This is a genomic window from Vibrio sp. R11-SG3-ISO9, from assembly GCF_059834255.1.
Genome location: NZ_JCBDGU010000030.1, coordinates 57,672 through 115,342, shown reverse-complemented (window position 1 = coordinate 115,342; position 57,671 = coordinate 57,672). Strand labels below are relative to the sequence as shown.

Annotated in this window: 52 protein-coding genes and 1 tRNA gene (2 of these 53 cut by a window edge); 26 read left to right on the top strand and 27 right to left on the bottom strand. The window is 45.4% G+C overall.

The window, feature by feature from the left end; all coding sequences use genetic code 11:
- Positions 1-331, top strand: partial view of a multifunctional CCA addition/repair protein gene (locus AC6R05_RS09460; protein ID WP_500647228.1) — the 3' end only. The gene continues 977 nt to the left of window position 1, outside the view; only the last 331 of its 1,308 coding nucleotides appear in the window; the start codon falls outside the window, past its left edge; the stop codon is at positions 329-331.
- Positions 332-415: 84 nt separating this feature from the next.
- Here the strand turns inward: AC6R05_RS09460 and AC6R05_RS09455 are convergent, their stop codons facing one another.
- The 3 genes from AC6R05_RS09455 to folB are packed head-to-tail and all read right to left on the bottom strand — an operon-like array spanning position 416 to position 2,074.
- The gene (locus AC6R05_RS09455; protein ID WP_032553077.1) at positions 416-1,219 is read right to left on the bottom strand and encodes an undecaprenyl-diphosphate phosphatase; all 804 of its coding nucleotides are present in this window, start codon (positions 1,217-1,219) and stop codon (positions 416-418) included.
- Positions 1,220-1,235: 16 nt separating this feature from the next.
- Positions 1,236-1,718 (bottom strand): 2-amino-4-hydroxy-6-hydroxymethyldihydropteridine diphosphokinase, encoded by a 483-nt coding sequence (gene folK / locus AC6R05_RS09450; RefSeq protein ID WP_032553076.1) that lies wholly within the window; start codon positions 1,716-1,718, stop codon positions 1,236-1,238.
- Positions 1,715-2,074 (bottom strand): dihydroneopterin aldolase, encoded by a 360-nt coding sequence (folB, locus tag AC6R05_RS09445; protein WP_032553075.1) that lies wholly within the window; start codon positions 2,072-2,074, stop codon positions 1,715-1,717. The genes folK and folB overlap by 4 nt, the downstream gene beginning before the upstream one ends.
- A gap of 122 nt (positions 2,075-2,196) precedes the next feature.
- Between folB and plsY the strand changes: the two genes are divergently transcribed.
- Positions 2,197-2,793 (top strand): glycerol-3-phosphate 1-O-acyltransferase PlsY, encoded by a 597-nt coding sequence (plsY, locus tag AC6R05_RS09440; protein WP_032553074.1) that lies wholly within the window; start codon positions 2,197-2,199, stop codon positions 2,791-2,793.
- A gap of 46 nt (positions 2,794-2,839) precedes the next feature.
- On the opposite strand, the gene AC6R05_RS09435 is transcribed toward plsY, so the two are convergent.
- Positions 2,840-3,658, bottom strand: a complete 819-nt coding sequence (locus AC6R05_RS09435; protein WP_500647227.1) for an alpha/beta fold hydrolase — start codon at positions 3,656-3,658, stop codon at positions 2,840-2,842.
- Positions 3,659-3,722: 64 nt separating this feature from the next.
- Entirely contained in the window at positions 3,723-4,742 is a 1,020-nt protein-coding gene (gene tsaD, locus AC6R05_RS09430) for a tRNA (adenosine(37)-N6)-threonylcarbamoyltransferase complex transferase subunit TsaD (protein WP_032553071.1), read from the bottom strand.
- A gap of 229 nt (positions 4,743-4,971) precedes the next feature.
- Here tsaD and rpsU point away from each other — a divergent pair, with 229 nt between their 5' ends.
- The 7 genes from rpsU (at position 4,972) to AC6R05_RS09395 (ending at position 12,607) form a co-directional block, all read left to right on the top strand.
- Positions 4,972-5,187 carry a 30S ribosomal protein S21 gene (rpsU, locus tag AC6R05_RS09425; protein ID WP_001145625.1) on the top strand — a complete coding sequence of 72 codons (216 nt, stop codon included), beginning with the start codon at positions 4,972-4,974 and terminating at the stop codon, positions 5,185-5,187.
- Between the two features lie 25 nt (positions 5,188-5,212).
- A complete protein-coding gene (locus tag AC6R05_RS09420; protein WP_500647226.1) occupies positions 5,213-5,656 on the top strand; it encodes a GatB/YqeY domain-containing protein in 444 nt (147 codons plus the stop codon).
- A 118-nt stretch (positions 5,657-5,774) separates the two neighbouring features.
- The gene (dnaG, locus tag AC6R05_RS09415; RefSeq protein ID WP_285467784.1) at positions 5,775-7,526 is read left to right on the top strand and encodes a DNA primase; all 1,752 of its coding nucleotides are present in this window, start codon (positions 5,775-5,777) and stop codon (positions 7,524-7,526) included.
- A gap of 99 nt (positions 7,527-7,625) precedes the next feature.
- Positions 7,626-9,476: an RNA polymerase sigma factor RpoD gene (gene rpoD, locus AC6R05_RS09410; RefSeq protein ID WP_500647225.1), complete on the top strand. Its 1,851-nt coding sequence runs from the start codon at positions 7,626-7,628 to the stop codon at positions 9,474-9,476.
- Positions 9,477-9,638: 162 nt separating this feature from the next.
- A tRNA-Ile gene (locus tag AC6R05_RS09405) sits at positions 9,639-9,714 on the top strand.
- A 237-nt stretch (positions 9,715-9,951) separates the two neighbouring features.
- Positions 9,952-11,220 carry an O-acetylhomoserine aminocarboxypropyltransferase/cysteine synthase family protein gene (locus AC6R05_RS09400; RefSeq protein WP_500647224.1) on the top strand — a complete coding sequence of 423 codons (1,269 nt, stop codon included), beginning with the start codon at positions 9,952-9,954 and terminating at the stop codon, positions 11,218-11,220.
- 310 nt (positions 11,221-11,530) lie between these two features.
- Positions 11,531-12,607 (top strand): TRAP transporter substrate-binding protein, encoded by a 1,077-nt coding sequence (locus tag AC6R05_RS09395; RefSeq protein ID WP_500647223.1) that lies wholly within the window; start codon positions 11,531-11,533, stop codon positions 12,605-12,607.
- Positions 12,608-12,682: 75 nt separating this feature from the next.
- Here AC6R05_RS09395 and glmS read toward each other — a convergent pair whose 3' ends face one another.
- Together glmS and AC6R05_RS09385 are read right to left on the bottom strand one after the other, a co-directional pair.
- Entirely contained in the window at positions 12,683-14,515 is a 1,833-nt protein-coding gene (glmS, locus tag AC6R05_RS09390) for a glutamine--fructose-6-phosphate transaminase (isomerizing) (protein ID WP_500647222.1), read from the bottom strand.
- 110 nt (positions 14,516-14,625) lie between these two features.
- On the bottom strand, positions 14,626-15,396 hold the full coding sequence (locus AC6R05_RS09385; RefSeq protein ID WP_032553064.1) for a DeoR/GlpR family DNA-binding transcription regulator: 771 nt from the start codon (positions 15,394-15,396) through the stop codon (positions 14,626-14,628).
- Positions 15,397-15,826: 430 nt separating this feature from the next.
- Between AC6R05_RS09385 and pykF the strand changes: the two genes are divergently transcribed.
- The gene (gene pykF / locus AC6R05_RS09380; protein ID WP_032553063.1) at positions 15,827-17,239 is read left to right on the top strand and encodes a pyruvate kinase PykF; all 1,413 of its coding nucleotides are present in this window, start codon (positions 15,827-15,829) and stop codon (positions 17,237-17,239) included.
- 188 nt (positions 17,240-17,427) lie between these two features.
- Positions 17,428-18,087, top strand: coding sequence for a GntR family transcriptional regulator (locus AC6R05_RS09375; protein WP_150870827.1), 660 nt, complete (start codon positions 17,428-17,430; stop codon positions 18,085-18,087).
- A 514-nt stretch (positions 18,088-18,601) separates the two neighbouring features.
- On the opposite strand, the gene AC6R05_RS09370 is transcribed toward AC6R05_RS09375, so the two are convergent.
- The 10 genes from AC6R05_RS09370 to AC6R05_RS09325 form a co-directional block, all read right to left on the bottom strand.
- The gene (locus AC6R05_RS09370) at positions 18,602-20,485 is read right to left on the bottom strand and encodes a sensor domain-containing diguanylate cyclase (protein ID WP_150895873.1); all 1,884 of its coding nucleotides are present in this window, start codon (positions 20,483-20,485) and stop codon (positions 18,602-18,604) included.
- Positions 20,486-20,588: 103 nt separating this feature from the next.
- Positions 20,589-21,083: an acetolactate synthase small subunit gene (ilvN, locus tag AC6R05_RS09365; protein WP_032553060.1), complete on the bottom strand. Its 495-nt coding sequence runs from the start codon at positions 21,081-21,083 to the stop codon at positions 20,589-20,591.
- A gap of 1 nt (position 21,084) precedes the next feature.
- Positions 21,085-22,824, bottom strand: coding sequence for an acetolactate synthase 3 large subunit (locus AC6R05_RS09360; RefSeq protein ID WP_032553059.1), 1,740 nt, complete (start codon positions 22,822-22,824; stop codon positions 21,085-21,087).
- A gap of 457 nt (positions 22,825-23,281) precedes the next feature.
- Positions 23,282-25,090, bottom strand: coding sequence for an AMP-dependent synthetase/ligase (locus tag AC6R05_RS09355; RefSeq protein ID WP_500647221.1), 1,809 nt, complete (start codon positions 25,088-25,090; stop codon positions 23,282-23,284).
- A gap of 202 nt (positions 25,091-25,292) precedes the next feature.
- Positions 25,293-26,252, bottom strand: a complete 960-nt coding sequence (gene leuO, locus AC6R05_RS09350) for a transcriptional regulator LeuO (protein WP_032553057.1) — start codon at positions 26,250-26,252, stop codon at positions 25,293-25,295.
- A 346-nt stretch (positions 26,253-26,598) separates the two neighbouring features.
- Complete coding sequence (locus AC6R05_RS09345) at positions 26,599-27,663, bottom strand: MJ1255/VC2487 family glycosyltransferase (protein WP_500647220.1); 1,065 nt, start codon at positions 27,661-27,663, stop codon at positions 26,599-26,601.
- A 46-nt stretch (positions 27,664-27,709) separates the two neighbouring features.
- Positions 27,710-28,234, bottom strand: coding sequence for a phosphatase PAP2 family protein (locus AC6R05_RS09340; protein WP_150895876.1), 525 nt, complete (start codon positions 28,232-28,234; stop codon positions 27,710-27,712).
- A 180-nt stretch (positions 28,235-28,414) separates the two neighbouring features.
- Positions 28,415-31,522: an efflux RND transporter permease subunit gene (locus tag AC6R05_RS09335; protein WP_500647219.1), complete on the bottom strand. Its 3,108-nt coding sequence runs from the start codon at positions 31,520-31,522 to the stop codon at positions 28,415-28,417.
- Positions 31,519-32,844 (bottom strand): efflux RND transporter periplasmic adaptor subunit, encoded by a 1,326-nt coding sequence (locus AC6R05_RS09330; protein ID WP_150895877.1) that lies wholly within the window; start codon positions 32,842-32,844, stop codon positions 31,519-31,521. The genes AC6R05_RS09335 and AC6R05_RS09330 overlap by 4 nt, the downstream gene beginning before the upstream one ends.
- Before the next feature lie 5 nt (positions 32,845-32,849).
- Positions 32,850-33,500: a TetR/AcrR family transcriptional regulator gene (locus AC6R05_RS09325; protein WP_500647218.1), complete on the bottom strand. Its 651-nt coding sequence runs from the start codon at positions 33,498-33,500 to the stop codon at positions 32,850-32,852.
- A gap of 564 nt (positions 33,501-34,064) precedes the next feature.
- Here AC6R05_RS09325 and leuA point away from each other — a divergent pair.
- The 5 genes from leuA (at position 34,065) to AC6R05_RS09300 (ending at position 40,038) form a co-directional block, all read left to right on the top strand.
- Positions 34,065-35,612 carry a 2-isopropylmalate synthase gene (gene leuA / locus AC6R05_RS09320; protein WP_032553051.1) on the top strand — a complete coding sequence of 516 codons (1,548 nt, stop codon included), beginning with the start codon at positions 34,065-34,067 and terminating at the stop codon, positions 35,610-35,612.
- Positions 35,613-35,699: 87 nt separating this feature from the next.
- Positions 35,700-36,791 (top strand): 3-isopropylmalate dehydrogenase, encoded by a 1,092-nt coding sequence (gene leuB, locus AC6R05_RS09315; RefSeq protein WP_500647217.1) that lies wholly within the window; start codon positions 35,700-35,702, stop codon positions 36,789-36,791.
- Positions 36,792-36,890: 99 nt separating this feature from the next.
- Positions 36,891-38,303 (top strand): 3-isopropylmalate dehydratase large subunit, encoded by a 1,413-nt coding sequence (gene leuC, locus AC6R05_RS09310; RefSeq protein WP_032553048.1) that lies wholly within the window; start codon positions 36,891-36,893, stop codon positions 38,301-38,303.
- Positions 38,304-38,318: 15 nt separating this feature from the next.
- Positions 38,319-38,921, top strand: a complete 603-nt coding sequence (gene leuD, locus AC6R05_RS09305) for a 3-isopropylmalate dehydratase small subunit (RefSeq protein WP_500647216.1) — start codon at positions 38,319-38,321, stop codon at positions 38,919-38,921.
- 334 nt (positions 38,922-39,255) lie between these two features.
- On the top strand, positions 39,256-40,038 hold the full coding sequence (locus tag AC6R05_RS09300; RefSeq protein ID WP_500647215.1) for a DUF547 domain-containing protein: 783 nt from the start codon (positions 39,256-39,258) through the stop codon (positions 40,036-40,038).
- 75 nt (positions 40,039-40,113) lie between these two features.
- Here the strand turns inward: AC6R05_RS09300 and AC6R05_RS09295 are convergent, their stop codons facing one another.
- Both AC6R05_RS09295 and djlA read right to left on the bottom strand, forming a co-directional pair.
- On the bottom strand, positions 40,114-40,659 hold the full coding sequence (locus tag AC6R05_RS09295; RefSeq protein WP_500647214.1) for a DUF924 family protein: 546 nt from the start codon (positions 40,657-40,659) through the stop codon (positions 40,114-40,116).
- A 52-nt stretch (positions 40,660-40,711) separates the two neighbouring features.
- Positions 40,712-41,566 (bottom strand): co-chaperone DjlA, encoded by an 855-nt coding sequence (djlA, locus tag AC6R05_RS09290; protein ID WP_150870809.1) that lies wholly within the window; start codon positions 41,564-41,566, stop codon positions 40,712-40,714.
- A 149-nt stretch (positions 41,567-41,715) separates the two neighbouring features.
- On the opposite strand from djlA, the gene lptD reads away from it, so the two are divergent.
- From lptD to AC6R05_RS09260, 6 genes are all read left to right on the top strand, one after another.
- Positions 41,716-44,064 carry an LPS assembly protein LptD gene (gene lptD / locus AC6R05_RS09285; protein WP_408694430.1) on the top strand — a complete coding sequence of 783 codons (2,349 nt, stop codon included), beginning with the start codon at positions 41,716-41,718 and terminating at the stop codon, positions 44,062-44,064.
- A 45-nt stretch (positions 44,065-44,109) separates the two neighbouring features.
- Entirely contained in the window at positions 44,110-45,405 is a 1,296-nt protein-coding gene (surA, locus tag AC6R05_RS09280) for a peptidylprolyl isomerase SurA (RefSeq protein WP_150870805.1), read from the top strand.
- Positions 45,395-46,384: a 4-hydroxythreonine-4-phosphate dehydrogenase PdxA gene (pdxA, locus tag AC6R05_RS09275; protein WP_500647213.1), complete on the top strand. Its 990-nt coding sequence runs from the start codon at positions 45,395-45,397 to the stop codon at positions 46,382-46,384. Before surA ends, pdxA begins: the two co-directional genes overlap by 11 nt.
- Positions 46,381-47,196: a 16S rRNA (adenine(1518)-N(6)/adenine(1519)-N(6))-dimethyltransferase RsmA gene (gene rsmA, locus AC6R05_RS09270; protein WP_500647212.1), complete on the top strand. Its 816-nt coding sequence runs from the start codon at positions 46,381-46,383 to the stop codon at positions 47,194-47,196. The genes pdxA and rsmA overlap by 4 nt, the downstream gene beginning before the upstream one ends.
- Positions 47,197-47,276: 80 nt before the next feature.
- Positions 47,277-47,657, top strand: coding sequence for a Co2+/Mg2+ efflux facilitator ApaG/CorD (gene apaG / locus AC6R05_RS09265; protein ID WP_032553035.1), 381 nt, complete (start codon positions 47,277-47,279; stop codon positions 47,655-47,657).
- Between the two features lie 30 nt (positions 47,658-47,687).
- A complete protein-coding gene (locus tag AC6R05_RS09260) occupies positions 47,688-48,491 on the top strand; it encodes a symmetrical bis(5'-nucleosyl)-tetraphosphatase (RefSeq protein WP_500647211.1) in 804 nt (267 codons plus the stop codon).
- A gap of 154 nt (positions 48,492-48,645) precedes the next feature.
- Here the strand turns inward: AC6R05_RS09260 and folA are convergent, their stop codons facing one another.
- The 6 genes from folA to rplU all read right to left on the bottom strand — a co-directional run bounded on the left by folA (position 48,646) and on the right by rplU (position 52,527).
- A complete protein-coding gene (gene folA, locus AC6R05_RS09255; protein ID WP_500647210.1) occupies positions 48,646-49,125 on the bottom strand; it encodes a type 3 dihydrofolate reductase in 480 nt (159 codons plus the stop codon).
- A gap of 38 nt (positions 49,126-49,163) precedes the next feature.
- Positions 49,164-49,649 (bottom strand): threonine/serine exporter family protein, encoded by a 486-nt coding sequence (locus AC6R05_RS09250; protein ID WP_032553032.1) that lies wholly within the window; start codon positions 49,647-49,649, stop codon positions 49,164-49,166.
- Positions 49,631-50,398: a threonine/serine exporter family protein gene (locus tag AC6R05_RS09245; RefSeq protein WP_500647209.1), complete on the bottom strand. Its 768-nt coding sequence runs from the start codon at positions 50,396-50,398 to the stop codon at positions 49,631-49,633. The genes AC6R05_RS09250 and AC6R05_RS09245 overlap by 19 nt, the downstream gene beginning before the upstream one ends.
- A gap of 123 nt (positions 50,399-50,521) precedes the next feature.
- The gene (gene cgtA, locus AC6R05_RS09240) at positions 50,522-51,688 is read right to left on the bottom strand and encodes an Obg family GTPase CgtA (protein ID WP_150870797.1); all 1,167 of its coding nucleotides are present in this window, start codon (positions 51,686-51,688) and stop codon (positions 50,522-50,524) included.
- Between the two features lie 250 nt (positions 51,689-51,938).
- Positions 51,939-52,196: a 50S ribosomal protein L27 gene (gene rpmA / locus AC6R05_RS09235; protein WP_032553028.1), complete on the bottom strand. Its 258-nt coding sequence runs from the start codon at positions 52,194-52,196 to the stop codon at positions 51,939-51,941.
- Between the two features lie 19 nt (positions 52,197-52,215).
- Positions 52,216-52,527: a 50S ribosomal protein L21 gene (gene rplU, locus AC6R05_RS09230; protein WP_032553027.1), complete on the bottom strand. Its 312-nt coding sequence runs from the start codon at positions 52,525-52,527 to the stop codon at positions 52,216-52,218.
- Between the two features lie 253 nt (positions 52,528-52,780).
- Here rplU and ispB point away from each other — a divergent pair, with 253 nt between their 5' ends.
- The gene (gene ispB, locus AC6R05_RS09225; protein WP_500647208.1) at positions 52,781-53,752 is read left to right on the top strand and encodes an octaprenyl diphosphate synthase; all 972 of its coding nucleotides are present in this window, start codon (positions 52,781-52,783) and stop codon (positions 53,750-53,752) included.
- Positions 53,753-53,827: 75 nt separating this feature from the next.
- Here ispB and AC6R05_RS09220 read toward each other — a convergent pair whose 3' ends face one another.
- Entirely contained in the window at positions 53,828-54,019 is a 192-nt protein-coding gene (locus tag AC6R05_RS09220; RefSeq protein ID WP_032553025.1) for a hypothetical protein, read from the bottom strand.
- Between the two features lie 122 nt (positions 54,020-54,141).
- Complete coding sequence (mdh, locus tag AC6R05_RS09215) at positions 54,142-55,077, bottom strand: malate dehydrogenase (protein ID WP_032553024.1); 936 nt, start codon at positions 55,075-55,077, stop codon at positions 54,142-54,144.
- Positions 55,078-55,408: 331 nt separating this feature from the next.
- Here mdh and argR point away from each other — a divergent pair, with 331 nt between their 5' ends.
- The 3 genes from argR to AC6R05_RS09200 form a co-directional block, all read left to right on the top strand.
- Positions 55,409-55,879, top strand: a complete 471-nt coding sequence (gene argR / locus AC6R05_RS09210) for a transcriptional regulator ArgR (RefSeq protein ID WP_032553023.1) — start codon at positions 55,409-55,411, stop codon at positions 55,877-55,879.
- Positions 55,880-56,221: 342 nt separating this feature from the next.
- Positions 56,222-57,190: a TAXI family TRAP transporter solute-binding subunit gene (locus AC6R05_RS09205; RefSeq protein ID WP_032553022.1), complete on the top strand. Its 969-nt coding sequence runs from the start codon at positions 56,222-56,224 to the stop codon at positions 57,188-57,190.
- A gap of 259 nt (positions 57,191-57,449) precedes the next feature.
- A protein-coding gene (locus AC6R05_RS09200) for a TRAP transporter permease (protein WP_500647207.1) crosses the window boundary here: on the top strand, positions 57,450-57,671 show its 5' portion. 2,358 nt of this gene lie beyond the right edge of the window; the window shows 222 of its 2,580 coding nt (coding positions 1-222); the start codon lies at positions 57,450-57,452; its stop codon lies off the right edge, out of view.

Sequence of the window (57,671 nt, the reverse complement as noted above, 5' to 3'; positions counted from 1 at the left end):
ACTGCTTGTCTGCGAACAGCACTCCAACATCCATCGTGCAGGTGAGCTCAGGCCATCCACCTTCCTAAAGATCCTCAACAAATTTGATGTGTGGCGTAAACCTGAGAGACTCAATGACATCCTGCTATGTTGCCAAGCAGATCATGCGGGAAGAAAAGGATTAGAGTCTGATCCTTATCCACAAAAACCGCGCTTTGAAGCGGCGTATCAAGCTGCATTAGGGGTCGATGTTAAAGCCGTGATTGCCGATGGTTTTAAAGGTAAAGATATTCGTGATGAGCAAGAGAAGCGCCGTATTCAGGCTATTGAGAGCGCTCTAGCTACCGCTTAAAAGTAGCTAACTTGTATCATTGATTTAAACAACAAAGCCCGCTGAGTCAGCGGGCTTTGTGCGTTTTGAACTTTGAGTTGGAGCTTATTGCATCATCAAGAAAGCAAACAGACCACAACCTAGAATCAAGCGGTAGATAACAAATGGCGTCATACCCATGCGAGAGATTAACTTCAAGAAGAAGTGAATGCAGATATAAGCGCTGATGAAAGAGACCACAATACCCGTCAACAAAGTACCAACGTGGATTGGATCACCGCTAGTGACTAGCTTAAGGCCTAAGTAGCCGCCCGCTAGCGTGATAATAGGAATCGACATTAAGAAAGAGAAACGAGCTGCCGCTTCACGAGTAAAACCAAGGTACAGCGCTGCAGTAATAGTTGCGCCAGAGCGAGACGTACCTGGGATCATCGCCATCGCTTGCGCCAAACCAATGAATAACGCCTTCTTCCAGCCCGCTTGATACTCGTCATCACGCAGTGCTGAGTTCTTATCTACCCACCATAACAACAAACCAAACACGATAGTCGTGGTCGCGATAACCCACGCACTACGCAGGTAAAGCTCAATGATGTCTTTCATCAACAGGCCAAACACACAAGCAGGAATAGTCGCTAAGATGATCATCCAAGCCAGTTTCGCTTCTTTGCTTCGATCACCTTTGAACACTGAACCAAAAAACGCGTTTAGTAGTGAGATAACTTCTTTGCGGAAATAGATCACTACTGCCGCCAATGTACCAACGTGTACCGCCACATCAAATGCCAAACCTTGGTCTTCCCAGCCAAGTACAGCTGAAGGAAGGATCAAGTGTGCAGAGCTTGAGATTGGCAAAAATTCGGTAAAGCCTTGCACCAACGCCAAAATAAACGCTTCAAAATAACTCATTTCTAACCTTATAAATTTATAGTTCTATATCTACAACAGAGAGGGAGTCTAGCTGCTCCATTTTCTGCCATATTTCACTGACGGTTCGTCCATCCTGGGGGATTACCCGAGCAGGACAGAGATCATATAGTGGTTGTGTGACAAAAGGATATTTAAAGATATCACTGCGAGGAAGTTGAGGTTTTTGAGAAGAAACCACATCACCAAACAACACGATATCGAGATCTAAATTGCGGTCTTGCAACTTATGGGCATCCTTCGCGCGCCCGTATTTAAACTCAATTTTACGCAGCTGTTGTGAAAATTCGGTCAATGACAACAAAGTATCGAGCTCAATCACGAAGTTATAGAACGGATGGCTATCAAACCCCACCGGTTCACAGTGATAAATCGAGGAGCAACGCAGATTGCTCCCCAAAGATTGCAGCTCTAGCCAAGCGGCCTTGGCATGTTTGTCACGGTCGATATTGGTGCCGACCCCGACATAAGCAATGGTCATGCTTGGCCTCGTTCGATGACCACGCCTACAGCTTTCGCTTGAGGCACTGCGCCCGGCTTCGCCAGACGGATCTTGATCCATGGCACTGAGAATTGCGTCATGATCAACTCAGCGATCTCTTCTGCGACACGCTCAACCAATAGGAAGCGACCATTTTCAATGTGCTCAAGCACCGCCGTGCTCACCTTTGAATAATCTAAAGCATCGACCACGTCATCACTTTTACCTGCAGGACGGTTGTCGTGAGCCATCTCTATATCAAGCACCAGCTTTTGCTTAATTTCTTGTTCCCAGTCATACACACCAATTGTTGTGATTACTTCTAACTGTTCGATGAAAACTTTATCCAGTGCCATTAGTTGTCCTTTTAGAGGTCGGATACCCAAAAATGGGAAAAAAACGTATTATTTGCCTAATTCAGGATATGATATCAATTACTCTTGGATTGAGCATTATTTTCGCACCATTAAGGACAGACATGACTCCATTGGCACTCATTATGATCATTGCAGCCTATCTATTAGGTTCAATCTCAAGTGCGGTCTTGATATGCCGAGTCGCGCGTCTGCCCGACCCTAGAACCGTAGGTTCAAATAATCCCGGCGCTACCAATGTATTGCGTATCGGTGGCAAAGCCGCTGCAGCCTCTGTGCTACTTTGTGACATGTTAAAAGGGACGATTCCCGTCTGGCTTGGTTACTTCCTCGATATCGACCCTATCATTCTGGGCGTTGTCGCGATTGCCGCTTGTTTGGGCCATATGTATCCAATATTCTTCCACTTTAAGGGTGGCAAGGGCGTTGCGACGGCCTTGGGTGCCATCGCGCCTATTGGTCTTGACCTCACCGGTATGATTATGGGCACTTGGCTACTAGTCGCTTTTCTTTTCCGTTACTCATCTTTGGCTGCGATTGTCACCGTGTTAGTCACTCCGTTTTATGCGTGGATGGTAAAACCACAATACACACTTCCTGTTGCCATGTTGTGCTGCTTGATCGTGCTGCGCCATCATCAAAATATTCGCCGATTACTCGACGGCAGTGAGCCAAAATTAGGACAAAAAAAATCGGCGTAATCAATATAGATTACGCCGATTTTTCATCATTTCGTTGGTGACTCAATTACACCAGAAGATGTTTATCTAGGAAGCTCGCAAGCATCTCATTTACAAACTCAGGCTGTTCTAAGCTGCTAATATGACCTGCATTAGGGATCACAGCCAGCTCGCTACCTGCGATGCAATCATGCATTAAGTAAGATTCCAATACTGGGCGCGGTTTGTCTTCTTGACCCACAGCAACCAGGACTGGCAGAGCAAACTTCTCAATCGATTCAATCATATCACGGCGTCCGAACACGATACGCCCAATGCGTGCGACCTGTTCCGCGTGCTCACCATTTAACTGAGATAGAAATTCTGTAAAGCCTTTTACTAGCTCAGGGCTATTTTGCTCTGCTTGATTAGCAAAGAACAAAGGAACAACTGCTTCAACAATCGGTGGTGGAACCATCTTTGTTTGTGCGATGGTATCTAGCATCGAGAAATACTTAGCATGTGCCACTTCCGGCTCTAGGCCAACAAAGGTATCCATAAGTACTAGAGTTTTCACGCGAGACGGCGCTAACTCCACCAACTCGGTTCCCCACATGCCGCCTACCGATAGGCCAACAATTGAGAACTCCTCAACACCCAAATGATCCAACAGTGCCAAAACATGTTGAGTATAATCTTTTAGCGTGCGCATTGAGCTTGGCGCTGCATCAGATTGACCGTGAGACCAAAGCTCAGGAACAATACAACGGTACTTAGATTTCAGTGCCTCTACCTGAGGTTGCCACATTGCACTATCCCATAGGTAGCTGTGACCAAACACTAATACAGGCCCTTGCCCTTCATCTAGGTACGCCATGTTTTGGTTTTCAATAGTGAAATTGTTCATTTTCTTCCCTAAGTCATATAAAAACGGCCGCTACTTCAGCGGCCGTCCATTTATTCAGATTCGATTACTCAGCAATTGGCTCAAGCTGATCGATAGGCCAGCGTGGTGTCGCTTGAACAGAAAGATCAGCCACCTCACCGTTCTTAAGACGTTGCATACCTGCGTAAGCGATCATTGCACCGTTATCTGTACAAAACTCAGTGCGAGGGTAGTAAACCTCACCACCAATCTTCTTCGCTAGCGCTTCAAGTTCTGCTCGTAACTGCTTGTTTGCACTCACGCCACCAGCAATTACTATACGTTTCATGCCTGTCTCCGCCAAGGCACGCTTACACTTGATTACCAAGGTGCCACAAACCGCCTCTTGGAATGCGTATGCGATATCTGCGCGAGTCTGTTCGCTATCGTCGTTGTCACGAATGGTATTAGCTGCAAAGGTTTTTAGACCTGAGAAACTCATATCTAGACCCGGACGGTCTGTCATTGGGCGCGGGAACTTAAAGCGACCCGGCGTGCCCTTTTCTGCCAAGCGAGAAAGCAGTGGACCGCCTGGGTAATCTAAGCCCATCAGCTTAGCGGTTTTATCGAAGGCTTCACCAGCTGCGTCATCAATCGATTCACCCAGAATGCGATATTCACCAATACCTTTTACTTCAACCATCATAGTGTGACCACCCGATACCAGCAGCGCCACAAATGGGAACGGTGGTGGGTTATCTTCTAGCATAGGAGCAAGCAGGTGACCTTCCATGTGGTGTACTGGCACGGCAGGAACACCCCACGCGTAAGCAATACTGCGACCGATCGTAGCACCAACAAGCAGCGCACCAACCAGACCAGGGCCCGCCGTGTAAGCTACGCCATCAATATCTTTAGAGGTTAAGTTTGCTTCTTTAAGAGCCGCTTTAATCAGTGGAATGGTTTTCTTCACGTGATCACGTGATGCCAGCTCAGGAACAACACCACCGTAATCGGCATGCAGTTTTACCTGGCTGTAGAGTTGATGAGAAAGCAGACCTTGCTCATCATCATAAATTGCGATTCCTGTTTCATCACAAGAGGTTTCAATACCAATAATGCGCATAATTTTCTCGGCACGCTTTCATCTTTAATGGGAAATTAGCGCAATATTACCCTGCCTAAGCTCAGCAAACAAATATTGTACAGACTATAATCGACAAAGTGCTTTACAAAGCCACTGTGATCGGATTAAAATTCCGCACCATTTTTGATCAAGCTGGTTAAGACTGAATATTTAAGTTCAGTTCACTAAGTTACCAGCGTTAACGAATAACCCCTGAGGTGAAAGGCATATGCCAGTAGTTAAAGTACGTGAAAACGAACCGTTCGACGTTGCACTACGTCGTTTCAAGCGCTCTTGCGAAAAAGCAGGTATCCTTTCTGAAGTGCGTCGTCGTGAGCACTATGAAAAACCAACTACAGTTCGCAAACGCGCTAAAGCAGCAGCTCAAAAGCGTCACGCTAAGAAGCTAGCTCGCGAAAACGCACGTCGCGTTCGCCTGTACTAATAACTTAATCCATAAGGACTGAGTTATGGCTCTTATTGAACAACTCAAAGAAGAGCAAAAATTAGCGATGAAAGCCAAGGACAAACCGCGCCTTGGCACTATCCGTTTAGCTCTTTCAGCTATTAAGCAACGTGAAGTTGACGAACAGATTACTCTGAACGACGACGACATCCTTGCTGTTCTAGTTAAGATGGTTAAACAGCGTCGCGATTCTGTTGCTCAATATGAATCGGCTGGTCGTCAAGATCTTGCTGACGTGGAACAAGCAGAAATTGCTGTACTTGAAGGTTTTATGCCTCAACCGCTTACTGAAGAAGAAGTGATTGCACTACTAGATAGCGCAATTGCAGAAGCTAAACCTGCGGGCATGCAAGACATGGGTAAAGTAATGGCTATCTTGAAACCACAAATTCAAGGGCGTGCAGATATGGGTAAAGTTAGTGGTTTAGTTCGTTCTAAACTCGCTTAATCCCAAATCAAATTGCAACAAGCCGTGCAATCCTATGGAACGCACGGCTTGTTTGTATCTGCTACCTATTCAAACTATATTATCATCACTCTCAGTTAGTGCATTTTTCTAAGGTTTTATGGCTGGAATTATCCCACGTAGTTTCATTGATGACCTCCTCGCGCGTCTCGATATCGTCGACATCATTGACGCACGCGTAAAACTTAAGAAAAAGGGCAAAAACTACAGTGCTTGTTGTCCGTTTCACAACGAAAAAACTCCCTCTTTTAGCGTTAGCCAAGAAAAGCAGTTCTATCACTGTTTTGGTTGCGGCGTACACGGTAATGCCATCGACTTCATTATGGAGTTCGAACGCCTCGAGTTTGTGGAGGCCATTGAAGAGCTTGCGAGCTTTCTTGGTTTAGAAGTCCCTCGAGAGCAGCGCAGCGGTGCCATTTCGACTCAGCCGCGAGCCAACACGGAGCAAAAGCGTAACCTATATGACTTAATGGGTGGTATCAGCCAATTTTACCGCTCACAACTCAAGCTATCAGCGAGCAAGCCCGCAATTGACTACCTCAAGAATCGAGGTCTGTCGGGCGAAATCGTACAGAAGTTTGGGATTGGTTACGTTGCCGATGAGTGGGATTTAGTTCGTAAGAATTTCGGCCAACAAAAAGAAGCGCAGGACATGCTGGTCACGGGCGGCATGTTAATCGAAAACGACAAGGGTAACCGATACGACCGTTTTCGTGGACGCATCATGTTCCCGATTCGCGATCGTCGTGGTCGAGTGATTGGTTTTGGTGGGCGTGTTCTTGAAGATGGAACACCAAAGTACCTCAACTCCCCTGAGACTCCGATCTTCCATAAAGGCAAAGAGCTATATGGTCTTTACGAAGTCTTACAGGCTTACCGTGAGCCACCTCAAGTCTTGGTGGTTGAAGGTTACATGGATGTTGTCGCACTAGCGCAATATGGCGTAGATTATTCCGTCGCCTCGTTGGGCACTTCGACAACCGGTGATCATATCCAAATGCTGTTCCGTCAAACCCACACGGTTGTGTGTTGTTATGATGGTGACAGAGCGGGTAAAGAAGCCGCTTGGCGCGCACTGGAAAATGCACTTGAGTATTTAAAGACCGGGAATACCCTGAAGTTTCTGTTCTTGCCAGATGGCGAAGACCCAGACAGCTATATTAGACAACACGGCAAAGAGGCCTTTGAACAACTAGTTCAAAACGCAACGCCACTTTCTACTTACTTGTTCGACAACCTAATTGAAATTCATCAATTAAACCTTGGAACAACTGAAGGTAAATCGGCGTTGAGAGCCCATGCCAGTGCACTGATCAATAAAATTCCTGATAGCTACTTCCAAGAACTGCTCGAAAAGTTACTGGATGAGCGCACTGGGTTTGATAATCAGCTAAGACGAGCTAGAGTTCATAACAAGAGCTCTAGTCCGCAACCGCATAAAGAGCTTAAACGCACCCCTATGCGAGAAGTGATCGCTTTGCTTCTACAAAATCCGAGCTATGCTGATATGGTACCGGATTTATCGAGTGTTCGAGACTTACCATTACCTGGTTTAAGTTTATTCGTTGAGGTACTTGATAAATGCCATACTAACCCCCATATCAACACCGGCCAGTTATTAGAGCACTGGCGACACAGTAAACATGAGGCACTTCTGTCTCGTCTCGCGAGCTGGGAAATCCCCCTCGATGATGACAATCAAGAAGATATATTCTTAGACTCATTGGACAATATTCTTGCCCAGTGCGTAGAAAAGCAAATTGAAAACCTGCAGGCCAAAGCAAGAAGTGTCGGTTTATCAGCCGAAGAAAAAAGGGAGCTGCTAGCCTTGATGCTAGATTTAAAAGCGTAACCCTGATTGATTAGTCAGCATTGATAAAATTTGTTAACATTTATGGTTTGCATTTAAAAATGCAACGTCCTTCACCAGACCTGAAGTTGGATATCATCTATGGATCAAAATCCGCAGTCACAGCTAAAATTACTTGTTATTAAAGGCAAGGAACAAGGCTATCTGACCTACGCCGAAGTAAACGACCACCTACCTGCAGAAATTGTTGATTCTGAACAGGTAGAAGACATCATTCAGATGATTAACGACATGGGTATCAAGGTTGTAGAAACCGCACCTGATGCCGATGATCTAGCCCTAAATGATGACGATACCATCACAGATGAAGATGCAGCCGAAGCGGCAGCAGCTGCGCTTTCAAGCGTAGAAAACGAGATCGGCCGTACAACTGACCCAGTACGTATGTACATGCGTGAGATGGGTACCGTTGAGCTACTGACTCGTGAAGGCGAAATCGATATTGCTAAGCGTATCGAAGATGGTATCAACCAAGTTCAGCTTTCTGTTGCTGAATACCCTGGCACTATCCCATACATCTTAGAACAGTTTGACAAAGTTCAAGCTGAAGAGCTGCGCCTTACTGATTTGATCAGCGGTTTCGTTGACCCAGATGATGATGGTACGGCAGCACCAACAGCGACGCATATCGGTTCTGAGCTGGCAGAATCTGATCTTGACGACGAAGATGAAGAAGATGTAGATGACGAAGACGAATCTGAAGAGGAAGAGGAAGATACTGGTATCGACCCTGAGCTTGCTCTTGAGAAATTCACTGCACTTCGCACAAGCTTCCAAAATCGTCAGCTAGCGATCAACGAATACGGCGCAGAGAGCCCGAAAGCCGTTCTTGCAACAACCATGATGCAAGACGTGTTCAAAGAGTTCCGCCTAACGCCAAAACAGTTCGATTACCTAGTTAATGAACTTCGCACTTCAATGGATCGTGTACGTACTCAAGAGCGCCTAATCATGCGTCAAACGGTTGAGTACGGCAAAATGCCGAAGAAATCTTTCATTGCCCTATTCACAGGCAACGAATCTAGCGAAGCATGGTTAGACGAAGTTCTTGCTTCAGACAAGCCATACGCAGAGAAGATCAAACGTAACGAAAGTGATATCCGTCGCTCTATTCAGAAACTGGATATGATCGAAAAAGAGACGTCACTAACAGTACAAAGCATTAAAGACATCAGCCGTCGTATGTCTATCGGTGAAGCGAAAGCTCGTCGTGCGAAGAAAGAGATGGTTGAAGCGAACTTACGTCTAGTAATCTCGATTGCTAAGAAGTACACCAACCGTGGTCTACAATTCTTGGATCTAATCCAAGAAGGTAACATCGGTCTAATGAAAGCGGTTGATAAGTTTGAATACCGTCGTGGTTACAAGTTCTCGACTTACGCTACATGGTGGATCCGTCAAGCGATCACTCGTTCGATTGCCGACCAAGCTCGTACTATCCGTATTCCGGTTCACATGATCGAAACGATCAACAAACTAAACCGTATCTCTCGTCAAATGCTACAAGAGATGGGTCGTGAGCCATTACCGGAAGAGTTGGCTGAGCGCATGCAAATGCCGGAAGACAAGATCCGTAAAGTACTGAAGATCGCTAAAGAGCCTATCTCAATGGAGACACCAATCGGTGACGACGAAGATTCGCATCTAGGTGACTTCATCGAGGATACGACTCTAGAACTGCCTCTAGATTCTGCAACGGCAACCAGCCTACGTGGTGCTACGAAAGACGTTCTAGCAGGCCTAACGCCTCGTGAAGCAAAAGTTCTTCGTATGCGTTTTGGTATCGACATGAACACTGACCACACTCTAGAAGAGGTTGGTAAACAGTTCGACGTAACTCGTGAGCGTATCCGTCAGATCGAAGCAAAAGCGCTACGTAAGCTGCGTCACCCAAGCCGTTCTGAAACTCTACGTAGTTTCCTAGACGAGTAATCTCTCGCGAGAATTGGCTAGCTTTTAAGCATATAAGAAGAAAGGTGAGCTTTAGCTCACCTTTTTTGTATCTATATGATTTAAGTGGCTAAGAACTAAGCGCAATTGCCCCCTTTAGTGGCTAGACACCACCCATTGCATCCCCTATAATCATTGCCCTACGGCCCCTTAGCTCAGTGGTTAGAGCGCACGACTCATAATCGTTCGGTCCCCAGTTCAAATCTGGGAGGGGCCACCAAATTTAGAAAAGCCAGAGCAGTTGATGCTGCTCTGGCTTTTTGCTTTTCTGAGCAGAATAATTTCTTGCCCCCAATTTTGGCCCTTCCCGTTTACAGCATCTTTGAGTCAGTTTCCTCAATACTTCTTCACAACACGGTGTATTCAATCACTTACCTGTGACTTGATTTGCGTTTTTTTATTCTAAAAGGCGGCACTATGAAAGGTCACTATTCAATCAACTGTTCAGGGAAGACAAATGAAAGACGAAACTCTCTCGATCCACTTTGGTTACGAGACAGACCCAACAACCAAATCTGTCGCTACGCCTATCTATCAAACGGTGGCTTACGAGTTTGATGATGCTCAGCACGGCGCGGACCTCTTTAATCTCGAAGTTCCAGGTAACATCTACACCCGCATCATGAATCCAACCAATGATGTGTTGGAAAAACGAATGGCAGCGCTTGAAGGTGGTATTGCAGGCTTAGTGGTGAGTGCGGGTAGTGCTGCGATCAACTACGCAATTCAGACTTTGGCGCAAATGGGCGACAACATTGTTTCTACCCCTCAGCTATACGGTGGCACTTACACCCTGTTTGCACACATGCTGCCAAACCAAGGCATTGAAGTACGCTTTGCCAAAGACGACAAACCTGAAAGCTTAGCTGAGCTCATCGATGAGAACACCAAGGCGGTTTACTGTGAAAGTATTGGTAACCCTGCTGGTAATATCATCGATCTAGAGCGTGTTGCCGAACTTGCCCACGCCCAAGGTGTTCCTGTCATCGTCGACAACACAGTTGCAACTCCAGTGCTATGCAAGCCTATCGATTTTGGCGCGGACATTGTTGTGCATTCATTAACGAAATACGTTGGCGGCCACGGTACCACTCTAGGTGGCGTCATTGTCGATTCAGGTAAGTTCCCTTGGGCGGAGCATAAAGATCGCTTCCCAGTATTCAACCAACCCGAGCCGTCTTACCATGGCGTGGTATACACCGAAGCCTTTGGTGAAGCTGCCTTTATCGGCCGAGCGCGTACAGTACCGATGCGCAATACGGGGTCAGCACTTTCACCAATGAATTCCTTTATGCTGATGCAAGGCTTAGAGACCTTATCACTGCGTATGGAACGTCACACTGAAAATGCCTTCAAGGTTGCTGAGTACCTCAAGCAGCATGATAAAGTGAGTTGGGTAAGTTATGCAGGCTTGCCAGACTCAGAGTTCTACCCACTGGCAGAGAAATACATGCAGGGTAAACCTTCCGCTATTTTGTCTTTCGGCCTCAAGGATGGCTATGAAGCTGGAGTTCGCTTCTATGACGCACTGCAGATCTTTAAGCGCCTGGTGAATATTGGTGATGCTAAGTCGCTAGCATGTCACCCGGCTTCAACCACTCACCGTCAGTTAAGTGAGCAAGAACAGAAACAAGCAGGTGTATCTCCAGAGATGATTCGTCTATCTGTTGGTATCGAGCATATCGACGATATTCTTGCCGACCTAGAACAAGCATTAAACGCTTAACACTACGTTTCTATAGCAAACAACACCATAGGCCAGCATGTATGTGCTGGCTTATTTGTTGACGCTATCGTTCTGTGATTAACATATCAATTAAGCAATAACGATATCTTCCCTACTTCCCACCTTCCATCAGAATATCTTCCTGCATAAGAGAGATATATCTCCCCCAAACATCTTCATACCTAACTTAAACCTGAACGAAACGACTGTCACCGCTCTCTTCTCATCACATGAGCTTGATTGACCTTACCGAGATAACTCGGGAATCTAAGCCAAACCTATAATAATGACAGCCGATAATGGGAACCTCATGACCACTCGAAACAAAATCCTCCCCCTAATCAAAGCAGCTTCAGTGGCGCTGCTCGCAACCGTTGCACTCTCCGCACAGGCCGCAGAAAAAGTATATCGCTTAAAACTTGCGGAAACATGGGGACCGAATACCCCAATCCTCGGTGACGCCAGCAAGAACATGGCTAAGTTAGCTAATGAAATGTCTAACGGTCGACTGCAGATCCGCATCGACTCAGCCAATAAGCACAAAGCGCCGCTTGGGGTGTTCGATATGGTGAAGTCGGGGCAATACGATTTAGGACACTCAAGCTCTTACTACTGGAAAGGTAAGGTACCAAACACGCTCTACTTCTCTTCAATGCCATTTGGCATGATGACTACTGAGCAGTACGCATGGTTTTACCAAGGCGGTGGTATGCAGCTGATGCAAGAGGTGTACGCGCCACATAACCTACTCTCGTTCCCAGGTGGTAACTCTGATATTCAAATGGGTGGCTGGTTTAAGAAAGAGATCAACTCAATCGATGACCTCAAAGGCTTGAAGATGCGCATTCCAGGTTTTGCTGGCGAAGTGTTCGCTAAGGTTGGCGCGAAGCCTACCAATATTGCACCGGGTGAGCTCTACACTTCTCTAGAGCGTGGCACGATTGATGCGCTCGAATGGGTTGGCCCTGCCTTTGACCTGCGTATGGGCTTTCAAAAGATTGCACCTTACTACTACACAGCTTGGCATGAGCCGGGGTCTGAGACTCAGTTCTTAGTGAACAAAAAGACTTGGGATAAGCTACCAAAAGACCTTCAGCTCATTCTAGAAACGTCTTTCCGAGTAGCAGCCTTCGATATGTATACCCAAGCTCTCGATGCCAATGCTAGCAGTTGGGCAACCATGCAATCTGATTACCCAGACATCAAAGTCCGTGACTTCCCACCAGAAGTGCTCCAAACGATGCGTGCAGCCACGGATGAGCTTCTTGCTGAACAAGCCGCGAAAGATCCGTTAGCGAAGAAAATCATCGACTCTCAAGCAGACTACGCAAAGAAAGTTCGAGCGTGGACCAACATCTCAACCAAGGCCTACCTCAACCACGAGTAACAAAAGCTCAATGCTGAAAAACAAAAAAGCCCATCATCATGATGGGCTTTCATCTATTTACCAAGGTAAGTTAACTTACTCTACCGTTACTGCTTTCGCTAGGTTACGAGGTTGGTCAACGTCCGTACCTTTGATTAGCGCTACGTGGTAAGACAATAGCTGCATTGGAACCGTGTAGTAGATAGGTGCAGTTACTTCGCTCACGTGAGGCATCTTGATGATCTTCATGTTCTCATCGCTTTCAAAGCCAGCTGCTTCATCCGCAAATACATACAGCAGACCGCCACGTGCACGAACTTCTTCTACGTTCGACTTCAGCTTCTCTAGCAGGTCGTTACTCGGTGCAATAACCACTACTGGCATATCTGCATCAATCAGAGCTAGAGGGCCGTGCTTAAGCTCACCTGCAGCGTATGCTTCAGCGTGGATGTAAGAGATCTCTTTCAGTTTTAGAGACGCTTCCATCGCGATTGGGTAGTACTCACCACGACCTAGGAATAGTGTGTGGTGCTTGTCTGCAAAATCTGTCGCTAGTGCTTCAATCTCTTTATCAAATGCCAGTGCTTTCTCGATGTCTGTAGGAAGTTGGTGAAGAGCTTGAACGATTTCAGTCTCTTTCGCTTCATCGATACGGCCTTGTAGGCGACCAATTGACGTTACCATCATCAGCATCGCTGCAAGCTGCGTAGTAAATGCTTTTGTTGAAGCAACACCGATCTCTGTACCTGCGCGAGTCATGAACGCGAAATCAGATTCACGAACCAGTGAAGAGCCCGCTACGTTACAGATAGTCATTGCTGACATGTAGCCTTTCTCTTTCGCAAGGCGAAGTGCTGCTAGCGTATCTGCCGTCTCACCAGATTGAGAAAGCGTCACAAGCAGGCTGTTTGGACGAACAACGAAATCACGGTAACGGAACTCAGAAGCGATCTCTACGTCACAGCTTACGCCCGCTAGAGATTCAAACCAGTAACGCGCCGCCATACCTGAGTTGTAAGAAGTACCACATGCAATGATCTGAACGTGCTCTACTTTGCTTAGGATCTCTTCAGCTTTAACACCGATTGCATTAGTGATAACAGCTGTATCTGAAATACGACCTTCCATTGTGTTAACTAGCGCAGTTGGCTGCTCAAAGATCTCTTTCTGCATGAAGTGACGGTATTTACCTTTGTCACCCGCATCGTGCTCTGCGTTAGATTCAACGATTTCACGCTCAACAGACTCACCGCTTGCGTCAAATACGTTAACTTCACGACGAGTTACTTCAGCTACATCGCCCTCTTCTAGGTACATAAAGCGACGTGTCACGCTAAGTAGTGCTAGTTGGTCAGATGCTAGGAAGTTTTCGCCAACACCAAAACCGATTACGATTGGGCTACCAGAACGAGCAACAACAATGCGTGAAGGATCTTTACGATCAACCGCTACTGTGCCGTAAGCACCATCTAGTTGCTTCGCTGTTTTTTGTAGAGCTTCAACTAGCGTCTCAGACGTGCGCAGTTCCCACTCAACTAGGTGAGCAATTACTTCGGTATCTGTTTGAGACGTGAATTCATAACCACGACCTTGAAGAAGCGTACGTAGCTCTTCGTGGTTTTCGATGATGCCGTTGTGAACAACTGCAATGTCACCAGACATATGTGGGTGCGCGTTCGCTTCAGAAGGTTCACCGTGAGTCGCCCAACGTGTATGAGCGATACCTGTACCACCGATTACCTGTTGTGCTTCAACTGCGTCAGCCAACTCTTGTACTTTACCTAGACGACGAACACGAGTTAGGTTGGATTCGCTATCCACAACCGCGACACCTGCAGAGTCGTAACCACGGTATTCAAGACGGCGTAGGCCCTCTACTAGAATTTCTGCTACGTCACGTTGTGCTACTGCACCAACAATTCCACACATAATGTTACTCCATCAATTTTTTTAGTTATTCCTATCTGGCAGCAAGCAAAGGCCATGTCTCATAGAGATCTATTATAGGAAGTTAAATGCATAAATTTTAAATTTAGTTTCTATACTGGCTCGGTGAGAATCACCCGCACCCCTTGAGACTCGATACTCTGTTTGGCTTCTTCCGCCAGCTCAGTATCAGTGATCAAGACATCGATGTGCTCCCAAGACAGCTCAAGATTCGGGATTTTGCGACCTACTTTCTCTGATTCAACCATCACAACAACTTCACGTGATACTTCAGCCATGACCTTACTCAGTCCGACTAGCTCATTAAATGTTGTAGTACCTCTTTCAAGGTCGATACCGTCAGCGCCAATAAACAGTTGGTCAAAGTCATAAGCACGCAGTACCGATTCTGCGACCTGACCTTGGAACGAATCTGAGTGTGTATCCCAGGTTCCGCCCGTCATTAGCAATGTAGGTTCGCTTTCTAGTTCATTTAGAGCGTTAGCGACGTGCAACGAGTTGGTCATTACGACCAATCCACGCTTACTGTTTAGCTGTTCGATCAGAGCGCCTGTCGTGCTACCGCTGTCGATCACAATGCGGTTATGGTCACGAATTAGGTCTGCTGCAGCTTTTGCTAACGAAAGCTTTCGAGTCGAAACTTTTTTGCCTATCTCATCGTTCACAACTTCTTTCGGCAATGAAACAGCACCGCCATATCGGCGTAAAAGCTGACCATTTTTCTCTAAAGACGCCAAATCCTTTCTAATTGTGACTTCCGAGGTTTCAAACTTAGCGGACAATTCATCAACACTAACCTCACCTTTCTCGTTAACTAGATTAGAAATTGCGTGTCTTCTGAGCTGAGTGTTTCGTTTCGACATTTAAAAATGAACCATAAGTTTCGATATGAAAGATATTATAGTTACAACGAAACCATTTAGTCCATTTATTTCGATCCAAAAAATTAATAAATAGCGCTAAAACCTTGTCCTAAGACAATTGTTAAGCAGTGATATTGAATTCATTCGGTGGTAGAATCCGCACCCGAAAAGAAAAAAAATTACAAAAATGACCGTTATTTTTCTGCAACTTTCACCTGATATATTGGGGTAAGTCACAGAAAACCGATGTTGAATCAAAATCATTTGGTCATAAAATGACTAAAATTGATGAAAGACTTACAACTCTGAAGGGCAATTGATAAGTCCCTCTATTATCGCAGCAGGCACAAAATGCTGACGAAATGGGTAGGCCGCTTCAGAAAACAGATAAATTTCAATTTGTAACAAAACTTACCGGAGAGTACCTTCCATGAAAAAGACCAAAATCGTATGTACGATTGGCCCTAAAACTGAATCTGTAGAGAAGCTAACTGAACTAGTAAACGCAGGCATGAACGTTATGCGTCTTAACTTCTCTCACGGTGACTACGAAGAGCACGGCACTCGTATTGCGAACTTCCGCGAAGTAATGGACAAAGTAGGTAAGCAACTGGCTATCCTTCTTGATACTAAAGGCCCAGAAATCCGTACTATCAAGCTAGAAGGCGGCAACGACGTAGATCTAGTAGCTGGTCAAGAATTCACTTTCACAACTGACACTTCAGTTGTAGGTAACAAAGAGACTGTAGCGGTAACTTACGCTGGTTTCGCAGCTGACCTAAACGTTGGTAACACTATCCTTGTAGATGACGGCCTAATCGAAATGGAAGTTATCTCTACTACTGAAACTGAAGTTAAGTGTAAAGTTCTTAACAACGGTGCACTAGGCGAAAACAAAGGTGTTAACCTTCCTGGCGTTTCTGTTCAACTTCCAGCTCTATCTGAAAAAGATAAGAACGACCTTAAGTTTGGTTGTGAGCAAGGCGTTGACTTCGTAGCAGCTTCTTTCATCCGTAAAGCATCTGACGTTAAAGAGATCCGTGAGATCCTAGACGCGAACGGCGGCAGCGACATCCACATCATCTCTAAGATTGAGAACCAAGAAGGTGTTGATAACTTCGACGAAATCCTAGAGCTTTCTGACGGTATCATGGTTGCTCGTGGTGACCTAGGTGTTGAGATCCCAGCTGAAGAAGTAATCTTCGCTCAGAAAATGATGATCGAGAAGTGTAACCGTGCACGTAAGATGGTTATCACAGCAACTCAAATGCTTGATTCTATGATCAACAACCCACGTCCAACTCGTGCAGAAGCGGGTGACGTTGCGAACGCAATCATGGACGGTACTGATGCTGTAATGCTTTCTGGTGAAACTGCGAAAGGTAAATACCCAGTTGAAGCAGTAACTATCATGGCTCAAATCGCGAACCGTACTGACAGCGCTCTTAAAGCTGAACTAGGTTCTCGTCTAGACAGCCCACGCCTACGCATCACTGAAGCAGTATGTAAAGGTGCGGTAGACACAGCTGAGAAGCTAGCTGCTCCACTAATCATCGTTGCTACTGAAGGTGGTAAGTCTGCACGTTCTGTACGTAAGTACTTCCCAACTGCAAACATCATCGCACTAACAACAAACAAGAAAACAGCTGCACAACTAGTTCTTACTAAAGGTGTTCGCCCTGTTCTTGTTGATTCTATCGACAGCACTGATGCTTTCTACCAAATGGGTAAAGAGTACGCTCTTAACGCTGAGTTCGGTAGCAAAGGCGACATCGTAGTTATGGTTTCTGGTGCTCTAGTAGCTTCAGGCACTACGAACACAGCTTCTGTACACGTTCTATAAGACTGAAGAGTTTAATCATCAGTTAAATAAAAAAGAGGGCTTCGGCCCTCTTTTTTTATATATTACATCTTGCTCTAATAATCAGTACGCTGTATTATCAAACCAACAATAGAACTGCGTACTGTTAATTCCCGCCTTAGGTCATTTGAATTAGCAGGCTAAGAATTCAAATTACATGAGGTTGCACAATGTCTAGCCCTACTCTCACCGACAAAGTATCAAAGATGATTCGCCAAGATATTCTTAATGGTGAATTGCGCCCAGGCCAGAAACTGGTTGTGGCTGATTTAAAACAGAAATACAACGTCGGCGCTTCACCGATTCGTGAAGCTCTCGTACAACTTTCTTGGAGCAAGTATGTAAAGCTTGAGCCTCAAAAAGGCTGTTGGGTAGCTCCTGTATCTAAGAAAGAACTTAACGACTTATACGAAAGCCTACGTGTGGTTTCTTCTGTTCTGCTGAAAAAAGCAATCGCTACCGGTGATGAAAGCTGGGAACTAGAAGTTCTCACTTCGTACCACAAGCTATCTCGCGTGAACAACACGGCAGAAGAGTTCAATAGTGCAGAATGGGAAGAGCGCCATCAGCAATTCCACGTGGCACTTTTAGAAGGTGCCGATTCAAAGAACATGTTCGAGTTCTTCAGTGATTTGATCAACCAAGTGAAGCGTTATCGTTTCTTAGCATTAGCAGACGATCAAGAATCAGATGAGCTGTTTAACATTGATGAGCATGAAATGATCATGAAACTGGTACTAGCGAAGAATGCTGAGCAAGCGACAGAGCTACTTGATCAACACCTAATGGGCTCAATGAGACGCATTGAAAGAGTGATTGAAGCTGCGTAGTTTTATGTAGTTTGAGCATCTCAGTGAATAAAAAAACGGAGCCTAATGCTCCGTTTTTGTTTACCACCCAAAGAACTCTTTATGATGAGTATTGAGCAGTAACACCATAGGCAAAAAATACAGTGCACTGAGTTTAAAACCAAGAATCACTAGTGTGCCGATGGTCAATCTCACTAAAAAATCGACAAACATACCACGCCTCATTTCACCAGATAGTATGAATCCCTAACTCTTGCTCCTGCTAACCTAATTCTGCTGATAAAAGTCGATGAAACTGAGCAGTTGAATTAAGTTAACTTTGTCATCCCTTTTTGAGATCTGGCTTCTCAAAAAGAGTCAGTGCAACACTAACTCTACGAAGCAAGGTAGTTTACTTATTGTTCAGTTTAGTTCAAATTTGCGCACAAATTAGACTTTAGTCTAATCGTACAAATATTGTGACGGGAATCTCTCAAAGATAAGACAGATTGGTTCTATTTTTTGCCGATGTTCAAACTCAAGCCCAAGATGCAAACTAGGCAACGTCCGCCTGACTTGTACAGATAGAGATGGTGTTGCGACCAGAGGACTTAGATTCATAAAGACCAATATCCGCACACTTATAGGAGTGGGTGCTGTTACCAGTAAGATCGGTATAGCCGATGCTGACCGTCACTTTCGTGCCGCCAGAGAGTTGTACTTCAATGCGTAGGCGATCCAACACTCTTCTCGCTTCTGCTAACGAAGTATGAGGCATTAAGATAGCAAACTCTTCACCGCCAACACGCGCGACAAAGTCTGTGGTTCTCAAGCTTTCTTGAAGGATCGCAGCCACTCTAGCAATCACGCGATCGCCCTCGTCATGGCCGAGTTCATCATTAATGCGTTTGAAGTTATCGATGTCGATCAACGCTAAGCACACTTGAGATTCGTTAGGGAAACGCTCCACCATTCGTGAATACTGCGCCAACTGCTCTTCAAACTTGCGACGATTCCATAATTTACTCAGCGAATCTCGCTCACTGAGAATACGCAATCGTACTTCTAACTCTTTACGCACCGTAATGTCCACCAGCGACGTGATGTAGTAGCTCACCTTACCTGAATTACTCTTCACGGCTTGCACTCGCATGATCGCAGTGAAAGGGATTCGAAGTTTGCTCTTGCAGCTCACCTCACCTTCCCACAAATCATTCTCTTCGAGATGTGTCCAGATGGTCTCTGCAGTATGAAGTTGTTCGCTATTCTCTAGCAGCAGCTGCAGGGCGTTTTTACCATCAACCTGCGACTTGCTGTAACCAGTCATGTTCTCAAACTCATTGTTGGTCATGATGGTGCGATGATGTTTATCAGAGATCATCACCGCAGACATACCGTTCAGCGCTGCGCGAGCCAATTTGCTCTCTAGACTGCGCCTTTGATAATGCGTCACGAGATAAGCCAGCGGGAAAGCAAAGACCATTACGGTAAAGAACACGATCAGCTGCTCTTGCGCTAAGTCATTGAGATCGCGCTCCGCTCTCTCTAATAACTGCTCTGAGTTCAACTGAATCACTAAGTGCATCTTTTGTTTCTGCGCAAGATCAACGGTGTTGAAGGCAAATAGATTACCGTCTTCAAACATGTAACCCATGCGCTCAGAAGAGATCGCCTGCCAAGTTTTTGGGGCGATTTGTGAAAGGTTGAACCCTTTACGCTCAGGGATCGAATCACCAAACAGCTTGCTCTTGTTTTGGCTCGCAATGTAGTAACCATATTGGTTCACCACTTCAGCACGAAAATCAAAATCAGGAGAGAAGTTTAAGCGTGACGCTAATCCCCATACATCGAGGTTTATCACTAAGTAGCCGACGCGACGCTCTGGTGTTTGTACAGGCGTGATCACTCTCAATACGGGAGTATATGGATAAGTCAGCTCACCATATTCGGATTCCAGCTCAATACCCCACCCGCCAATCTCTTCAGCATCCAGGGTCTGTGCATAGTGGAAATAACCGTAGTTCGATTTATCTTGTAGCTCACTAGGAAGAGTAACAACACCTGTTCTTGAGGAGTAATTGACTCTGACCTTCTCATGGCCATCAATATCCAACAGATGGATCTGGGTATACCATCTTTGATTGACCAGTACCGACTGCCAAACCTCTTCCAGTAGGTTCTTATTTTCAACAGAAGGAGATGTCGCAAAATCAACCAAGCTTTGACTGTGGCTGAGCAGTTGCATCATAGAGACCAATTGGTCTTTCAACACATTGTAGTCGCGCTCGGCGTACACAAGTTGATGAAGAGCCTGTTTTGCAGTGCGTTGATAACTCTGCTTTTTGACGTCTTGATAGCGTTGCTGGTAGTACAGAGCGATAGCTGCACAAAAGGTGACGCAAATAACGAGAAGCGTGGCGATTGTTTTTTTATTTCTCATTAATTGCTCAAAATAGGGTAAATATGGCGAGAATTATATCATTGTTATAAATTAACAAAATAAAAAAGCCGCACTTAATGCGGCTTTCTATCATACAATTTTCTTAAGCTTTTAGAGAGCGCTCTCCTCGAGCAATACCAACCACGCCGCTGCGTGCCACTTCAAGCACTTCCGTTACTTCTGATAATGCTTGAATAAACGCATCGAGCTTCTCACTGGTGCCTGCCATCTGCACTGTGTATTGAGAGGCGGTTACGTCGACGATCTGACCACGGAAGATATCAGCAGTACGTTTAACCTCTGCACGCGCAAAACCGCTCGCGCGAACCTTAACCATTAGTAGCTCACGCTCAATATGATCAAGCTCTGATACTTCTTGAACTTTAAGCACATCAATCAGCTTATGCAGCTGCTTCTGAATCTGCTCTAGTTGCATCTCATCTGAGTTGGTCGTTACGTTCAGACGTGAAAGCGTCGGATCATCTGTCGGCGACACGTTCAGCGATTCAATGTTGTAACCACGTTGAGAAAACAAGCCAACCACTCGAGACAAGGCACCCGGTTGGTTTTCCATTAATAGCGAAATAATGTGTCTCATACTATGTTCTCTCCGTTTTGCTTAGCCACATGTTATCCATACCCTCGCCTTTAATCTGCATTGGGTATACGTGCTCTGTATCATCAACACTAATGTCGACGAATACCAAGCGGTCTTTCATTGCCAGTGCTTTCTCTAAGCCTGATTCAAGTTCATCAGGAGACGAGATACGCATACCTACGTGACCATACGCTTCCGCGATAGCCGCAAAGTCTGGCACAGAGTCCATGTATGAGTTTGAGTGACGACCTTGGTAAACAATGTCTTGCCACTGTTTTACCATGCCTAAGAAACGGTTATTCAAGTTAATGATCTTAACCGGGATATTGTATTGCAGTGCCGTTGATAGCTCTTGGATATTCATCTGAATACTGCCATCGCCTGTTACAACGACCACTTCTTCATCCGGCTTCGCGAACTTAACTCCCATACCCGCAGGTAAACCAAAGCCCATGGTGCCAAGGCCACCAGAATTGATCCAACGGCGTGGTTTATTAAATGGATAGTAAAGTGCGGCAAACATTTGGTGCTGACCTACATCAGAAGCAACATACGCATCGCCATTGGTCACTTTGTGTAGAGTTTCGATAACCTGTTGAGGTTTGATGCGCTCAGGCGATTTATCGTAAGCGAGACACTTACGGTCTTGCCATACTTTAATTTCGGCCCACCATGCATCCAAGGCTTCAGCATCGTTTGTTCCGCCTTGCTCAATAAGTAGGTTCACCATGCTCTCAAGTACGCGCTCAGCAGAGCCTACGATCGGTAGATCCACCTTCACGTTCTTAGAGATCGATGATGGATCGATATCGATGTGCATGATCTTCGCGTTTGGACAATACTTCTCAAGGTTATTGGTCGTACGGTCATCAAAACGAACCCCAACACCAAAAATAAGGTCTGCGTTATGCATTGCCATATTGGCTTCGTATAGGCCGTGCATACCAAGCATGCCTAGCGAGTTTTTATGCGTGCCCGGGAAAGCACCCAATCCCATCAGTGTGCTAACAACAGGTAGGTTTAGCGCCTCGGCAAGCTTAAGCAACTGTTTATCAGCTTCCGAAATAACCGCACCACCACCAACATAAAGAACCGGCTTCTTCGCTTCTAGAAGTGCCTTAAGTGCTTTCTTAATTTGTCCTTTGTGGCCTGTTACCGTTGGGTTGTACGAACGCATTTTAATCGTTTCTGGGTATTCGTACGGCAGCTTAATTTGTGGATTAAGTACATCTTTAGGAAGGTCAATCACAACTGGGCCAGGTCGACCTGTCGTCGAAATATAAAAGGCTTTTTTTACGATCTCTGGGATGTCTTCAGCTTTCTTTACTAAGAAGCTGTGTTTTACGATTGGACGAGATACACCTACGATATCACACTCTTGAAATGCGTCATTACCAATCAAGTTATTCGGTACGTTACCAGAAATAACGATCATTGGAATCGAGTCCATGTACGCTGTCGCAATACCCGTTACGGTATTGGTCGCGCCAGGACCTGAACATACTAGTACAACACCAGGTTTACCGGTTGAACGCGTGTAGCCATCGGCCATATGCGTCGCTGCTTGCTCATGGCGCACTAATACGTGTTTAATCTTGTCTGTTTTTGCGTGTAGGGCATCGTAGATATCCAAAACGGAACCGCCTGGATAACCAAAGATCTGCTCAACCCCTTCTTCAATTAGGGACTGAACTACCATTTCCGCGCCGGATAATTGGGCGCACTCTGGCTTAGTTGTCATATTGCTCTCCTTACCAGTTTCCTTCAGTTGGGTAAGCCGAAGGGGCTGGTTTTTACATAGTCTAGGTCTTATTCGTAGCCTAATTCGAAATACTTCCACTTTTTCGGCTATGACTGCTCGTCGTGATAACAATAAGCAGTGGTACGAAACAACTGTAACGTTTTATTATCATCGGGTCTAACACCCTTCTACAGTCAATAATTCGATATAACCATGTTTTAGAAAGAAAACCTCATCTAACACCACCCAGAACTTTCAAAGCAGAACAAATCACCAACAGTACCCGATAAAAAAACTCTAAATATTTCACAATCCCTCTTTTTTCAGTGTGAACACCACGCTCTGGATGTGCTCTCACGCACATTTACCTGATGTCGTGACGTAAAAAATCCCCCTAATCGTCACCGTGTACGATTAGGGGGATTTTTAAACAACTAAAAAGTTAACTTAGATAAAATTACTTATCTTTCGGCTTTTCAGTGTACATTTCTTCGATTTCGTCTTGATACTTATCGTTAATCACTTTACGACGCAGTTTCTGAGTCGGTGTCAGTTCACCAGCATCCATAGAGAAGGCCTTTGGTAACAGTTTGAATTTCTTCACTTGCTCAAACTTAGCCAGCTCTTGTTGGAGGTCATTAACGCGTTTTTCTAACATCTCAACAATCTGGTGATGCTTAATCAACTCAACACGGTCGTGGTACTTGATGTTGAGCTCTTTCGCGTACTCTTCCAGAGAGTCATAACAAGGGACGATCAGTGCAGAAACAAATTTACGTGTATCGGCAATCACGGCGATCTGCTCAATAAAGTGATCTTTACCGATAGCACCTTCAACCACTTGTGGCGCAATATATTTGCCGCCAGAGGTTTTCATCAGCTCTTTAATACGGTCGGTAATGAATAGGTTACCGTTCTCATCGAAGTGACCCGCATCACCCGTTTTCAAGAAGCCGTGTTCGTCAAAAGTCTTAGCCGTCTCTTCTGGCATTTTATAGTAGCCGCGCATCACCATTGGACCACGAACTAAGATTTCGTTCTGTTCGCCAATTTTTACTTCCGCGCCCGGCATAGACATACCGATTGAGTCTGGGTTGAAACAGCGATCGTCCCAACATGAAACCGTTGCTGTGGTTTCTGTCATGCCATAACCAAGCTTCACATTGATGCCAATTGCGTGGAAGAAGCGACCGATGGTTTCATCAAGCTTTGCACCACCACATGGCATAAAGTTGATGTTTCCACCAAGTAGAGCGCGCAGCTTAGATAACACCAGTTTATCCGCTAATGCATGGCTCTTCTTCAACATTAGAGAAGGTATGCGACCCTCTTGGTGACAAGCTGCCAATTTAGCACCCATGTTCACAGCCCAAGTAAAGAGGACCTTACGAATCAGTGGTGCTTTGGATACTTTCTCGTGGATCGCTGAGAAGATCTTCTCGTAAAAACGTGGAACCGCACACATTACGGTTGGCTTCACATCGCTTAGAGCATCACGCACCTGCATTGTGTCTTGCAGGTAACAGTTAGTTGCGCCTTTATAAAGGACATAGAAAGTCCATGCGCGTTCAAATACGTGAGACAGCGGTAAGAAACAGAGAGAAACATCATCTTTGCTTAGGCTTAAGCGCTCGTCATGGCCTTCTAGTTGAGAGCCGATGTTAGCGTAATCCAGCATTACACCTTTCGGTTGGCCAGTCGTACCAGAGGTATAGATAAGAGTAAGGAGGTCATCCATATTCGCATCAGCAAGACGAACGTCCAATTCCGTTTGTTGAGCCTGTTGACCGCGCTCGATGAACTCTTGCCAAGAGATAGCAAAGTCATAGCCTTGAGTATCAATGTCATCTGACATCGCAACGATGATTTCAAGCTGCTCACATTCGTCAAATAGGCTGATTGCTGCATCAAACTGTGGCTGTTCGCCAACAAAAAGCACTTTAACGTCTGCGTTTTGAATAATGTAGGAAGACTGCGCCGCAGTGTTCGTTGGGTAAATCGGCACAGTTACAAGACGAGCTTGCAGGGCTGCAAAGTCTGCCACAGTCCATTGAGGCATGTTATTTGAGTAGATACCGATCTTGTCTTGGATTCTCAGTCCTTGAGCCAATAGTGCGAGTGACAGCTTATCGATCTGTTCACCAAATTGCTGCCAGCTAATGCCTTGCCAAACATCATTAACTTTATGCTTTAAAGCCGTGCGGTTGCCGCCTTGAGCAATCTGCTCGCGAAGTCGTTTTACGATATGAAAATCTAAATTGGCCATCTCTTTACCTTTGGCTTACACCTGTAAGCTTTTTTGAGCGCACAAGTGTACCTCTGATCATGGAAAAGGCAACTGATGGAGCTCAAAGTTATCAGTAATAGTAAACTTAACTCTAAAAAATGAACGAAGTTCGGCGTTCTGGTACAAAAAAGCCCCGAACTAACAAACTAGCTCAGGGCTTATAAATCAAGGTTTTCAGCGATTAGTTAAGTGCTACAACTTCGCCACAGATCATCATTAGTTGATCTCGTAACCAAATGTGTCCTTTGTCTTTCTCGCTTGATTCGTGCCAGCTTAGGAAGCCTGAAATTGCCGCGTTATCGAATGGGAAATCCAGAATCTGTAGCTGCTCTTTATTTGCTGCATGCTCAACCATCCAACGAGGAGCAATCGTTACAAGTTCAGACTGACCCACAACGTATAGCACGTTGCTTAGGCTAGTACCTTCATAGTAAGGCGTGCAGTCTAGGTCGCGGTATGCTTGCTCAGAGAAGCTGCGCTGACCGTGAATGCGAGACAGTTTCGCGTGCTTCTCTTCTAGAAGCTCAGCCGCCGTTACTGAACCGTTGATGCGTGGGTGTGAAGCTGAAGCAACAACCACTAGCTCATCTTGGAAGATCTCTGTGCTTGAGAAGCCTTGCTCATCGAAGCGAGCGTAATCGATAACGAAGTCGATTTCTTGGTAACGCATGCGCTCAGACAGTTGACGGTCGAACTCAGCATCCATGTGTAGTTGAACACTTGGCGCAAGCTCATTGATAGTCGACATAATCTTAGGTGCAAAACGCATGTCACAAGGGCTGCAAATCGCCAACTTGAATAGACGAGAAGACGACTCAGGAGAGAATACAGAGCTTGGTAGTTCATTGCGTACTAGTTGCAGTGCTTGGCGGATTGGGCCAAACAGTTGACGTGCACGTTGAGTCGGTTGAATACCGCGACCCTGACGCATAAATAGCTCGTCGTTAAACATCACTTTTAGACGTGCTACAGCATTACTTACTGCAGGCTGAGACATACCCAAGTTGTGCGCTGCACGGGTAATGTTTTGCTCTTGCATTACAGCATCAAAAACAGTCAATAGGTTTAGGTCTACTCCACGAAGTGTGCTTTCCATTCTGTAGCTTGCAATAGCACTCATTGCGTCTTTTTTCTCTAACATTCAAGTTGCCTCTTGTCGGTATGACAGCGTTAAATTTGTAATAGTGTGGGAATAGATAACCACTAGTTCTTATATTTATCTGGCCGATGTGTTTCGGATAACATCTACTATTAACCAATCAATCGAACGCTACCAACAAGATTGATAAAGAATAATTTTATTTTACCTCAATGAATAATTATTAATTTAATATCATGCACTTATGGATTTATAAAAAAACATAAAATGGCGCATTTTGGGATTTTCTTACGACTTATTTGACGGCTCAATCATTCAGTTACATTTGTTACAAATGATTGAGCCAATGAATTGATAGTGCAAGGCATTCAAAAACCTCACCTATGAATCAAGTGATAGAAGCGTAACTAGGGAAGTCAACCTTGTCCCAAAGCTGCCTTCTTAGTTGCTCCTGACAGTGCCAATCTTTCGCCAAAATCCACTCAACGATCGCACTCGCCACGTCTGGATAAGAGACCATTTCCGCTTGTTTCTCCCCTAGCCAACTGCGTAAGGTTGCAGGGTCAAGGAAGCTCATCATCTGAGCCAAACCTAAGGCCTCTAGAGTTGCCACATTACTCTGTTGCTCGAATTGGCCAGCAAGCGGTTTCAATAGTAACTTCTTTCCTAAAGTCATCGCTTCGGAGGGCAACTCAAAGCCACCATTGGCAATCACGCCAGAGCATGCTTGAAGGTCAATTTGGAAACCATCATGGCTAAGTGGCTTGAATACGATATTTTCAACAGTGCGCTGCTCGATGATATCTGGGTGATAACAGACAAACTGATGAGAGATGAACTTAATCAAAAGATCCGTCACATCATCCAAATCTTCAAACGGCAGATAAACTAGGCTGAAGTCTGCGCTCCCTTCTGCACATGACGCCTTTTCGCGGCTAGACAAAGTATGAACAATCGGGGGTAAAATTGGCTGTTCAAAATGATACCAGTGCAATCCGATATAGTGCTCAGTCGGAGCAAAGTGCCGTATCACTGAGTGCTCGATCCAGTTTCCGCCTTTCTTGGGCACATCGAAGCGAAATGCATTCTGATGGCTAATGCCAATACACGGTACTTTTTGTTTTTTAGCCGCCCAAGCCGATACCGGCTCAAAGTCATTCAAGACCAAATCGTAACGCGAGAGATCCAATTCAGCGATTTCACGACGAAAACGCAACAGGCTATTCTTAAGGAAAGTTTTGCCATACTTAACCTGCCCTTGTTCACTGAAGAAGGTTAAGCCATGGCGAGTTTGGTAATCACCAAATGCTTCCATCGAAAAATACTTATCCCCGTCACGACCAGAGAATAAGAAGTCAACATCCACATTCTTAGCTTTCAGAGCGTTCGCCATCGCACGAGCACGCGCAATATGACCATTGCCTGTGCCTTGTACACCATAAAGTATTTTCATAATCGGTCCTTTGTAGACTCTCGAATTGGAGGAAGTATCTGTAAAACTAAAGCAGTCCATTGAGCGCAAGATTCGCGCAAGCAATACCAAGTGCCGCACCGATCAGCACATCGGTAAGAAAATGAACTCCCAGCAAGATACGTGAACCAGCGATCAGACCTGCCCAAACTAGGCTCAATAAGTAAACCTGCGGATAAAAGTGTCCAATGACGGTGGCCATAACAAAAGCCGCGGCCGAATGCCCCGAGGGCAGGCTGTATTTATCTGAAGGCACGATGTAAGAATGTAGGAAAGAGGAAAACTCAGCTGGGCGACGACGCTTGATGGTATTTTTTGCAAGCCAATAGATAGGGAGCTCAATGGCAAATGCCGCCAAACCCACCATAAGAAACGCTTTGCCGTTCTGCTCATCTAAGAACAGAGCAGCTATTGCAAACAAAAGGTATAGGTGCCCGTCCCCTGTATGGGAAATGGCTTTACTGATCTGCGCGGTTTGCTTGCTGTAACGACTCTTCAAGCAAAACATAGAAAATGCCACATCCCAGCGGACAATTGGTTCTATCGTTCTCATGTGTTCCCTCAGCTCTTATCTGTGCTTTGGGGTTACGTTAGAAGTTGGAAATGACAATATGGTGACGATTTTGCGGATAAAAAATGAACATTTCATCCTCAGGGTGATTCATCATTACAGTGAATTGTAGGCAAAAGAAAAGCGGCTCAAACGCCGCTTTTGATGTTCACACCCTGCTAACTAAACAGTGAGGGGCTCATGCTTCTTAACCAATCCAAAATCAGCCAAAATCGCGTAGGCTGCAGGGATCATAAACAACACCAGTAGTGTTGAAGCGAAGATACCAAACACAATCGAGATCACTAGTGGCTGTATAACCTGAGCCTGCAAGCTGGTTTCAGTGAGCAGTGGCAACAGACCTGCCGCGGTAGTCATCGAGGTTAAGAACACGGCACGAAAACGCTCACGACTCGCTTTCACTACAGAGTCATGCACGCTATCCCCTTCATCCACATGGTGCCGGATGTATTGCACTAAGAGTATCGAGTCGTTAACCACGATCCCAGCTAATGAAACAAAGCCCATCATACTCGGCATACTCAGGGAGTGCCCCAACAGCCAGTGCCCGACCACAACACCGATAAAGGCTAAAGGTATCGCCAACATCACCACGAAAGGTTCTAGGTAACTGCGGAACTGATAACTCAATATGGTAAAGACGCCAAACAAACCCAATAAGAAGCCCTTACCCATAGAGGCACCAGTCTTAGCGGCATCTTTCGCCTCACCCTCAAAATCAAAACGCAGTCCAGGGTATTTCTTTAGCAGCTTAGGCGCTTCATCGCGCTGGAACTGCGCCAAGATGGCCGACGAACTGGCTTTTTTATTGTTTACATCACCAAAGATACTGATGGTACGTAGGCCATCAATACGTTGGATTCGCACATAGTTTCGCTGAAAGTCGAGCGTCGCTAAAGTCGCTAACGGGATCTGACTGCCGTCTGAAGTAATGATTGGGAAGTTAGCTAGCTGCTGAACATCGCCAGCTTGCTGCTTGTCCAATCGCACTTCGATTGAAATGTTCTCAACACCCACCTGAATCTCATCCGCAGTTTGACCAAAGAACGCAGCGCGGAGTTGAGACGCGATCATCTGTCCGTTGACGTTGTATGTCTCCGCCCCGGGTCTTAGCTTAACTAAGATCTCCTCTTTACCCATTCGCATGTCATCAAGCACGCCATGCACACCATCAAACTGATTCAAGTACTCCTGGATATCAATCGAAGCTGCTTTCAGCGCTTGCAGATCATCGTGTTTGGCGCGAATTTCAATCGCTCGTCCACCCGGCCCCACCGTCGGCTGCTTGAATACCAGAGAAATCGGATCGGCCAGTTCACCCACATCATTACGCCAAGCATCGATAAAGTCATCGATGACCGTGTTTCGGCTCTCAGCTCCACGCAGGTCCAAACGCACCGTCGCTAGATGTGGACCAGATTCATTGGCATCCGCATTGGCATTAAACTGACTGGTAATGTGCTCAACTAAGGTGTTACCACCCTCAACTTCATCACTCCATTGCACGTTCAAACGCTCAGCAGAAGAGACGATATGCTCCACGACTCGTTCAGTTTGTGCTAGCGATGCACCCGGTGGCAAAATCACACGAGCCTCAGCAATGTCGCCATCCAATTCAGGGAAAGGCTGGAATTTAACGATACCACCTGCAATCAAAGCGATAGCAAGGAGCAGCAAACTCACTACGCCTCCCATAAAGGCATATCGAAACGAGACCACGCGCTCCACCATGCTCATCAGAGTGGTGTTACGGAAGTTTTCAAATTTCTCCAATAACACAACTTTAAAGCGCAGCGCTGGCTTCTCTTGTTTCTCTTTATGCAGCGAGTGCGACAGGTGGTTGGGCAGAATCAAGAAGGCTTCAATCAAGCTCAACGAAAGTACTAAGATTAAGACTTGAGGTACCGCTTTAAGAACCGCCCCCATCTCACCGTCTAAGAACAACAGACTGCCAAAAATACACACAGTCGTTAAGAACGAGGAGAGCACGCCAGGCAGAACTTTTTTCACCCCATTGTAGACAGCATCATCGACCTTCTGCCCCCGATCGAGATGTGAGGCTATCGATTCAGCGATCACGATGGCGTCATCCATCATGATACCGATGGCCATCAACAAACCAACAAGCGACATAATATTGATGGATAACCCAAGGTTCGCCATCAAGAACAGACCGCCTAGAAAGGCAACCGGCAGGCCTGCGGCAACCCAGAATGAGTAACGTAAGCTGAAGAACAACCACATAGTCGCGAACACCAACACGATCCCTTGCCAACCGTTGCGCACCATCATCGTCAGACGGTCCCACAATACAGAAGAGAGGTCATTGGTCATTTGCAGCGTTACGCCATCAGGGGCTATCGCACTTTGGTCTTCTACAAATTGAGTCACGCGCTCTTTGATACGCAGCGCATCATCTTCTTTGTTCTTACTAACCTTAAGCAGAGCCGATGGCTTACCATCAAACAGTACCTTCTGCTCATCCAGTTCAAATCGGTCTGTAATGGTTGCAATGTCTCGCAAGCGAATAACAGAGCCGTTTGGAGCAGAGCCGACTACGATACTTTCGAGCTCTAGTGGAGTCACTCGACGCTCATCAAAACGGATCAGAAAGTTCTTGTCGGGTGTTTCGACATTACCACTTGGCAGCTTAACGTTCTGACGCCCAATCTGCTCTGCGATGTCATTAACGGTCAGCCCCAATTGACGAATTGCTTGGGTATCCAGCTCAACACGATATTGGTGATCAGAAAAGCCACTCACTTCCACCAAAGAGACATCATAGTCGAGTTTCATGGTGCGCTTTAACTGCTCAGCATAAGCTTTGAGTTCAGGCCATGTGGTATCCGCCGTGATTGCCACATCAACCACGGGCTCATTCCAATCAAGCTCTTGAACGACTGGGGATTCGATCTCTGAAGGGAAGTCGTTAATCGAATCAATCTGAGTCTGTACGTCCACCAGCATACGACCAATGTCCGCTTTCTCATTGAGCTTAAGGATCAGGCGCGCACTGCCTTCGATCGCCTCACACTGGGTTTCTTCGATATTCGCCAAACCGTCAACGGCGTCTTCCATACGAATACACAAGCTCTCCTCCACCTCTTGTGGTGAAGCGCCGGGGTAAACAATGCCCGCCATGATGTATGGAGGATCGTACTCAGGAAAGGTTTCTCGCTTAATGTTGGAGAGCGAGCTCAAACCCAGCACCAACAACCCCAACATGAGTAGGTTGGCTGCTGTTGGGTGTCGAGAGAAAAACTTAATCATGAATCGCTCTCCTGCATCGAGGTCGAGTCATCACCGGTCTCTCTCAGTAGCATTCCCTCTATAGCGGGAAGTACATCATTGAGGATCAGCTTATCACCCTGTTTGAGCTCTCCACGAACCACGACCTGATTATCACGGCGATACAAAACTTCCACCTGAACCATACTTAAGCGCTGCTCGCTATCCATTAAGTAAAGGGTATCGCCATGCAGCGCTCGCTCTGGCACTACCCAAGCAAGGTTAGATGCACCTTCAATCAAGGCTTTAACGAACATGCCGTTTACTAAAGGGGGCAGACTACTTGGCTCAAGTTGTGCGTAGTCTTGCTTAATTTCTAATATCACACCCGCTGTTGCTTGGTTTTCATCAACGGTTTCACTGATACGTGCCACCCGCGCAGGCCACGCAGCATTTAAGTTACCGCTATTGAGCTCAATAGTGGCGCTAATTTCAGAGGTGTCGGTATTAGGAATACCAGACTCATCACGGGTGAATTCACCTAAGCTCGAAGCCAAGGTCTGCATATCGTGAATTGAAAGCTGCGCTTCGACCTCCATCACATCAATACCGTGAGCAATGAACATGGTTTGCTGAAGATTGACCACTTGGTTGGTCTCTATATCAACCTGAGCGATACGCATTGCTTTTGGTAGAGTAATGGTGGTTTTTTCCAAAGAGCGCTCAGCTTCTCTTACCTTAGAAACATTCACTTTGATTACCGCCTCAGCGACTCTCTTCTCGTCTGGCATTAACGCGATTTGATTCTCGATATCAAGCACCAGTTTACGCTGCGAAAGCGCACTCTGCTCTTGCAGATCGACATCAGACTGAGAGGTTAAACCTTTCTTGCGCAGATCTTGTTTACGCTTAAGCTCTTTATTACTGATCACTAAGCGGTTTTTCTCGATCTTTAATGTTTGGTTTAGGTTCTGCTCTTCTTGATTCAACTTAGCCAAAGAGGTTTGAGAAGATTTAAGGTCGGCCTGAGCTTGCGTCAATTTGAGTTCATAATCGAGAGGATCAATCTTGAGCACCTCTGTACCAGCAGGGATCACTTTGCCCTTCTCTAGTTCAGGGTGGCGATAGACGATCTTACCTGTAACTTCCGCGATCGCTTTCCACTCAACTTTAGGTACCACTTTGCCAAAACCAATCGCTAAAGGAGCCATAGATTGAGGCTCTAGTACTTGCACCTCTACCAAGCGGGCTCGATCGCCAGCAGGTTTGGTTGGAAGGTCTGGCTTGAGGTTAATCGCCACAACTAAGCCGACAACACCTATTGCTAATGCTGGAAAGAACAGCCACTTTTTCCCTATTTTCATTCTGTTTAGTCCTGAAGTTTTGAGGTGCTTGTTGGATTCACAAAGCCCTCACTCATTAGTTGAATATTGTGTTCAATCAGACGATTAAGAAAGTCTTCATTTAACTCAATGCCATGCAGCGCCAGCAGTGGTGGTGGTGCGATAAAAGGAAATACCATTAAGCTGATATACGAAATCCGACATAACTTAGGATCCATATCTTTTCTCAGCACACCATGGTCAATCAGCTTCTCAAATATCACGTCTTGGGCAGGTTTAGCGATATCAACAAACACCTTCTCAAGCAGCTCTCGCTGAACCTCAGAGGGTGGCATATTCATCACCTGAGCCACTAAGCGAGGAAATTTGGGTACCTTCGCCATCTCTTTGTAGTAAGTACGCATAAGATCGAGAAAGTTATCGTGGTTACTCTCATCAATGAGCTTTTGCATCTGCAACTGCATTGGCCGCAGAGTTTCACGCAACATCGCTTCAAACAGACCCGCCTTGTTACCAAAGTAGTAGCGAATCATCGCGATATTCACACCAGCCCTCTCAGCGACGAGCCGAGTTGATACCTTGTCATAAGGCTGCACGACAAACAGATCCCGCGCATGTTCAATCAAGAGTTGCCGAACCTCTCGATTCTTCTGCGGTCGTCCAACTTTTCGTCCCACTCTATAGTCACCCTATAATTAATCACACGATTAATTATAGGGTGATATTCCAACAGGTGGTGAAGAATAATTACTCACTATTTAATCAAGTGATTAATTAAATTTGAGCCTGAATTATTTTCCCGTCATTCACTCGGTAAAAAAGATTTAGTACAAAGTTATAACCTAAACATCATGCAAACGATAAACTAACCGCGCAACTCGATAGTAAATAAGCAAAACAAAACACCAATAAACAAACAAAAATCAGCACAAACAAAATGAAAAAGCTCACAATGCACGCCGATATTGGATTTTCACGTTTGACGCTCAGAATAAATTACGGTAAATATGGTGTTAACAGTTTATTTACGGATATTTGTGCCATGACGTTTTCTTTTTCTCGACTGCTGAAACTTCTCCTTATCGTGAACCAATCGCGTGGGTAAGTTGTGGGTCAAGAACTGCACAAATATTAAAACCCGCGCTAAGCGGGTTTTTTTGTAACTAAGCTCATTAAAAGAACATCATTCTCAATAATATTTTGGATAGCAATCGATACGATATCGATATAAGGAAGCACCCATGAACGATCAAGTGATAATTTTTGATACGACTTTACGAGACGGCGAGCAGGCACTAGCTGCAAGCCTGACAGTAAAAGAGAAGTTACAAATTGCTTATGCACTTGAAAGACTCGGTGTGGACGTTATCGAGGCTGGTTTCCCAGTTTCATCTCCGGGTGATTTTGAATCAGTGCAAACGATCGCAAAGAACATCAAAAACAGCCGTATTTGTGCCCTTTCTCGTGCCGTTGCCAAAGATATTGATGCAGCTGCGGAGGCTTTGAAAGTTGCTGAAGCATTTCGTATTCATACCTTTATCTCAACTTCTACAGTCCACGTACAAGACAAGCTTCGTCGTAGCTACGACGACGTGGTTGAGATGGGTGTTAAAGCGGTAAAACACGCTCGTAACTACACTGATGATGTTGAATTCTCTTGTGAAGATGCAGGTCGTACACCAATTGACAACCTGTGTCGCATGGTAGAAGCCGCGATTGATGCAGGCGCAAAAACCATCAACATTCCAGATACTGTGGGCTACACAGTTCCAAATGAGTTCGGTGGCATTATTCAAACATTGTTCAACCGTGTACCTAACATCGATAAAGCGATCATCTCTGTTCACTGTCACGATGATCTAGGTATGTCAGTCGCAAACTCTATTGCTGCGGTTCAAGCGGGTGCTCGTCAGGTCGAAGGTACGATCAATGGTATTGGTGAGCGTGCGGGTAACTGTTCTCTTGAAGAGATCGCAATGATCATCAAGACACGTCAAGAGTTGCTAGGCGTTCATACAGGTCTTAAACATGAAGAGATCCACCGTACCAGTAAGCTAGTGAGCCAGCTATGCCACATGCCAATCCAAGACAACAAAGCCATTGTCGGTGCGAACGCCTTTAGCCACTCTTCAGGTATCCACCAAGACGGCATGCTTAAGAACAAAAACACCTACGAGATCATGACGCCAGAATCGATTGGTCTTAAGGATAAAGCGCTAAACCTAACCAGCCGCAGTGGCCGTGCAGCCGTTAAGAGCCACATGGATGCGATGGGTTACCAAGAAAACGAGTACAACCTAGATTCATTGTACGAAGATTTCTTGAAGCTAGCAGACCGCAAGGGCCAAGTATTCGATTACGACTTAGAAGCCTTGATGCACTTCGCTAACCTTCGCGACGAAGATGACTTCTACAAGTTGAACTACCTAAGTGTTCAATCTGGCAGTGTTATGTCGACCACCAGTATCAAGCTGCAATGTGGTGATGAAGAGAAGTGTGAAGCGGCAGTCGGTAATGGCCCTGTTGATGCGCTATACCAATGTATCTACCGTTTGACTGGCTACGAAATCGTACTAGACAAGTTCGACCTAACGGCAAAAGGTGAAGGTGAAGATGGCTTGGGTCAAGCCGACATCATCGCTAACTACAAAGGTCGCAAATACCACGGTACAGGCGTTTCAACCGATATCGTAGAAGCATCTGGCCAAGCGCTACTGCATGTTATCAATAGCATTCAACGTGCAGACACGATTGCTGAAATGAAACAGCAACGAATCGAAACCGTATAAACAGAATCACTCTCTGGCTCTCTTAATATAGGAGAGCTAGGAAACAAATTAACGCTCCTCCAAGCTCGAAGAAATTAAAGGATTAACATGACTGACAAATCATACAAAATTGCCGTACTACCTGGCGATGGCATCGGCCCAGAAGTAATGCAACAAGCACATAAAGTGTTAGACGCTATTGAAAAGAAACATGCAATTAGCTTTGCACGTGAAGAGTATGATGTCGGCGGTATCGCGATCGATAACCACGGTTGCCCACTACCAGAGTCAACAATTAAAGGGTGTGAAGAGTCTGACGCTGTATTATTCGGCTCTGTCGGTGGCCCTAAGTGGGAACACCTTCCACCAAACGACCAACCAGAGCGTGGTGCCCTACTTCCTCTACGTAAGCACTTCCAACTGTTCTGTAACCTACGCCCAGCGCAGATCCACAAAGGTCTAGAGTCATTCTCACCACTTCGTGCAGATATCTCTGATCGCGGCTTCGACATCGTCGTTGTTCGTGAATTAACGGGTGGTATTTACTTCGGTCAACCAAAAGGTCGTGAAGGCGAAGGCGCAAATGAAAAAGCATTCGATACTGAGGTTTACCACCGCTACGAGATCGAGCGTATCGCTAAAATCGCTTTTGAATCTGCTCGTCTACGTAACAAGAATGTCTACTCAATTGACAAAGCGAACGTTCTACAAAGCTCTATCTTGTGGCGTGAAGTTGTTGAAGAAGTAGCAAAAGATTACCCAGATGTAACGCTAAACCACATGTACATTGATAACGCGACGATGCAACTTATTAAAGACCCGTCTCAGTTTGACGTGATGCTTTGCTCGAACATCTTTGGTGACATCATCTCAGATGAGTGCGCAATGATCACAGGCTCAATGGGCATGCTACCTTCTGCTAGCTTAAACGAGAGCAACTTCGGTCTATACGAGCCAGCAGGCGGCAGTGCACCTGACATCGCAGGCAAAAACATCGCAAACCCAGTCGCTCAAATCCTGTCTGCGGCATTGATGTTACGTTACAGCCTAGGTGAAGAAGAGGCAGCACAAGCGATTGAGACGGCAGTATCAAAAGCGCTATCTGCAGGTGAACTAACCGCTGATCTTGCTGGCGACAAACCAGCACTAACCACTTCAGAGATGGGCGATAAGATCGCACAGTACATTCTAGAAGCTTAAGATCACGTAACACTCTATAAGAACAATATCGGCTCACTGACTGCAAAGCGGTGAGCTGAAATAAGCACTGGGATTAATGCTCCCAAGGAAGAACAAGCTATGTCTACAAACCAGCAAGCCAAAACCTTATACGAAAAAGTCTACGACGCGCACGTTGCCGTTGCAGCTGAGGGTGAAAACCCAATCCTATACATCGATCGCCACCTAGTACACGAAGTAACATCACCGCAAGCCTTTGATGGTCTTCGTGAAAAGGGACGTAAAGTTCGCCAAGTTGGTAAGACTTTCGCGACTATGGATCACAACGTTTCGACTCAAACCAAAGACATCAATGCATCAGGTGAGATGGCTCGTATCCAGATGGAAACGCTATCGAAAAACTGTGAAGAGTTTGGTGTTACGCTTTACGATTTGAACCACAAATACCAAGGTATTGTGCACGTAATGGGTCCTGAACTTGGTATTACGCTACCGGGTATGACCATTGTTTGTGGTGACTCGCACACAGCGACACACGGCGCATTTGGTTCACTAGCCTTTGGTATCGGTACTTCAGAAGTAGAGCACGTGCTAGCAACTCAAACGCTAAAACAAGCTCGCGCTAAAACCATGAAAATCGAAGTAAAAGGCAAAGTCGCTCCAGGCATTACCGCTAAAGATATCGTATTGGCGATTATAGGTGAAACAACAGCTGCTGGCGGTACAGGCTATGTTGTTGAGTTCTGCGGTGAAGCCATTACCGATCTTACGATGGAAGGTCGTATGACGGTTTGTAACATGGCTATCGAACTAGGTGCCAAAGCGGGTCTTATCGCACCTGACGAAACGACATACGAATACATCAAGGGCCGTAAATTCTCGCCACAAGGTGATGATTTTGACGCGGCTGTTGAGTACTGGAACACACTGAAAACCGATGACGACGCAGAATTTGATGCAGTTGTTACGCTAAATGCTGCAGATATCAAACCGCAAGTGACTTGGGGTACTAACCCAGGCCAAGTTATCTCGGTTGATACTCCTATCCCATCACCAGACAGTTTCTCTGACCCTGTTGAAAAAGCGTCGGCTGAAAAAGCATTGGCTTACATGGGCTTAGAAGCAGGTAAATCTCTATCTGACTACAACGTAGATAAAGTATTCGTGGGTTCTTGTACTAACTCTCGCATCGAAGACATGCGCGCTGCAGCAGCTGTAGCGAAAGGTCGTAAAGTCGCATCTCATGTACAGGCTCTGATCGTTCCTGGATCTGAACAAGTTAAAGCGCAAGCAGAAGCTGAAGGGCTGGATGTAATCTTTAAAGAAGCTGGCTTTGAATGGCGTCTACCTGGCTGCTCAATGTGTCTTGCAATGAACAATGACCGCTTAGGTCCTCAAGAGCGTTGTGCATCAACGTCTAACCGTAACTTCGAAGGTCGCCAAGGCCGTGATGGTCGTACACACTTAGTTAGCCCGGCAATGGCCGCTGCTGCTGCGATCGCTGGCCACTTCGTCGATATTCGTGAACTTTAATTTAGAGGATTTAACATGTCAGGTTTCAAACAACACACTGGTTTAGTCGTTCCTCTAGATGCTGCGAACGTCGATACCGATGCCATCATTCCAAAGCAGTTCCTACAAAAAGTATCTCGCTTGGGCTTTGGTAAACACCTTTTCCATGATTGGCGTTTCCTAGATGATGCAGGTCAGCAACCAAACCCAGAGTTTGTAATGAACGCACCACGTTACCAAGGCGCTTCTATTTTGTTGGCTCGTGAAAACTTCGGCTGTGGTTCATCACGTGAACACGCACCTTGGGCACTAGCAGATTACGGTATTAAAGCGATGATCGCACCGAGCTTCGCCGACATTTTCTATGGTAACTCCATCAATAACCAGATGGTACCAGTGCGCCTAACTGAGCAAGAAGTCGATGAAATCTTCCAGTTCGTTGAAGCGAATGAAGGGGCTGAAGTTGAAGTAGACCTGGAAGAAAACGTGGTTCGTGCTAACGGCAAAGAGTACTCTTTTGAGATTGATGAATTCCGTCGTCATTGTCTGCTAAATGGCTTAGATAACATTGGTTTAACGCTACAGCACGAAGATAAAATCTCTGCGTATGAAGCAAACATCCCTAGCTTTCTAAAGTAACACCTTAACGTAAGCTAGAATCAATGTTATACCAATCACAGTAAGTAAGTAATCAAAAATAGCGCAGAAAAAAAGCTTGAGAACAAGGCAGAATTTTTCGATAAGTAGTTATTCTACAATCAAAAATTCTAACGCAGTTATCGAGCATTTTAACAAGCTAGGTTGAGCAATTATTTACTACGATTGGTATTAGTAACACTCAAAAGGTTGGCTTAGGTCAGCCTTTTTTGATGTCTAGGCTTTAACTTTTTTGATGCTTAGGCTTTAAACTAGCAAAAGTTGAAAGAAAGTGTGGGTAGCCAAGGTCTTATAGATGTCATTAGGGAGAACATTTATGAAAAACCTACTTCTAGTTATTAGCCTGCTCTTTTCTTCATTGGCTTTTTCAGCACCAAAATCAGAACTATGGTCATATTGGGATCAAAGTAATGAGTCAAACAGTGGCACCATTTCTCACGCTACTTGGCAGCAGTTTCTTGATAACTATATTGTTATCGACGGACAAAACCATCTCATCCGCTACCAAGCCGTTAGCTCTAATGATCGCTCACTGCTGAAGCAGTATATTGAACAACTCGCCAACACTGACCCTCGCCAATTCTCTCAAGCGGAGCAATATGCCTACTGGGTAAATCTCTACAATGCGATCACTGTGGAGCTAATCTTAGATGCTTATCCAGTCAAATCGATCACCAAACTCGGCGGTTTGTTTAGTTTTGGTCCGTGGGGAGATGAAGTCGTTACCATTAATAGTAAAGCACTGACACTGAACGATATTGAGCACCGAATTTTACGCCCAATTTGGCAAGACCCTAGAACACATTACGCCGTCAACTGTGCCAGCTTAGGTTGCCCTAACCTTCAAACTCAAGCTTTCACTGCTGAAAACACCGAAGCATTACTGGAACAGGCTGCTCGCGAGTTTGTGAACAGCGACAAAGGGGTTTTGGTGCAAAAGAATAAATTACAACTCTCTTCTATTTATGACTGGTTTATCGCCGATTTTGGTACTCAGGAGCAACTCATCGAGCACCTCAACCAGTATCGTACTCAACCGCTATCAAACGTGAAAAACATCGATTACGAGTATGATTGGGCACTCAACCAAGCAAAGTAACTTGATTGCACTCAATAAGGTTCAAGAGTAAGCCACCCACAGCTTACTCTTGATTTTATGAATAATTAGGGCGTGTTAGAAACTAGAGTCTGGTTGCTGTAAAAATGCCAGTTCTTCTTCTGTTGAAACGCGTCCAAGCACTTGATTACGGTGTGGATAGCGACCAAACCTTTCAATGATCACCTTATGTTTAAACTCAAAATCGAGGTTATGTTCCAACCCAGTTTGACTAAACAGCTCGACCGCCTTCTCATGAATCATCAACGACTCACTGTGCATATAAGGCATGTATAAAAAGCTTTTCTGTTGTTCGCTGAGTTGGTGATCGTAACCACCAGCCACCGCTTCTTGGGCCAGGACTAACGCCATTGGGTCCGCGGAGAATGCTTGTGACGTATCGCGACCAATGTTTCTTGAAAATTGGTCTAACACTATGATTTCTGCCAGACGACCTAACGCGCTTTCACGCCATGTATACAGTTCACCTTGAACTGCCGCTGTGTGTAGATCAGAAAAGCGCTCTATTATCAGCTGATCGATTTCCTTGCCACCATTGAACCAATCTCGAGGGGTTAATTCGTCAAACCAGAACGCCAAAACATCTTGATAACCAACTGTCATATCTATTCCTTTAAACAAAAAAGAGCCGCTGTAACGAGCGACTCTATTGATATTATTTGAAGCCTTTGACCTTCTTAATTAGATCGTAAGCGTTTTGAATTTCCTGAGATTTCTCTTTCGCAACGTTCATCATTTCTGGTGGTAAGCCCTTTGCCATAAGCTTGTCTGGATGGTGCTCATTCATTAACTTACGGTAGGCTTTCTTCACCGCTTTACCATCTGCCGACTCACTCACACCGAGTACCTTAAAAGCATCCGCCAGTTGATCTTGTTGAGTCGCCTGCTGCCAGCCGGAAGACTGTCCTTGATGGTGGCCACCGCCAAAGCTGCCACCTTGCTGTTGAAAACGAAAAGCCGCTTCTTGCATTTGTAGACGGCGCTCTAGCTGCTCCGATGAAAAGCCAAGACCTTGAGCTATCTTGTGCAGAACTTGACGTTCACTAGGGTGCAAGCTGCCATCAGCAAACGCTGCTGATACTTGGAGTTCAAGAAAAAACTGCAGCAAATCAAAGCGGCCACCCGATGAAATCTTAACTCGCTCCAACGTTTCTTTTAGTGGGAAGTCACTCTCTTTACCATCACGGAACGCATTCTGAGCGGCTATACGCTGCTCACCATGAAGATTCATCCGCTCCATCATTGTGGATGCTAATTGGATTTCTTCACGTGTTACCTGACCTTTCGCTTTGGCAACATGTCCCATAACCGCGAAGGCCGCTTTAAAGAACTCTTGTTGCTTCTCAGCCTGACTTGGCCCGCTACCAAACCCCGAAGTGTTAAAGCCTGACTGATTTAAACGGCGCGCTTTATCAAATTGATGACCAAGAAATAGGCCAAAAATTAGGCCTAAGGGTCCGCCAAACAAGAAACCAAAAAAAGCGCCCAAAATTTTGCCAAATATTTGCATTATGTGTTCTCTATCTATGAATTTTATTCGAGTACTGCTGTCTTATGGTGCTGAATGCTAAGATTTCCTTTATCATAAGGACAAAGCTTTATTAATTGGATTGATACTAGATCAACCCTCCTTCTAGTGACACAGGATAGTTCAACTTCATGCAATGTTTCTCCCGCACCTTGTTAGCCGCATCGATCAGCTCTGCGTTATTTGTGCCGACAACTCAAGCTGAAACAACAATTGATGATAGTGTGCAGGAAATGCCCTCTACAGATCAATGTTTGATCGCATCATCTGAAGATTCAGACCTTAATGCACCGGCATACGTCGAGGCCGATCGCCTAGAAGCCGTTAACGGTGAGAAAGCAAGTTACTCGGGGTCTGTAAAAGTGACTCAAGGCATCAAAACCATTGAAGCCGAGACGGTTACCTTACACCAGCAAGAGAATATTGTTGTCGCAGAAGGGAATGTAACTTTCAATGACGGACAGTTCAAAGCCACATCAGATAAAGTGACCAACAACCTCACTACCAATGAGTTTGAGCTGGAAAATACTCAGTATCAGATGCTGTGTGAGTCTGGCCGTGGTGATGCAAGATACATTGCTCGCACAGGTAAAGCTGTTTACGAGTTGGAAGATGGTACGATCACCTCTTGTCCTCCGGGTGACAAATCTTGGCGCCTGAAAGCTTCCAATATCGAGCTTGATCAAGATGAAGAGAGCGCGACCTTCATTAACCCTCGCTTCGAAGTATTAGACGTTCCCATTTTTTACCTGCCGTACCTAACGGTTCCAGTAGGTGAGAGTCGTAAAACCGGTTTCCTTTACCCAACATTTTCTTACGGCTCAAGCGATGGTTTCGAAACGGAAGTACCGTTCTACTGGAACATTGCACCGAACTATGACCTTCAAACCACAGCAAAATACATGTCTGAGCGTGGTACTCAGCTAAATAATGAATTCCGCCATTTAAGCCAGTTTGGTCAGAGTACGGTCACATTTGAGTATTTAGATAACGATAGTAAATTCAAAGAAAAAGGCAGTCGATGGGGTGGCCAGTTTGAGTTTAATGGTATCTACAAAGAAGCTTGGAAGTTTGACGTTGATTACTCAAAGGTCAGTGATGTTGATTACTTCACGGATGTCGATTCTAGTATAGGTAACCGTGAAGACGGTCAATTAATGCAGTCTGGTGAAGTCGCTTATCGTGCACTAAATTGGGACGCATCTTTAGCTGTACGCGATTTTCAGGTCTTAACTGAAACTGAGAACCAACCATACCGCGTAATGCCACAGCTAAAATTCAACTATTACGCTCCTCTGATTTGGGATACGGTCGAAATGGATGTGATCAGTCACATCTCGCGCTTTGACACAGACTCAGACAGCAAGCCGTCTGCAACTCGCGTCCATGTAGAACCTGGAATTAAGGTGCCACTGAGTACCACATGGGGTTCTTGGACAACGGAAGCCCGACTGCTCGGTACTTACTATGACCAAGATTTAGACAGCACTATCCTTGCGGCTAATCCAGAACTTTCTGATACAGCGAGTCGAGTGATCCCAGAGTTTCGAACTCATGCTGGTATTATTCTTGAGCGTGATACGACTTATCTGACTGGATATACTCAGACCCTCGAGCCACAGGTTCAATATTTATACGTACCTAAGCAAGATCAAAGTGAAATCGGTTTATACGATACCACTCTATTACAAACCGACTACTACGGCCTATTCCGTAGCCGTAAATATAGTGGCGTTGACCGTATCGCTGCAGCAAACCAGTTAAGCTATGGTGCTTCTTCGCGTTTCTTTGATGATGAGTACAAAGAACGTCTCAACATCTCTTTCGGTCAGATTTTCTTCATTGATAGAAACACTAAGAACCCAGGCGCTTCATCTGATGAAGAGGGACAAACGAGCTACTCATCATGGGCTGTCGAGATCGATTTCAACTACGATGACTACCTCTTCTACCATGGCGGCGTTCAATACGACATCGACGATGGCGACATGCAACTGGCCAACAGCACGGTTGAATACCGTATTGATGAGAACGGCTTCGTACAAGCCAACTATCGCTATGTTACCCGTGAATACATTGAAGACAATGTAGGCGACACCATCACTAATATTGATGAGATCACCCGTGATGGTATTTCTCAAGCAGGCTTAGTGACAGGCTATCAGTTTTCTCCAAAATGGTACGCTAGCGCCCAGTACTACCACGATATGAATGAAAACATTGCTATCGAGTGGCTCGCTAACCTGCGTTACAAAGATGACTGTTGGTACGTAGGTGTCACCTACAGCAACGAATTGAGAAGCTGGTCAGGTGGCGGTTACTCAGATCTAAACTCAGACCCTGTTTATGAAAACAACTTTAGTATCAACTTCGGTATTGTTGGTTTTGGTACAGCAGCAGGCACAGGCTCAAATACCTCTGGCTTTGATAGCTCTGGTAACTCATTAGAGTATGGCCGCCCATTCTTCTTAAATAACTAATTTAGAGTTTATTGGTGTTTAACCGATAAATAGAAAGGACAACACATGACACTGTGGAAACACACACTAATCGCGCTTGCTACTGCTTGTACTGTTTCAGTAAGCCACGCAGCTCCTGTTGAGCTAGACAAAGTAAAAGTCATCGTAAACGAAGGCGTTATCCTACAAAGTGACATCGACACCTCGATGAAAACACTGCGTGCTAATGCTAAGAAAAGCGGACAAACTCTGCCTTCTCAAGAGGTGCTAAAGGATCAGGTATTAGAGAAACTGATCATCGACACCATTCAAACTCAAGAAGCAGAACGCATTGGTGTACGTATCGATGATAGCCGCCTTGATCAAGCTATCGCAGGCATCGCTAAAGACAACAACCAGACCGTTGAGCAACTTACCGCTTCAGTCGCTGAAGAAGGCCTAAGCTACAACGCGTTCCGCGAACAGGTAAGAAAAGAGATTGCCGCGAGCGAAGCACGCAATGCTTTGGTTCGTCGTCGAATCAATATCCTACCAGCGGAAGTCGATAACCTAGCTGACATCCTAGCGCAAGAAACCAATGCAACAGTTCAATACAAAATTGGCCACATCCAGCTTCGTTTTAACGATGACCAGACCAAAGAAGAACTAGAAGCACAAGCCAATGAGCTTGTTGAAGAACTAAACTCAGGCAAAGATTTCAGCACCATGGCCTACACTTACTCAAAAGGTCCTAAAGCACTGCAAGGCGGTGATTGGGGTTGGATGCGTAAAGAAGAGATGCCAACAATCTTTGCAGACCAAATCAAACTTCAGAATAAAGGCAGCATCATCGGCCCGTTCCGAAGTGGTGTAGGCTTCCATATTCTAAAAATCGAAGATGTGAAAGGTCTTGAAACTGTTGCAGTTACCGAAGTAAATGCGCGACACATCCTAGTGAAGCCAACGGTTATCTTGAGCGATGAAGGTGCGCAAGAACTACTACTCGACATCACACGCCGTGTTAAAGCAGGTGAAGCGACCTTTGGTGAATTGGCACAGCAATACAGCCAAGACCCTGGCTCAGCAGTTCAAAATGGTGAGCTGGGTTACCAGACTCCAGACCTGTATGTACCCGAGTTTAAACACCAAGTTGAGACCCTTCCAGAAGGCGATATCAGTGCTCCGTTTAAAACCGTTCACGGCTGGCACATTGTTGAAGTTCTTGACCGCCGCGAAGTAGACCGCACCGACTCAGCACTTAAGAACAAGGCTTACCAGATTCTATTCAACCGTAAGTTCAATGAAGAGGCTGGCGCGTGGCTACAAGAGATTCGCGCAAGTGCTTTTGTAGAGATGGTTGAGGAAGAGCAAGATGACAACTAGAAGAATTGCGGTAACGGCGGGTGAACCTGCCGGTATCGGTCCAGATTTAGTATTGGCTCTATCTCAAGAGAGCTGGCCACATCAATTAGTGGTGTGTGCAGATAAACAAATGCTGACTGAGCGCGCAAAGCTCCTCAATTTAGATGTTGAGCTACTCGACTACAAAAGTGGCGATGCACCTCAACCTCAGCAAGCCGGAACCTTAGTGGTTAACCATATTCCAATGGCAGAACCCACAATTGCTGGCACGCTCAACGAAGCTAATGGTCATTATGTATTAAATACATTAGAAACTGCCGCAATAGGCTGTATGAATAATGAATTTGATGCTATTGTCACCGGCCCTGTTCATAAGGGAGTAATTAACCGTGCTGGGGTCGCTTTTAGCGGTCACACTGAGTTCTTTGCTGAGAAGTCCAACACACCATTAGTTGTAATGATGTTGGCAACTGAAGGATTACGTGTTGCGCTTGTCACAACACATATTCCTTTAGCCTATGTTTCCCAAGCCGTCACCGAAGACAGACTTGCGCAAATCATCGAAATTCTAAATAGAGATCTCGTTGAGAAATTTGCGATTGAGAAACCTAACATTTATGTATGTGGACTAAACCCACATGCCGGCGAAGATGGCTGTTTAGGACGTGAAGAGATAGAAACCATCACTCCAACGCTCGAAAAAATTCGCCGAGAAGATGGCATAAACCTGATTGGTCCATTACCAGCAGACACCATTTTCAATGAAAAATATTTGCAAGATGCAGATGCTGTTTTAGGTATGTATCACGACCAAGTTCTGCCTGTACTAAAATACAAAGGCTTTGGTCGCTCAGTGAATATCACGCTTGGCTTGCCATTTATTCGTACATCGGTCGATCATGGCACCGCCCTAGATTTGGCAGGGAAAGGTCAAGCTGATACAGGGAGCTTTAGAACAGCGCTCACGCACGCCATTGAATTAGTAGAGAAAAAACAATGAGAAATGATGTCCACTTAGGGCACAAAGCGCGTAAACGTTTTGGTCAAAACTTCCTAAACGATCCGTATATTATTGACGGGATCGTGTCGAGCATTAACCCACAACCAGGCCAAAACCTAGTAGAAATTGGCCCAGGTCTAGGTGCAATCACAGAGCCAGTGGGCAAACTGGTTGACAAATTCACCGTGATTGAGCTCGATAGAGATCTAGCCGAGCGCCTACGCACTCATCCAGATCTAGCGGATAAGCTGACGATCCACGAAGGCGATGCGATGAAGTTCGACTTCGATCAGCTCGTTAAGCCAAACAACAAACTGCGTATCTTCGGTAACCTACCGTACAACATTTCTACGCCGTTAATGTTCCACCTTTTTGAGTTCCATAAAGACATTAAAGACATGCACTTTATGCTTCAGAAAGAAGTGGTAAACCGTCTAGCAGCGGGGCCGGGTAGCAAAGCTTACGGCCGTTTGACGGTTATGGCTCAGTACTACTGTAAAGTAACGCCTGTACTTGAAGTACCACCAACAGCGTTCGTTCCGCCACCGAAAGTAGATTCGGCAGTGGTTCGTCTTCAGCCATACGAAGAGCTTCCATACCCAGCTAAAGACCTGAAGTGGTTAGACCGCGTATGTCGTGAAGGCTTTAACCAACGTCGTAAAACGGTCCGCAACTGCTACAAATCTTTGATCAGCAAAGAAGTTCTGGAAGAATTGGATATCAATCCGAGCATGCGTCCAGAAAACCTTACTCTGGTGCAATTCGTGGATATGGCGAACTGGTTATACGATAACCACAACGCGACAAAATAAATAAAAAGGCTCCTAGCTACGGTTAGGAGCCTCTTTTTTATGTAATACTCTAGATTGAACGATAACAAAAAGGTGCGAATATGGATGTATCAACGCCTTGTATTAAGTGCCAAGTCCACTCTAAATACATAGAAGACCAATCAGAGCCGACTAAGAACCGCTACGTCTTCGCCTACATCATTACAATCAAAAACCTCAGCCAAGAGACCGTTCAACTGCTCTCTAGACGATGGTTGATAACCGACTCTAACGGAAAACAACTCTCTATTGAGGGAGACGGTGTTGTTGGTCAGCAACCTGTGATTGAGTCTAGTGACGAATACACTTATACCAGTGGGACTGTCATCGAGACCCCAGTTGGTGTAATGCAGGGACATTACGTCATGACCGACAGTAAAGGGGCAGAATTTATTGCTGAGATTGAACCGTTTCGCTTGGCTATCCCTAATATCCTTAACTAACCCTCCCCTATTGATTTAACAGGAAATAACGTGCCGAATTATATTGTCGGAGATATCCAAGGCTGCTTTGATGAATTTGAGCAGCTTCTTGAACAGATCCAATTCAACCCGAGCACAGACACCTTATGGGTGGCGGGAGACTTGGTCGCTCGTGGACCTAAATCATTAGAAACACTGAGATATATCCGCGCTCTAGGCAACTCTGCAAAGGTGGTGTTAGGTAACCATGATTTGCATTTGCTTGCCGTGTCTCAAGGTTTGTTCCCTGCTAAAGCGAAAGACAAGACTCAACCGATTCTAGATGCACCAGATAGAGAAAAGCTACTGAGCTGGTTGCGACAACAGCCACTAATGCAAGAGCACGATGAATTTGTGATGGCGCATGCTGGTATTTCACCTCAATGGAGCCTAAAACGCGCTCGTAAAGAGAGCGACAAAATAAGCAAACTCCTCCAGTCAGACAAATGGCTGTGGCTGATCGAGAATATGTACAGCAACACACCCGATCTCTGGAGCAAGGATTTAGAAAAAATCGAACGCTACCGCTATGCCATTAACAGCTTTACCCGCATGCGTTTTTGCTTCCCAGATGGGCGTTTGGATATGGGATGTAAACTCCCACCAAAAGAGGTGTCAGATAACCAGTTTATTCCTTGGTTTAACCTACCACAACGTAAACAGCTCGATAAAACGGTACTGTTTGGCCACTGGGCAGCACTGGAAGGCTATCAAGGGAAGGATGTCATTGGCTTGGATACCGGGTGTGTATGGGGAGGAGAGCTCACCATCTTGCGCTGGGAAGATAAGAAATTCTTCACACAGAGAGCGCTATAAATACGAGATACGAGATACGAGATACGAGATACGAGATACGAGATACGAGATACGAGATACGAGATACGAGATACGAGATACGAGATACGAGATACGAGATACGAGAAGCTTACGCTACTAGTGAGATAGCGCAAGCATTTACAAACTTTAGACCTTAGCGCTCGAGAATCAGAAACTCCATATCGTGCTTGTTCTTGTCATCTGCCTTAAATGTTTCTGAATAGCTTTGCGTCCAACCTTCTCCCCAATCAGGGAACTGAGTATCGCCTTCCACAACCAGATCAATATAAGTTAGATACAGTTTATCTGCTTTTGGTAGGCAATGCGCATAGATAGAGCCACCACCAATGATCATCACCTCTTCCACATCACCGACCAACTCTAAAGCTTGCTCAACAGAAGTCGCCATAGTGACACCTTCAATTTTCAAGGTTTCATCACGACTCACCACGATGTTCAAGCGGCCAGGTAACGGACGGCCAATAGAGTCATAAGTTTTACGTCCCATCACAATCGGTTTACCCATTGTCGAACGTTTAAACCACGCAAAGTCAGCGGGAAGGTGCCAAGGCATTTGATTGTCTTTACCAATAACACGATTGTCTGCCATTGCCGCTATCATACTGATGATCATATCTACTGAGGTCCTACTCTGAATTGGGTTAATGTTTGCTAAACGATAGGTCTACGGCGGTAGAATAACAGCCCTGGCACTGCTAAGCCAATCGCTAACCCCGCGATTATGAACATCGCTTTGAGGAAGTTCTCCATCAACATAGCCACTAGCTCTGGCGTATAGCCCATATTGTTAATCTCAACCATGGCAATCATCGCCTTAAAAGCAAAGACACCCGGAACCATTGGGATGAGAGCTGCGACCGTAAACACCTTAGGGTGAGCCAGCAGTTTGTGCGACCAATGGACACCTATCATGCCGACAAGGGTTGCAGCAAAGAAGGTCGCCCACTCGATAGGAACACCGAAGTGCATCATTAAATAGCGACTCCCGTGGCCAATGGCTCCACCCAGCGCGCAATAAACAAGTGCTCGCTGCGGAACATTGAATACTAGCGCAAAACCAACGGCAGGAATGGCGGCAAAAAACATATCATTAGCTAAACCAAATAATAACTCTAACATTATCCAGCCCACCCCCATACACCAGACAAGCTCATTGCAGCCACAATGCCAAGGCTGGTCGCCAGCGTCAGTAAACTCGCCATAGTAAAGCGGGCAAGTCCCATATTGATGTGGCCTTTAAGCATATCTGCAACTGAGTTAATCAAAGGAAAGCCGGGTACCAGCATCAATACCGAAGAAGCCATAACGATAGTTGGTTGACCACCGATATCAAACAAAACAGCTTGAGCGGAAATAGCCGTGGTCACGAAGGCCGTAACGGCAAAATTCAGAAGAGGGTTAAAGTGTCGGTGACCGATCTCTTGGCGAACAATCATGCCGCAAGCAGACGCAATAAAAGTCATCATGAATACATGCCAATCGCCCCCAGCTAAACGGCTGAATGAAGCACACGATACCCCTATCATCACCACGACCAACCAGCGATTATAGCGCTCAGGGCTGATTTCATTAATCTTTCTCTGGGCTAGGTCAGAATCCAGAATTCCTTTTTCCATCATGATGCAGATACGCTGGATATCTGTGATCACCCGCATATTGATACCACGATCAGCACAGCTTCGAGTGGTGGTGATACAGTGGTCACCCATGACTGTCGTGACCACCAACGCATTGGCGGACAGAGCAACTTCCACCTCATCAACACCACACGCAATGCCTATGCGACGCATGATGTCTCCCACTAAGGTGCTCTCGGCACCGTGTGCTAATAACATTTGTCCAGATTGAGCGACCAATCGAGATATCGCTCGTTGTTTTGATGCCATGATTTCCTTCCCATTGGCGTTAATACTTAAGAGGTAAATTTTGCCTGATTCATCATCATCGATTCATGATTTAGATACAAAAAAACCGCAATATTAATTGCGGTTTTTACCTAATCGGCTCAATTAGTCACGAACGTAGATAACGTGACCGTCATCTTCTTCGTCGTCCCAATCATCCCAATCGTCATCAGTCACGACATCTTTGCCGCTCATCGCATCTTTGTGGTAATCATCCCACATGAAGTCGACTTTCTCTTCTTCAGTCACCTCTTCCTCTTCACGAGGTAGATTTTCCATGAAGTCAGCTAGCTTGTAACAAAGCTCTTTGGTGCCTAGCTTGTTCACTGCAGAGATTTGGAAGTACTCGCCTTCCCAACCTAGAGCATCAATAATCTCTTGGATCTTCTCTTGTGCTTCTTCTTCAGGCATTAGATCAACTTTATTAAACACTAACCAGCGAGGCTTTTGAGCCACTTTTTCGCTGTACTGTTCAAGCTCGTCGATGATCGTCAATGCATTCTGAATTGGATCCGATTGATCAATTGGCATAATATCGATCATGTGCAGTAGCACACGACAACGCTCAAGGTGCTTCAAGAAACGAATACCAAGACCAGCACCATCCGCTGCACCCTCAATTAGACCAGGGATATCGGCAACCACGAAGCTCTTCTCAGGAACCACACTCACTACACCCAGACTTGGGATAAGTGTTGTAAACGGGTAGTCCGCTACTTTTGGTTTCGCTGCAGAAACAGAACGAATGAAGGTAGACTTACCTGCATTTGGTAGACCTAGCATACCTACATCAGCAAGCAGAAGTAGTTCTAGACGAAGTTCACGAACCTCACCCTTAGTACCCATGGTCTTTTGACGAGGAGCTCGGTTAACAGACGATTTAAAACGTGTGTTACCAAGACCGTGCCAACCACCTTTAGCTACCATTACTTTTTTGCCGTGCTCAGCAACTTCAGCCACGATTTCATTAGTGTGGATATCAACGGCACGAGTACCTACTGGCACTTTCAATGTGATGTCTTTACCACGCTTACCGGTACAGTTACCACCGCGGCCATTCTCTCCACGCTCTGCATTGTAAAAACGTTGGAAACGGTAATCGATCAGTGTGTTCAGGTTTTCATCCGCTTGGATGTAAACATCACCACCGTCACCGCCATCACCGCCGTCAGGGCCGCCTTTAGCTACGAATTTCTCGCGCCAAAAACTTACTGTACCATTACCACCATCACCGGCTTCTACTTTTACTACCGCTTCATCAACGAATTTCATTTTTAACTCCGCACTTTGCGTTGCGTACCACTCATTAAAGAATGATATAAATTCTAGCAGATCCGTATTTAGATCGATCACCTAAGATCTAGGGTCTATCTGCAACTAAGGAACAAATAAGGAGGGGTTCTTTGTTGTACACGTAACAAGAGCGCCTGCTTTTTTATTCTCGCTTTAATTTTTAATCTCACTATAAATAAAAAACCCCGCCTAACGGCAGGGCTTTTAAATTCATCTTGAGACTGAGAAATTACTCAGAATCGATGCTAACGAATTTACGGTTTTTAGGACCTTTCACTTCGAATTTCACTTTACCTTCAGTAAGAGCGAAAAGAGTGTGGTCTTTACCGATACCTACGTTAGTACCAGCGTGGAACTTAGTACCACGTTGACGAACGATGATGTTACCTGCAAGAACAGATTCACCACCGAAACGCTTTACACCAAGACGTTTGCTTTCTGAATCGCGGCCGTTACGAGTAGAACCGCCAGCTTTTTTGTGTGCCATTGTTAAACTCTCCTATAACTTAAGCGTTAATGCCAGTGATTTTCACTTCAGTGAACCACTGACGGTGGCCAGCTTGCTTACGAGAGTGCTTACGACGACGGAACTTAACGATTTTAACTTTATCGCCACGACCGTGTTGTACTACTTCCGCAGTAACCTTACCACCTTCAACAAGAGGTGCACCAACAGTGATTTCTTCACCGTTAGCAACAAGAAGAACTTTATCAAATTCAACAGTTGCACCAGTTTCAACGTCTAATTTCTCTAAACGAAGAGTTTGACCTTCGCTTACACGGTGTTGTTTACCACCAGATTGGAAAACAGCGTACATATTTTACTCCGCTTTTTCCGCACAGCCTCATTTGGGTGTGCGCTAAACTAATCATCAATAGGGCGCAGATTCTACAGAGAAGATACGCCTTTGACAAGCCATATTTTTAAAAAATTGGCGAAAACCTGTTCGCCAAAGAAAAGTGCGGCAATCATGCCCTTAAGCGATGTATTAATCAACGTTTTTTAGTGTATTATTCAACAATTAATACAACGTATAAGCCTTACAGGGTCTAACTTTAGCCGGATGAACAATGGATTTTAAAGCTATCCAAGCGCTTACTGCCAATGATATGGCAAAAGTGAATGAAACAATTCAAGCCCAACTTAATTCTGACGTAAGTTTAATCAACCAACTTGGTTTTTATATCGTGAGCGGTGGCGGCAAGCGCCTTCGCCCTTTGCTTGCTCTTTTATCAGCTCGTGCTCTTGGCTATCAAGGTGAAGCTCATATCACCTCTGCAGCCTTTATCGAATTCATCCATACAGCAACGTTATTGCATGATGATGTGGTTGATGAATCGGACATGCGTCGCGGTAAAGCAACAGCGAATGCAGCCTTTGGTAATGCAGCCAGCGTTCTAGTTGGTGACTTTATTTACACTCGTTCATTCCAAATGATGACAAAGCTAGGATCACTAAGGATCCTCGAATTAATGAGTGAAGCGGTAAATGTGATCGCGGAAGGTGAAGTTCAACAATTAATGAACTGCAACGATCCAAACACCACTGAAGAAAGCTACATGCAGGTAATCTACTCGAAAACTGCACGTCTGTTTGAAGCAGCGACACAAATTGGCGCTATCCTGACTGAATCGTCACCTGAAGTCGAAACGGCAATGCAGAACTACGGTAAATACCTTGGTACCGCTTTCCAGTTGATTGACGATGTTATGGACTACACCGCTGATGGTAAAGAGATGGGTAAGAACGTGGGTGATGACCTTGCAGAAGGTAAGCCTACTCTGCCACTGCTTTACGCTATGCACAACGGTACATCAGAACAAGCGAGCATGATTCGCGAAGCGATTGAGCACTCTAACGGCATGGAGAAGCTTGACGATATTCTTGCAGCGATGAAAGCGACAGGATCTCTAGAGTACACCACGCAGAAGGCTTACGAAGAGGCTGACAAAGCGATTGCAGAGCTGTCTGTACTTCCAGATTCAGAATATAAGCAAGCTCTGACAACACTGGCTCACCTAGCGGTAAAACGCAGCAAGTAGTCATTAAGTGCAACTGGCAATTCGTCAGATAAACAAAAAAAGAGCCGTAGAGGCTCTTTTTTAGTTTGTGGGCGCTTAGTAACGGCTAGACTCTAATGAGAGCGGGAGTTGTGCGTCAATCGCCTCTAGCTCCTCAAGAGGCACCGCATATTGCTCATGGGTGTGATAGGACTCAACCAAAGCGGTTTGCTCTTGCTCATCAATCACTAACACCTTTCCCAAGCTCCCCAAATACTCGACATGCATCCCTTTTTGTACTCGACTCATACCCTACCCTCGGTTTTCTATTTCAACGAGGAATACGAGCCTTTAGCAAACAAAGATCAAAAGCCGAGATCAAAAAAGCCGCTCATCAGAACGGCTTTTGAATTCAAACAATCTAAATGCGCTTATTTAGCAAATTCAACACCGATTTCGATGTCGCCATTTAGCGTTTCTAGCATGCTGTCTAGTGCATTGCGCTCGAAGTCACTTAGCTCACCGTAGCTTAGGATAGCTTCTGCGCCTTCTTTGCCAAGTTTTACTGGCTGTGCGAAGAATGGTGCGTGCTCGCCTTCACCTTCAACGTATGCACACTCGATTACGCCTTCTTCACCTTGAAGTGCTTTAACAAGAGCTAGACCGAAGCGACAAGCAGCTTGGCCCATAGATAGTGTTGCACTACCGCCGCCCGCTTTCGCTTCTACTACTTCAGTACCTGCATTTTGGATACGTGTAGTCAGTGCTGCGATCTCTTCGTCAGTAAACTCTACACCTTCTACTTGTGAAAGTAGTGGAAGAATCGTTACACCAGAGTGACCACCGATAACTGGTACACGGATGTCGCCTGGATCTTTGTCTTTTAGCTCAGCAACAAATGTTTCAGAACGAATAACATCTAGAGTAGTCACACCGAATAGACGACGCTTGTCGTAAACGCCCGCTTTCTTAAGAACTTCAGCAGCGATTGGCACAGTCGTGTTTACTGGGTTAGTGATGATACCCACACAAGCTTTTGGACATACAACCGCGATTTTTTCAGCTAGAGACTTAACAATACCCGCGTTTACATTGAAAAGATCCGCACGATCCATACCTGGCTTACGTGCAACACCCGCAGAGATAAGAACCACATCAGCGCCTTCTAGTGCTGGAGTTGGATCTTCACCCGCGTATCCTTTGATCGAAACTGGCGTTGGGATATGGCTAAGGTCCGCAGCAACACCCGGTGTTACTGGAGCGATATCGTAAAGAGCAAGATCAGAACCTGCAGGTAGGCGGTTCTTAAGTAATAGGGCTAGGGCTTGACCGATGCCACCAGCGGCACCAATAACAGCTACTTTCATTGTTATTCTCCTTGAGAGATTTTCTCTTATAAGTTCTTAGTAGGGTGATTTGTGAGCTAATTTAAGTTCAAAAACTATAATAATCACAAAGTGATTACAATCAATTAACGCCAGCTTTGCGACCTCGCGCAAGTCAATAAAACCGTGCTACACAGCGAGTTTGTATTATGTGAATAATTCACTGAAATAACAAAGCAAATCGTCATTAATAGCATATTATTCCATTTAATATTTACAGTGATATGACTAACAAATTGCCTGGATATTTTGGCTAAAACTGAATATGTATGCGAGAATATGCAAATAGATTTGTTAAGAAATAAGAAGACATATGCGCAATACCGAAAAACAAGACAACTTAGTTCGCGCTTTTAAAGCTTTACTAAAAGAAGAGCGTTTTGGCTCTCAAGGTGAGATTGTCGACGCACTCAAGCACGAAGGCTTTGAGAGTATCAACCAATCGAAAGTCTCGCGTATGTTAACCAAGTTTGGCGCTGTTCGAACTCGTAATGCAAAAATGGAGATGGTTTACTGTCTTCCAGCAGAGTTAGGGGTTCCAACAGTTTCTAGCTCACTCAGAGAGTTAGTACTAGATATTGACCACAACAATGCGTTAGTTGTTATCCACACTGGCCCTGGTGCAGCGCAGCTAATTGCTCGCTTATTAGACTCTCTAGGTAAGTCTGAAGGCATCCTAGGCGTGGTTGCTGGCGATGACACTATCTTTATCACCCCAACTCTTGCAGTCACAACCAAGCAGCTATTTGAGTCTGTATGTGAACTGTTTGAATACGCTGGATAATGTCTGAAGTTTCATAAACATTACCCATACGAATGGATCATGAATACCTATCAAGTTCGTGATCCATCTCACATCCTGAAATATCCATCTTTAACCACTCAAAACCACATAACTATTTGATTTTAAAAAATCTAGTTGCAAATAAAACGTTATATTAGTGCATCAATATTTAGATTTTTTCGCTATAAGTTTTAACATTCGAGTAATTTACTGCCAATTTTTTGATATTATTCAGCCACTTTTTCATCACATGGATTGAAAAAGGTGCCGTTTCCAAAGAGGAAACTCCAGAAGCAACTACACTTGTTTCAGGGTTAATAATGAATAAAGGAAGGGAAATTCATGGCATTTACCAAACTTCTTAAAGTTGGTGCGATTGCAGCTGCTGTAATGGGCGCTGGCGCAGCTAACGCTCAAGAGTTCATCACTATCGGTACTGGTTCTGTAACGGGTGTTTACTACCCTACAGGTGGTGCGATTTGTAAACTAGTGAACAAAGGCCGCAAAGACCACAACATCCGTTGTTCAGTAGAATCGACTGGTGGTTCAATCTACAACGTTAACACTATCCGTGCTGGTGAACTGGATTTCGGTGTTGTTCAATCGGACTGGCAATACCACGGTTACAACGGTACAAGTAAGTTCAAAGATCAAGGCGAGTACAAAAAACTACGCGCTATGTTCTCTCTACACACAGAACCGTTCAACATCATTGCTCGTACAGACTCAGGCATCAATGGCGTAGCTGACCTAGCAGGTAAGCGCGTAAACATTGGTAACCCAGGTTCTGGTGACCGTGCAACTATGGGTGTTGTAATGGACGCTATGGGTTGGACTAACGACAGCTTCAAGCTAGCGTCTGAGCTAAAAGGTTCTGAGCGTTCTCAAGCACTTTGTGATAACAAGATTGACGCATTCATCTACATGGTTGGTCACCCGAACGGTTCAATCAAAGAAGCAACAACATCTTGTGATGCTAAGCTAGTATCTGCAACTGGTCCTCAAATCGACAAGATCGTTGCTGAGAACCCATACTACGCATACAGCACAGTACCTGCAGGTATGTACCGCGGTACAGATGCTGACGTAAACAGCTTCGGTGTAGCAGCAACTATGGTAACAACGACTGACGTATCAGACGATGTTGCTTACAACGTTGCAAAAGCAGTATTTGAAAACTTTGACACGTTCAAGCGTCTTCACCCTGCATTTGCAAACCTGAAGAAAGAGGACATGGTACAAGCTGGTCTTTCTATCCCTCTACACCCAGGTGCTGAAAAATACTACAAAGAAGTGGGTCTTCTGAAGTAATCCATCTTCAAACCTACTCTATCCAATAAGGAGGCGAGCCCTCCTTATTGGCTTTTCACGCTTTATAAAAAGAACCTAAGTGAAAAGAGACAAACTTTTAAGTCTCTCCAAATTGGAGAACTTACCTTCGTATCAAGCCTAAGACACAGTCGATCAAAAACGCATTTTCTTGTCAGTTCACTACACTAGATAGGAAGAAAAATTACGTATCGCTGTGACATGCGAAAAGGCTAGACCATCAATAATAAGGATAAAGTACATGACGCAGACAACATCACCGTCTTCTGATGTGCAAGAAATGGTGGCACAATCAGACACTGGAGCACGTAGCCCGAGCGGCATGCAAGGTCGTATTCTATGGTTTGTGCCGCTATGTTGGTCATTGTTCCAACTTTGGTATGCATCTCCGCTACCGTTTATTTTTGACTTCGCTGTATTGAACGATACTCAAGCGCGTGCTATCCACCTCACGTTTGCTATC

Bases quoted from the DNA above. Each gene is read 5' to 3' on its own strand.
- rpsU (WP_001145625.1), top strand. From the start codon at position 4,972: ATGCCAGTAGTTAAAGTACGTGAAAACGAACCGTTCGACGTTGCACTA.
- glmS (WP_500647222.1), bottom strand. From the start codon at position 14,515: ATGTGTGGAATTGTTGGTGCAGTAGCACAACGTGACGTAGCAGAAATT.
- pdxA (WP_500647213.1), top strand. From the start codon at position 45,395: ATGACAACTAGAAGAATTGCGGTAACGGCGGGTGAACCTGCCGGTATC.
- leuC (WP_032553048.1), top strand. From the start codon at position 36,891: ATGTCTACAAACCAGCAAGCCAAAACCTTATACGAAAAAGTCTACGAC.
- AC6R05_RS09385 (WP_032553064.1), bottom strand. From the start codon at position 15,396: ATGTCGAAACGAAACACTCAGCTCAGAAGACACGCAATTTCTAATCTA.
- AC6R05_RS09375 (WP_150870827.1), top strand. From the start codon at position 17,428: ATGTCTAGCCCTACTCTCACCGACAAAGTATCAAAGATGATTCGCCAA.
- AC6R05_RS09355 (WP_500647221.1), bottom strand. From the start codon at position 25,090: ATGGCCAATTTAGATTTTCATATCGTAAAACGACTTCGCGAGCAGATT.
- pykF (WP_032553063.1), top strand. From the start codon at position 15,827: ATGAAAAAGACCAAAATCGTATGTACGATTGGCCCTAAAACTGAATCT.
- leuO (WP_032553057.1), bottom strand. From the start codon at position 26,252: ATGTTAGAGAAAAAAGACGCAATGAGTGCTATTGCAAGCTACAGAATG.
- AC6R05_RS09420 (WP_500647226.1), top strand. From the start codon at position 5,213: ATGGCTCTTATTGAACAACTCAAAGAAGAGCAAAAATTAGCGATGAAA.
- ilvN (WP_032553060.1), bottom strand. From the start codon at position 21,083: ATGAGACACATTATTTCGCTATTAATGGAAAACCAACCGGGTGCCTTG.
- folB (WP_032553075.1), bottom strand. From the start codon at position 2,074: ATGGCACTGGATAAAGTTTTCATCGAACAGTTAGAAGTAATCACAACA.
- ispB (WP_500647208.1), top strand. From the start codon at position 52,781: ATGGATTTTAAAGCTATCCAAGCGCTTACTGCCAATGATATGGCAAAA.
- AC6R05_RS09370 (WP_150895873.1), bottom strand. From the start codon at position 20,485: ATGAGAAATAAAAAAACAATCGCCACGCTTCTCGTTATTTGCGTCACC.
- plsY (WP_032553074.1), top strand. From the start codon at position 2,197: ATGACTCCATTGGCACTCATTATGATCATTGCAGCCTATCTATTAGGT.
- AC6R05_RS09360 (WP_032553059.1), bottom strand. From the start codon at position 22,824: ATGACAACTAAGCCAGAGTGCGCCCAATTATCCGGCGCGGAAATGGTA.
- surA (WP_150870805.1), top strand. From the start codon at position 44,110: ATGACACTGTGGAAACACACACTAATCGCGCTTGCTACTGCTTGTACT.
- leuA (WP_032553051.1), top strand. From the start codon at position 34,065: ATGAACGATCAAGTGATAATTTTTGATACGACTTTACGAGACGGCGAG.
- AC6R05_RS09330 (WP_150895877.1), bottom strand. From the start codon at position 32,844: ATGAAAATAGGGAAAAAGTGGCTGTTCTTTCCAGCATTAGCAATAGGT.
- AC6R05_RS09250 (WP_032553032.1), bottom strand. From the start codon at position 49,649: ATGGGGGTGGGCTGGATAATGTTAGAGTTATTATTTGGTTTAGCTAAT.
- folA (WP_500647210.1), bottom strand. From the start codon at position 49,125: ATGATCATCAGTATGATAGCGGCAATGGCAGACAATCGTGTTATTGGT.
- tsaD (WP_032553071.1), bottom strand. From the start codon at position 4,742: ATGCGCATTATTGGTATTGAAACCTCTTGTGATGAAACAGGAATCGCA.
- AC6R05_RS09205 (WP_032553022.1), top strand. From the start codon at position 56,222: ATGGCATTTACCAAACTTCTTAAAGTTGGTGCGATTGCAGCTGCTGTA.
- AC6R05_RS09455 (WP_032553077.1), bottom strand. From the start codon at position 1,219: ATGAGTTATTTTGAAGCGTTTATTTTGGCGTTGGTGCAAGGCTTTACC.
- AC6R05_RS09220 (WP_032553025.1), bottom strand. From the start codon at position 54,019: ATGAGTCGAGTACAAAAAGGGATGCATGTCGAGTATTTGGGGAGCTTG.
- dnaG (WP_285467784.1), top strand. From the start codon at position 5,775: ATGGCTGGAATTATCCCACGTAGTTTCATTGATGACCTCCTCGCGCGT.
- AC6R05_RS09335 (WP_500647219.1), bottom strand. From the start codon at position 31,522: ATGATTAAGTTTTTCTCTCGACACCCAACAGCAGCCAACCTACTCATG.
- djlA (WP_150870809.1), bottom strand. From the start codon at position 41,566: ATGCAAATATTTGGCAAAATTTTGGGCGCTTTTTTTGGTTTCTTGTTT.
- AC6R05_RS09435 (WP_500647227.1), bottom strand. From the start codon at position 3,658: ATGAACAATTTCACTATTGAAAACCAAAACATGGCGTACCTAGATGAA.
- mdh (WP_032553024.1), bottom strand. From the start codon at position 55,077: ATGAAAGTAGCTGTTATTGGTGCCGCTGGTGGCATCGGTCAAGCCCTA.
- rpoD (WP_500647225.1), top strand. From the start codon at position 7,626: ATGGATCAAAATCCGCAGTCACAGCTAAAATTACTTGTTATTAAAGGC.
- AC6R05_RS09400 (WP_500647224.1), top strand. From the start codon at position 9,952: ATGAAAGACGAAACTCTCTCGATCCACTTTGGTTACGAGACAGACCCA.
- AC6R05_RS09395 (WP_500647223.1), top strand. From the start codon at position 11,531: ATGACCACTCGAAACAAAATCCTCCCCCTAATCAAAGCAGCTTCAGTG.
- rplU (WP_032553027.1), bottom strand. From the start codon at position 52,527: ATGTACGCTGTTTTCCAATCTGGTGGTAAACAACACCGTGTAAGCGAA.
- AC6R05_RS09245 (WP_500647209.1), bottom strand. From the start codon at position 50,398: ATGGCATCAAAACAACGAGCGATATCTCGATTGGTCGCTCAATCTGGA.
- leuD (WP_500647216.1), top strand. From the start codon at position 38,319: ATGTCAGGTTTCAAACAACACACTGGTTTAGTCGTTCCTCTAGATGCT.
- apaG (WP_032553035.1), top strand. From the start codon at position 47,277: ATGGATGTATCAACGCCTTGTATTAAGTGCCAAGTCCACTCTAAATAC.
- rpmA (WP_032553028.1), bottom strand. From the start codon at position 52,196: ATGGCACACAAAAAAGCTGGCGGTTCTACTCGTAACGGCCGCGATTCA.
- AC6R05_RS09300 (WP_500647215.1), top strand. From the start codon at position 39,256: ATGAAAAACCTACTTCTAGTTATTAGCCTGCTCTTTTCTTCATTGGCT.
- folK (WP_032553076.1), bottom strand. From the start codon at position 1,718: ATGACCATTGCTTATGTCGGGGTCGGCACCAATATCGACCGTGACAAA.
- rsmA (WP_500647212.1), top strand. From the start codon at position 46,381: ATGAGAAATGATGTCCACTTAGGGCACAAAGCGCGTAAACGTTTTGGT.
- AC6R05_RS09295 (WP_500647214.1), bottom strand. From the start codon at position 40,659: ATGACAGTTGGTTATCAAGATGTTTTGGCGTTCTGGTTTGACGAATTA.
- cgtA (WP_150870797.1), bottom strand. From the start codon at position 51,688: ATGAAATTCGTTGATGAAGCGGTAGTAAAAGTAGAAGCCGGTGATGGT.
- lptD (WP_408694430.1), top strand. From the start codon at position 41,716: ATGCAATGTTTCTCCCGCACCTTGTTAGCCGCATCGATCAGCTCTGCG.
- argR (WP_032553023.1), top strand. From the start codon at position 55,409: ATGCGCAATACCGAAAAACAAGACAACTTAGTTCGCGCTTTTAAAGCT.
- AC6R05_RS09345 (WP_500647220.1), bottom strand. From the start codon at position 27,663: ATGAAAATACTTTATGGTGTACAAGGCACAGGCAATGGTCATATTGCG.
- leuB (WP_500647217.1), top strand. From the start codon at position 35,700: ATGACTGACAAATCATACAAAATTGCCGTACTACCTGGCGATGGCATC.
- AC6R05_RS09340 (WP_150895876.1), bottom strand. From the start codon at position 28,234: ATGAGAACGATAGAACCAATTGTCCGCTGGGATGTGGCATTTTCTATG.